Origin of the sequence: uncultured Rhodospira sp., assembly GCF_937138205.1 — a bacterium.
In the GTDB taxonomy this organism is placed as follows: domain Bacteria; phylum Pseudomonadota; class Alphaproteobacteria; order Rhodospirillales; family Rhodospirillaceae; genus Rhodospira.
The window spans coordinates 1-43,321 of sequence record NZ_CAKZOT010000117.1 but is presented as its reverse complement, the minus strand read 5'-3'; the positions used below and the strand labels follow the sequence as shown (position 1 = coordinate 43,321).

49 protein-coding genes are annotated in these 43,321 nt (G+C 64.0%); 25 read left to right on the top strand and 24 right to left on the bottom strand.

The genetic code is table 11. The features are described from left to right. Positions 1-275 precede the first annotated feature (275 nt). The 18 genes from Q0309_RS18340 (at position 276) to Q0309_RS18255 (ending at position 20,108) form a co-directional block, all read left to right on the top strand. Positions 276-1,760 carry a hypothetical protein gene (locus Q0309_RS18340; RefSeq protein ID WP_299444710.1) on the top strand — a complete coding sequence of 495 codons (1,485 nt, stop codon included), beginning with the start codon at positions 276-278 and terminating at the stop codon, positions 1,758-1,760. Between the two features lie 11 nt (positions 1,761-1,771). Beyond that, entirely contained in the window at positions 1,772-2,278 is a 507-nt protein-coding gene (locus Q0309_RS18335; RefSeq protein WP_299444708.1) for a hypothetical protein, read from the top strand. Beyond that, the gene (locus Q0309_RS18330) at positions 2,275-2,502 is read left to right on the top strand and encodes a hypothetical protein (protein ID WP_299444706.1); all 228 of its coding nucleotides are present in this window, start codon (positions 2,275-2,277) and stop codon (positions 2,500-2,502) included. Before Q0309_RS18335 ends, Q0309_RS18330 begins: the two co-directional genes overlap by 4 nt. A 250-nt stretch (positions 2,503-2,752) precedes the next feature. After that, on the top strand, positions 2,753-4,420 hold the full coding sequence (locus tag Q0309_RS18325) for a portal protein (RefSeq protein WP_299444704.1): 1,668 nt from the start codon (positions 2,753-2,755) through the stop codon (positions 4,418-4,420). After that, entirely contained in the window at positions 4,420-4,671 is a 252-nt protein-coding gene (locus Q0309_RS18320) for a hypothetical protein (protein WP_299444702.1), read from the top strand. The genes Q0309_RS18325 and Q0309_RS18320 overlap by 1 nt, the downstream gene beginning before the upstream one ends. Further along, positions 4,664-5,578 carry a hypothetical protein gene (locus tag Q0309_RS18315; protein WP_299444700.1) on the top strand — a complete coding sequence of 305 codons (915 nt, stop codon included), beginning with the start codon at positions 4,664-4,666 and terminating at the stop codon, positions 5,576-5,578. Before Q0309_RS18320 ends, Q0309_RS18315 begins: the two co-directional genes overlap by 8 nt. 164 nt (positions 5,579-5,742) lie before the next feature. After that, positions 5,743-6,630, top strand: a complete 888-nt coding sequence (locus tag Q0309_RS18310; RefSeq protein WP_299444698.1) for a phage capsid protein — start codon at positions 5,743-5,745, stop codon at positions 6,628-6,630. Between the two features lie 62 nt (positions 6,631-6,692). Beyond that, positions 6,693-7,130, top strand: a complete 438-nt coding sequence (locus tag Q0309_RS18305) for a hypothetical protein (protein ID WP_299444696.1) — start codon at positions 6,693-6,695, stop codon at positions 7,128-7,130. Positions 7,131-7,142: 12 nt separating this feature from the next. Next, positions 7,143-7,382, top strand: a complete 240-nt coding sequence (locus Q0309_RS18300; RefSeq protein WP_299444694.1) for a hypothetical protein — start codon at positions 7,143-7,145, stop codon at positions 7,380-7,382. A 45-nt stretch (positions 7,383-7,427) separates the two neighbouring features. Further along, entirely contained in the window at positions 7,428-8,057 is a 630-nt protein-coding gene (locus Q0309_RS18295) for a hypothetical protein (protein WP_299444692.1), read from the top strand. A 3-nt stretch (positions 8,058-8,060) separates the two neighbouring features. Beyond that, positions 8,061-10,355, top strand: a complete 2,295-nt coding sequence (locus Q0309_RS18290) for a ubiquitin-activating E1 FCCH domain-containing protein (RefSeq protein WP_299444690.1) — start codon at positions 8,061-8,063, stop codon at positions 10,353-10,355. Continuing rightward, positions 10,352-10,786, top strand: a complete 435-nt coding sequence (locus Q0309_RS18285) for a hypothetical protein (protein WP_299444688.1) — start codon at positions 10,352-10,354, stop codon at positions 10,784-10,786. The genes Q0309_RS18290 and Q0309_RS18285 overlap by 4 nt, the downstream gene beginning before the upstream one ends. Continuing rightward, the gene (locus Q0309_RS18280) at positions 10,783-11,262 is read left to right on the top strand and encodes a hypothetical protein (RefSeq protein ID WP_299444686.1); all 480 of its coding nucleotides are present in this window, start codon (positions 10,783-10,785) and stop codon (positions 11,260-11,262) included. Before Q0309_RS18285 ends, Q0309_RS18280 begins: the two co-directional genes overlap by 4 nt. Before the next feature lie 3 nt (positions 11,263-11,265). Then, entirely contained in the window at positions 11,266-13,749 is a 2,484-nt protein-coding gene (locus tag Q0309_RS18275; protein WP_299444684.1) for a hypothetical protein, read from the top strand. Beyond that, on the top strand, positions 13,749-16,706 hold the full coding sequence (locus Q0309_RS18270; RefSeq protein ID WP_299444682.1) for a hypothetical protein: 2,958 nt from the start codon (positions 13,749-13,751) through the stop codon (positions 16,704-16,706). Before Q0309_RS18275 ends, Q0309_RS18270 begins: the two co-directional genes overlap by 1 nt. Before the next feature lie 66 nt (positions 16,707-16,772). Continuing rightward, positions 16,773-18,053: a hypothetical protein gene (locus Q0309_RS18265; RefSeq protein WP_299444680.1), complete on the top strand. Its 1,281-nt coding sequence runs from the start codon at positions 16,773-16,775 to the stop codon at positions 18,051-18,053. A 5-nt stretch (positions 18,054-18,058) separates the two neighbouring features. Beyond that, a complete protein-coding gene (locus Q0309_RS18260; protein WP_299444678.1) occupies positions 18,059-19,837 on the top strand; it encodes a hypothetical protein in 1,779 nt (592 codons plus the stop codon). A 13-nt stretch (positions 19,838-19,850) separates the two neighbouring features. Beyond that, positions 19,851-20,108, top strand: a complete 258-nt coding sequence (locus Q0309_RS18255) for a hypothetical protein (RefSeq protein WP_299444676.1) — start codon at positions 19,851-19,853, stop codon at positions 20,106-20,108. Positions 20,109-20,119: 11 nt separating this feature from the next. On the opposite strand, the gene Q0309_RS18250 is transcribed toward Q0309_RS18255, so the two are convergent. The 24 genes from Q0309_RS18250 to Q0309_RS18135 form a co-directional block, all read right to left on the bottom strand. Next, entirely contained in the window at positions 20,120-20,404 is a 285-nt protein-coding gene (locus Q0309_RS18250; RefSeq protein WP_299444674.1) for a hypothetical protein, read from the bottom strand. Positions 20,405-20,558: 154 nt separating this feature from the next. Then, positions 20,559-20,816 carry a hypothetical protein gene (locus tag Q0309_RS18245; RefSeq protein WP_299444672.1) on the bottom strand — a complete coding sequence of 86 codons (258 nt, stop codon included), beginning with the start codon at positions 20,814-20,816 and terminating at the stop codon, positions 20,559-20,561. 15 nt (positions 20,817-20,831) lie between these two features. Next, a complete protein-coding gene (locus tag Q0309_RS18240) occupies positions 20,832-21,407 on the bottom strand; it encodes a glycosyl hydrolase 108 family protein (protein WP_299444670.1) in 576 nt (191 codons plus the stop codon). Further along, positions 21,391-22,077 carry a dATP/dGTP diphosphohydrolase domain-containing protein gene (locus Q0309_RS18235; protein ID WP_299444668.1) on the bottom strand — a complete coding sequence of 229 codons (687 nt, stop codon included), beginning with the start codon at positions 22,075-22,077 and terminating at the stop codon, positions 21,391-21,393. Before Q0309_RS18235 ends, Q0309_RS18240 begins: the two co-directional genes overlap by 17 nt. Before the next feature lie 171 nt (positions 22,078-22,248). After that, positions 22,249-22,572 carry a hypothetical protein gene (locus Q0309_RS18230; protein ID WP_299444666.1) on the bottom strand — a complete coding sequence of 108 codons (324 nt, stop codon included), beginning with the start codon at positions 22,570-22,572 and terminating at the stop codon, positions 22,249-22,251. A 4-nt stretch (positions 22,573-22,576) separates the two neighbouring features. Next, positions 22,577-22,882 (bottom strand): hypothetical protein, encoded by a 306-nt coding sequence (locus tag Q0309_RS18225; protein ID WP_299444664.1) that lies wholly within the window; start codon positions 22,880-22,882, stop codon positions 22,577-22,579. Continuing rightward, entirely contained in the window at positions 22,879-24,555 is a 1,677-nt protein-coding gene (locus Q0309_RS18220; RefSeq protein ID WP_299444662.1) for a hypothetical protein, read from the bottom strand. Before Q0309_RS18220 ends, Q0309_RS18225 begins: the two co-directional genes overlap by 4 nt. Next, complete coding sequence (locus Q0309_RS18215) at positions 24,492-24,935, bottom strand: hypothetical protein (RefSeq protein ID WP_299444660.1); 444 nt, start codon at positions 24,933-24,935, stop codon at positions 24,492-24,494. Before Q0309_RS18215 ends, Q0309_RS18220 begins: the two co-directional genes overlap by 64 nt. Positions 24,936-25,027: 92 nt before the next feature. Continuing rightward, positions 25,028-27,070, bottom strand: a complete 2,043-nt coding sequence (locus Q0309_RS18210; RefSeq protein WP_299444658.1) for a DNA polymerase — start codon at positions 27,068-27,070, stop codon at positions 25,028-25,030. A gap of 251 nt (positions 27,071-27,321) precedes the next feature. After that, complete coding sequence (locus Q0309_RS18205; protein WP_299444656.1) at positions 27,322-27,537, bottom strand: hypothetical protein; 216 nt, start codon at positions 27,535-27,537, stop codon at positions 27,322-27,324. 126 nt (positions 27,538-27,663) lie between these two features. Beyond that, a complete protein-coding gene (locus tag Q0309_RS18200; protein ID WP_299444654.1) occupies positions 27,664-28,320 on the bottom strand; it encodes an ssDNA-binding protein in 657 nt (218 codons plus the stop codon). Between the two features lie 47 nt (positions 28,321-28,367). Further along, entirely contained in the window at positions 28,368-29,567 is a 1,200-nt protein-coding gene (locus Q0309_RS18195) for a DUF2800 domain-containing protein (RefSeq protein ID WP_299444652.1), read from the bottom strand. A 44-nt stretch (positions 29,568-29,611) separates the two neighbouring features. Next, positions 29,612-30,370 carry a hypothetical protein gene (locus tag Q0309_RS18190; protein ID WP_299444650.1) on the bottom strand — a complete coding sequence of 253 codons (759 nt, stop codon included), beginning with the start codon at positions 30,368-30,370 and terminating at the stop codon, positions 29,612-29,614. A gap of 37 nt (positions 30,371-30,407) precedes the next feature. Beyond that, entirely contained in the window at positions 30,408-31,271 is an 864-nt protein-coding gene (locus tag Q0309_RS18185) for a GapR family DNA-binding domain-containing protein (protein ID WP_299444648.1), read from the bottom strand. A gap of 10 nt (positions 31,272-31,281) precedes the next feature. Continuing rightward, a complete protein-coding gene (locus Q0309_RS18180) occupies positions 31,282-32,772 on the bottom strand; it encodes a DEAD/DEAH box helicase (RefSeq protein ID WP_299444646.1) in 1,491 nt (496 codons plus the stop codon). A gap of 128 nt (positions 32,773-32,900) precedes the next feature. Beyond that, positions 32,901-33,068 carry a hypothetical protein gene (locus tag Q0309_RS18175; RefSeq protein ID WP_299444645.1) on the bottom strand — a complete coding sequence of 56 codons (168 nt, stop codon included), beginning with the start codon at positions 33,066-33,068 and terminating at the stop codon, positions 32,901-32,903. Positions 33,069-33,126: 58 nt separating this feature from the next. Beyond that, positions 33,127-33,375 (bottom strand): hypothetical protein, encoded by a 249-nt coding sequence (locus Q0309_RS18170; protein ID WP_299444644.1) that lies wholly within the window; start codon positions 33,373-33,375, stop codon positions 33,127-33,129. Between the two features lie 81 nt (positions 33,376-33,456). Then, positions 33,457-33,645 carry a hypothetical protein gene (locus tag Q0309_RS18165; RefSeq protein ID WP_299444643.1) on the bottom strand — a complete coding sequence of 63 codons (189 nt, stop codon included), beginning with the start codon at positions 33,643-33,645 and terminating at the stop codon, positions 33,457-33,459. 11 nt (positions 33,646-33,656) lie between these two features. Further along, positions 33,657-34,025, bottom strand: a complete 369-nt coding sequence (locus tag Q0309_RS18160) for a hypothetical protein (RefSeq protein WP_299444642.1) — start codon at positions 34,023-34,025, stop codon at positions 33,657-33,659. Beyond that, positions 34,026-34,661, bottom strand: coding sequence for a hypothetical protein (locus Q0309_RS18155; protein WP_299444641.1), 636 nt, complete (start codon positions 34,659-34,661; stop codon positions 34,026-34,028). Next, a complete protein-coding gene (locus Q0309_RS18150) occupies positions 34,658-34,993 on the bottom strand; it encodes an HNH endonuclease signature motif containing protein (protein ID WP_299444640.1) in 336 nt (111 codons plus the stop codon). Before Q0309_RS18150 ends, Q0309_RS18155 begins: the two co-directional genes overlap by 4 nt. A gap of 52 nt (positions 34,994-35,045) precedes the next feature. Further along, entirely contained in the window at positions 35,046-35,999 is a 954-nt protein-coding gene (locus Q0309_RS18145) for a hypothetical protein (RefSeq protein ID WP_299444638.1), read from the bottom strand. Positions 36,000-36,063: 64 nt separating this feature from the next. Further along, entirely contained in the window at positions 36,064-36,450 is a 387-nt protein-coding gene (locus Q0309_RS18140) for a hypothetical protein (RefSeq protein ID WP_299444636.1), read from the bottom strand. A gap of 327 nt (positions 36,451-36,777) precedes the next feature. Continuing rightward, positions 36,778-36,996, bottom strand: coding sequence for a hypothetical protein (locus Q0309_RS18135; protein ID WP_299444634.1), 219 nt, complete (start codon positions 36,994-36,996; stop codon positions 36,778-36,780). Between the two features lie 86 nt (positions 36,997-37,082). Between Q0309_RS18135 and Q0309_RS18130 the strand changes: the two genes are divergently transcribed. The 7 genes from Q0309_RS18130 (at position 37,083) to Q0309_RS18100 (ending at position 42,617) form a co-directional block, all read left to right on the top strand. Next, positions 37,083-37,433 (top strand): hypothetical protein, encoded by a 351-nt coding sequence (locus tag Q0309_RS18130; RefSeq protein ID WP_299444632.1) that lies wholly within the window; start codon positions 37,083-37,085, stop codon positions 37,431-37,433. Positions 37,434-37,444: 11 nt separating this feature from the next. Beyond that, a complete protein-coding gene (locus Q0309_RS18125) occupies positions 37,445-39,511 on the top strand; it encodes an AAA family ATPase (protein ID WP_299444630.1) in 2,067 nt (688 codons plus the stop codon). A 671-nt stretch (positions 39,512-40,182) separates the two neighbouring features. Further along, the gene (locus tag Q0309_RS18120) at positions 40,183-40,488 is read left to right on the top strand and encodes a hypothetical protein (protein WP_299444629.1); all 306 of its coding nucleotides are present in this window, start codon (positions 40,183-40,185) and stop codon (positions 40,486-40,488) included. Between the two features lie 383 nt (positions 40,489-40,871). After that, positions 40,872-41,489 carry a hypothetical protein gene (locus Q0309_RS18115; RefSeq protein WP_299444627.1) on the top strand — a complete coding sequence of 206 codons (618 nt, stop codon included), beginning with the start codon at positions 40,872-40,874 and terminating at the stop codon, positions 41,487-41,489. Between the two features lie 378 nt (positions 41,490-41,867). After that, positions 41,868-42,149 (top strand): hypothetical protein, encoded by a 282-nt coding sequence (locus Q0309_RS18110; RefSeq protein ID WP_299444625.1) that lies wholly within the window; start codon positions 41,868-41,870, stop codon positions 42,147-42,149. Between the two features lie 24 nt (positions 42,150-42,173). Next, a complete protein-coding gene (locus Q0309_RS18105; RefSeq protein WP_299444623.1) occupies positions 42,174-42,413 on the top strand; it encodes a hypothetical protein in 240 nt (79 codons plus the stop codon). A gap of 3 nt (positions 42,414-42,416) precedes the next feature. Next, the gene (locus tag Q0309_RS18100; protein ID WP_299444621.1) at positions 42,417-42,617 is read left to right on the top strand and encodes a hypothetical protein; all 201 of its coding nucleotides are present in this window, start codon (positions 42,417-42,419) and stop codon (positions 42,615-42,617) included. The last annotated feature ends 704 nt before the right edge of the window (positions 42,618-43,321 follow it).

Below are 43,321 nucleotides of genomic sequence, written 5' to 3'. Positions count from 1 at the left end.
CCTCAGAAAATCCTGCGGAATGGAAATTGGCAAGCATATCTGACGCGCGAAAAACCTGGGTCCTCAGAAAATCCTGCGGAATGGAAATTGGCAAGCATATCTGACGCGCGAAAAACTGACGTATTCCGAAAATTCTGCCGAAAACTGAAATTGGCCCCTGAACCGTGGGCCAAAAAATCCTGTGACCGTGAAATTCTGCCGAAAAACGGAATTGACATCTGTCTCCGACCCCGCGTAGACTGCCCTGGACGTCCCTGTGACCGTGGAGGACCCCCGTGGCCGGCCTATTGAGCAAGATCGACCAATATCTCAAGGAAGACGAGGAGGCCGACCGCGAGGCGGTCCCCTCCCCGCCGGAGGATATTGACGCGGTGATCGGGTACACGCCCCGCCCGCTACAGGATTGGCTCGAACAGAACGAGCGAAGGTACAATTACGAGGTGATGCACCGTCGTTTTGGCAAGACGGTCATGAAAATCCGCAAGCTCATGTTCCGCGCGATCCATTGCCCGTTCGAGCGCGGGCGCTTCGCTTACATGGCCCCCACTTATGCCCAGGCGAAGGACATTGCGTGGGCGTACCTCTATGACTACGCCTGTAAAGTCTATGAGCACCTTGGGGTGAAGGAGCGGGATTGGGTCGATCGGTCGGAACTGGCGGTCTACTTGCCCACATGGGCCGGGACAACAAGCCGCATTCGGCTGTACGGGGTGGACAGCCCCAAACAGCGAATTCGCGGCCTGTACCTGGACGGGGTCGTGTTCGACGAATTCGCGCAAATCCCGCCGTCGGTCTGGTCCGAGCAGGTCTCTCCCATGCTCCTGGACGAGAACCGGCGGGGGCTGGATGACGCGGGGCTGCCGAACCAGTGGGCGGATTTCATCTTCACGCCCTTCGGCCGGAACCACGCGTACACCATGTTCCAGCACGCCATGACTTGGTCCAATGGGGAGCCGGTGCGGATGGTGAACCCGGATACGGGGTTCCAGGAGGAAATCCACGATGAAGACCAGGAGTATTTCGCTTCGCTCCTGAAGGCGTCGGAGACCGGGGTCTTGAACGCGAAGGAACTGCGGAAGCACCGGCGCAAGCCCGGCATGACACAGGCGAAGTACGATCAAGAGATGGAGTGCTCGTTCGACGCGGCCGTGGAGGGGGCCATCTTCGCCCAGGATATCGAGGAGGCGCGGGCGCAGGGCCGGATCAAGCGGGTCCATTGGCTCAAGTTCGTCCCGGTGCACACCGCGTGGGACCTGGGGTGGGACGACGCCACGGCGATCTGGTTCTTCCAGGTCCAGGGCGATGGCCTCCGGTTTATCGACTACTACGAGGCGACCGGGGCCGGGTTCGAGCACTACGCGAGCGTTCTGGCGGACAAGGGGTATCGCTATGGGAAGATGTACTTCCCCCATGACGTGGAGAACGGGGAGCTTGGGACCGGCAAGACCCGGCGGTCGGTGCTGGAGACCCTGGGCATTCGCGTGACGACGGTGCCCAAGCATCCGCTGCCCGACGGGCTCGCGGCCGTCCACGCGATCTTGCCCCGGTCGGAGTTCGACAGCGTCCGGTGCGCGGAGGGGCTTGACAGGCTGGCCCTGTATCGGCGAGACTTTGATGAGAGGCTACAGATTATGAAACAGAACCCCGTTCACGACTGGGCCTCTCACGGAGCGGATGCTATGCGCACAGGAGCGATGGGGGTGAGCAAGTCCCTATTCTCTGGCGCGACATTCGAGCAGGCCGCCGCTGGCGTTTACTGAGGAGGACCCCCATGGAAAATACCGAGGAGCTTATGTATGACCTTGGCTGCCGGCTTTTCGGCGCGTTGGACGAGGAGGCCCTTGACGTCTGGCACGACGTGGGGCGGGACAGCATCGTCGTGGACCCGAAGCGCGATCGGCCGTTTTGCGGGCTGTACACCATGGAGGAAGACGGCCGCGAGGGCGTCACGATCTTCCTCCCGGAGGAGAGGGTTACTCCATTAGGCGTGATGGTTCATGAGCTTGGCCATTGGTTTCACTGCAAGTTTTTCCGGGACCTGTCGGTCACGGTGGCCACGGGGTCCCAGCCTCAACGGGCGGAGGCCGCTGCGGTTTACACGGAGCTTGTGGGGTACCGGGACCTTGTCTTTTGGGACCTTCTCACCCGGGGCCAGTGGGCGCACCGTCTCCTGATCAACATGAGGCCGGACGTGCTCCGGCTGGCGAAGATGGGGCTCCAGGAGAACAAGACCTACCGGAGGACCGTGTGGGCGCTCTTGGAGGGGGTGATCCGATGAGTGGCGATCTCAAGCCCGTACGGCCGCTCAAGAACGCGGGCAAGATCACGTACTTGCGGCCGGGTACGGTGGCGGCGAACGGGCGCCCAGACCCGGCGGACGATCCGATGAGCCCCGGCTTCTTGCCTCTTGACAAGCGAGACGATCGGGCTCAAGCTCGCTTCTGGGCGCTGCACAATGCACGCAAGGAAAAACGGCAGGTAGGAGGCCAGTTCGATGCATGAGTTTCACAACCCCATCAAGGCCGTGGGCTCCATGTTTGGGGGCGGAGGCGGAACCAAGATCATCCGCCAAATCACCACGCCGGAGCAAGACACGGAAAACGAGGCCGACGCGCGCGAAGAGGCGGCGCGACGTGCCCGTGCGTCGGCCGCCGCCCGTCAGGGCCGGAGGTCCACGCTGCTGACGCAAAATCCGTCCGGGGGGCTTGGTGGCGTGAACACCGCACGTCGGTCCCTGTTGGGAGGTTAATCCATGGCGTCCACCACAGGGAACGATCCGGAAACGACGGCCGATCCCCTCGCGGTTGCGATCTGTCGGCGCGAGAACGACCTACGCACCGACCGGGGCACATGGGAGAGTTACGTCCAGGACATCGCGCGGCACGTTCTGCCGAACCGGGCCATCTTCCGCGAAGAGGTGACCGAGGGTGTGGAGCGGAACCGTATGGTGCTGGACAGCACCGCGACATGGGCGCTCTACATCTTCGCGAGTTCGATCCATTCTCTCATGAACAACCCCGCGAACCTGTGGTTCAAGCTCCGGATCGCCCCGTCTGCCGGGGCCGACCCGTATATGGACCAGGACGCCAGTGTGCGGAAGTGGTTGGAGGACGTCGCCAAGCTGATCTGGACTGAGATGGCGTCGACCCGGGTGGACCTGTATTCCCATCTGCACACCCTCTATCTGGACCTGGGGGCGTTCGGCTCCGGGTGTCTCTATGAGGACGTGTCGGACGAGGGGCATATCCGCATTCGAGCGTTCCACCTCAAGGAAGTGGTGTGGGACACGGACGCGGACGGGCAGGTCAACGCAGTGTTCCGGACCCTCGAACTGAACGCGGTGCAGGCGAAGGCGTTCTTCCCGGATCAGGACCTGGGCCGGACGATCATGGAATGCCGGGACCCGACCCGGAAGTTCAAGTTCGTTCACGCGGTGTTCCCCGTGGGCAGCAAGTACGACCTGGGCAAAGAGATGGGCGACCACAAGGACTTGGCGAACCGGCCGTTCGCGTCCGTGTGGTGCACCGAGACGCCCAAGCGGGTACTGTCCGTGTCGGGGTTCAACGAGTTCCCGTATCAGGTCCCGCGCTGGAGCGTGGTGACCGGTGAGCGAATGGGCCGTGGCCCCGCGATGAACGTCATGCCGAACGTTCGGATGGCCAATCGGGTCAAGGAAACCCTGTTGCGCGGGGCCGAGAAGCTGGTGGACCCGCCGCTGCGGATCACGGACGGATCGCTCGTGAGCCCCGTCCGGCTGTTCCCTGGCGCCATCACGTTCACCGAGGGCGATGCCCGGATCGACCCCATGATCCCGCCGGGGGCGTCTCGTATTGAAGTAGGAGAGGCCATTCTGCGGAATGAGCAGGAGGCCATCAAGTCCGGCTTCTTCGTCCACCTGTTTCAGACCCCGGACAGTCCGGTGAAAACCGCGACACAGGTCCTTCAGGAAGTGGACGAGCGGAACCGGGCGCTGACGCCCATGCTGGTGCGGCTCCAGAACGAACTGTTCTCCCGCCTCCTGGCCCGTATCTTCGGCCTCATGAACCGTGGGGGCAGGTTCCCGCCCCCGCCGCCCGTGCTGGACGGGGTGCCGTTGGTGGCCGAGTACGTCTCGCCGCTGACCGGGTCCCAGTTGCAGATGGAGGGCCTGGGGGTCCTGCGGATCATTGAGGGCTTGCTTCCGTGGGCACAGATCGACCCGGGGGTCTTCGACGCGTTCGACCCGGATGAGGTGGCGAAGGTGGTCCACGGGGCGTCCGGCGCGCCGATGTCCATCATGCGGAGCCCGCAGAAGATCAGGGAGCTTCGGAAGGCCCGGATGGAGCAGCAGCAACAGGCCGAGCAGTTCCAGACCTTGATCCAGGCCGTGGAGGCCGGCGCCAAGGTCCAGGCGGCGCAACCGAAACCGGGAGGGCGGTAATGACGACGTGTAGCCAAAGCCGCATTGCGGCGGCGTATCAGTCCGTGTTCCACGGGCAAGACGGGCAACTCGTGCTCGCGGACCTAGCGCGGCGGTTCGGGTTTACCCACCGGTCCACGTTCCCCGATAATGGGGACCCGAACCGGATGATTTTCAACGAGGGCGGCCGGGCCGCGCTCATTCACATCGGCCGGATGATTGAGGCCGATCTTGACGAACTGAAAGCCCAGGAGGACGCAATCCATGACTGACACCCGATACCCCTCCATCCGGTTCTTCGACGAAACCGGCGGAACCGAGAACCCCCAGGACACCGGCGGCCAGCAGGATGGTGGGCAGCAGCAGGCCGGCGGCCAGCAGGATGCGCCGTGGTACGCGGGCCTGCCGGAGGACCTGCACGGCACAGCGTCCAAGTACGCGAGCGTGGAGGAACTGGCGCGCGGGTACCAGAATGCCCAGAAGCTCATTGGCGGTGCGCGGGACGCCTCCCGCACGTTCCAGGTCCCGGGGCAGGACGACGATGGCACGGGCCTCCGCGAGGCCCTGACCAAGCTGGGGCTGCCCAAGGACCAGGACGGGTACAAGCTGGAGCCCCCGGAGGGCGTGCCTGCGGATACCGAACTGGCCCAGGCGTTCACCAAGACGGCGTTTGATCTGGGCATCCTGCCGAAGCAAGCCAACGAACTGTTCCAGTGGTACGCGGGCGTCGCGTCCAAGGAAGCCGAGGCCCAGCAGTTCCAGGCCGACACGCAACACGCGCAGAACCTGGAGGTGCTACAGCGCGAGTGGGGCGACGCGTTCGATCAGAACGTCCAGACCCTGAACTCGGCGGTGGAAGCGCTCGGCGGCAAGGAATTCCGCGACGCGATCAATGAGGCTGGCCTCGGGACCCACCCGGCGCTGGCGCGCGGGCTCCTGAAGATCGGTGGGCTTCTTCGTGAGGACGGGATGCGCGACGCGCTCCGGGCCACGGGGACGCCGGATTTCGGGACGCCGGGCAACCAGACCCCGGCCGCGATCCGCGCCAAGGCCGAGGAGGCGAACCGCTCCGCGCACGAGCCCGGCATCTCCCCGCGCGAGGCACGCGCCCGCGCGGAGAAGGCACAGGTCCTGTTCGCGGAGGCCCGCAAGGCGGAAGCCCGCGCGGGGCGCAATTAGGGTCAGATTTATGGTTGACAGGGGGCTTCGGCCCCCTGTAGATTGACAGCACGCGAACCCTATGGACGGCCCCACCTTTCGGCCCCGAGAGGGATACCCGATCCGGGACACCCGATCCGGAGGATAGGCGTGATTAGGAACCACGCAATCCGGAGGAAAAACCAATGGCGGTTATCTCGACAATCGAACAGTCCTACGTGGACCAGTTCAACGCGAACCTTGTCCTCCTGCTCGAACAGGGCTACTCCAAGTTCCGGGGTACGGTGGACGAAATGGAGGTTACGGGCGAGGGTGCCTCGCGCGATCGGGTCGGGTCGGTCAACTCGGACAGCACGTCCACGATGAACCGTATCACGTCCCGGCACAGCGACACCGAAGCGCGCGAAATCCCGCATTCCCGTCGGTGGTTGTACCCGCTCACCTATGACGAGGCGACGTACCTGGATAAGGTCGATCAGGTGAAGATGCTGGCGGACCCGAAGGGGGCCTACGTGCGCCGTCACGCGGGCGTCATCGGCCGAACGCTGGACACCATCATCCTGGAGGCCCTGGTGGGCACGGCGGTGGCAGGCCAGCGCGGGGGTTCCAGTGTGGCGCTTCCGTCCGGGCAGGAGATCGTCCACGGCGGCGTCGGGTTCACCCTGGCCAAGCTCCTGGAGGCCCGTGAAAAGATGGAGATTGACGAGGTGGAGGACGGGATCACCCGTTACCTCGCGGTCAATCCGAAGGCTATCACCGATCTCCTGAATGAGGACAAGCTGACGAATGCCGACTACACGACCGTGATGGCGCTCCAGGCGGGCAAGATCACGTCGTTCATGGGCTTCGAGTTCATCCGGACGAACCGCCTGCCGCTGGTGTCCACTGGCATTAGCAAGTGCATCGCCTGGACGCCGGGCGCGGCTGTTCTCGGCATCGCGGCGGAACCGGCCACCCGCGCCGACCTGCGGCCGGACAAGCGGTACATGTGGCAGCTTTACTCGTGGATGTCTGCCGCCGCTGTTCGCCTTGAGGAGGAGCGCGTCGTCGAAATTCAGGTGGACCACAGCTAACGGGAGGGGGCTTCGGCCCCCTACCTTCCGGTCCCTGACGATCTACTTGGAGGAACAGACCAATGCCCAATCACAAGAGTGTAGAGTACACCTACGTCACGGCCCCGGACGCAACGGTCCCGGCGCCCGAGACGTTCCTTGCCCCGTCCGACATTCATGGGCGCGTGCGCCTGTGCTATGGCAAGCTGGAGGGCGGCGAGCAGACCCTGGCCGAGGACGACACTGTCCAGTTCTTCGAACTTCCGGCCGGCGCGCGCCCGCTCGGGTTCATCATCAACACCGGCGCGATGGGGTCTAGCGTTACCCTGTCGCTCGGTGATGGCACGACGGCGGATCGGTTCGTCACGGCCTACTCGGTTGCGGCGGCGACGAACTCGGTGAAGGCGTCCGAGGATATGTCCGTCCTGACGGCCGACACGGTTCTCACGGCCACTCTGGCGGGCGCGAACCCGGCGGACGACAAGGATATCGAAGTCGTGGCCCTGTACGCGACCGACTAACGGGAGGGACGAATGGCTACCAAGGTCTTTGGGGCGGCGCCGTTGAAGCGGAACACGTACACCGTGACGGCGCTGAACACTACCGAAGAACTGGCCGGCAGTAACGTGGTGAACGTCGTTATTGACGATACGCTGGCCTATCCTTACGATGTACTTGAGGCACTGGATGCTATCGCCCGGCACCTCAAGTATCAGTTCAGCTTGATTGACGCGCCGTCCGGTCTTCCGACGTCGGGCTCCCGCGTCGAGTAATGGGGTGGGGGCGGAAGCCCCCACGTCCCTATCGGAGTTCGGACTATGGCCACTTCTGAAGTCGAAATCTGCAACAGCGCCTTCGTCAAGATCGGGGAGGACACGATCGTCTCCATGGACGAAGACCGAAAGCAAGCCCGGTTCGCCAAGCGGCAGTACCCGATCAAGCGCCGGCAGCTTCTGCGGTCCTATCGGTGGAACTTCGCGATCCGCCGGACTTCGCTCGCCCCCGAAGCGAGCGCGCCGTCTTTCGGGTTCAACCACAAATTCTTGCTCCCGTACAACGCCATCAAGGTCATCGGCCTGTATGACGAGAACGAACCCCAGAACAACTACACGTCGACCCGGACCCCGTTCAAGGTTGAGGGGCGGTACATTCTGGCGGACGAAGACACGCTTCGGATTTTCTACCTGGAGGACGTGATCGACCCGAACCAGTTTGACCCCATGTTTACCGAGAGCTTGTCCTGGTTCCTGGCCTGGGAACTGGGGTACGCCCTGAGCGGTGGCCCCCAGATTGCGGAGCAGGCGCGGCAGTCGTTCTATCAGTCCATTCGGGAGGCCCGGTTCGCGGACGCGATCGAAGGTCAGCCGGAGATCATTCAATCAAGCGAATGGCTCGACAGCCGGCGCACCCAAAATGGGCCGGGGCTTGGGCCTGTTTTGGGAGCTTAAGGCATGGCACGCTTCAACCCAATCAAAAACAACTTCGTCGCTGGCGAGATTTCTCCGCGTCTGGAGGGGCGCGATGATCTGGACCAGTATTTCCAATCTTTGCGCCAGAGCAACAACGGTGTTGTGATGCCCCACGGCGGGTTCATCCGCCGATCGGGAACGCGCTTCGTCGCGAGTGTGAAAACCCCGACCCATAACACCCGGCTCATGCCGTTCCAGTTCTCGACAACTCAGGCATATGTGCTGGAGTGGGGGCACGAATACGTTCGGTTTTACGCGAACGAGGGTCGTCTGGAGGACGGCGGGAGCCCCGTTGAGGTGTCGACGCCCTTTTCGCACGAGGAGGTGTTCGACCTCCAGTTCGCCCAGAACGCGGACGTGCTGTGGGTCGTCCACCCGAGCCATCATCCGTATGTCTTGACCCGGACGTCCCCCACGTCGTTCTCCCTGGCGAAGGTGTCTTGGCGGAAGAACCGCGCGCCGCTTCAACCCCAGAACTTGGACGCGACGTTTTCGTTGACGTACAACGCCCCTGGGGGAGGGGCGTCGGACACGGTGACATCCTCCGGGCCGCTCTTCACCGCCGGCGACCTAGGTCGTGTGGTCTGGGTCGAGAACGGGGCGAATTATCAGTGGGCGCTGATCACGGGCGTCAATAGCAGCACGAGTGTGGATGTCGCGGGGGACGGAACTGGCGCTGTGTCGGCCACGCCCGATTGGGCGCTCGGCATGTTCGCCAACACGGAAGGTGCCTACGCGGTGACGTTTCATGAGGGCCGGCTGGTGTACGGGGGGTCCCCCTCTCAGCCGGATCGTATCGTCATGAGCGTGTCGGACGACTTCAACAATTTCGAACGTCGGGACCCTGACGCGGAGGACGCGGAGAATGAGGACAAGTCCATCTCACGCCGGCTCGTGTCCGGCCGCGTCAACGTCATTCGGTGGATGTCGTCCGCGTCCGACCGCCTGACGGTCGGGACGACTGGGGATGAGTTCTTCATCACCCCCGGGGCGGACGACTACCTGACCCCGCTAAACGTCGTGGCGAGACCGAAAACGAACCGAGGGTCCGACTACATCCGGCCGATCGACCTGGACACGCAAACGATCTTCGTGCAGCGCAATGGCCGCAAGCTCCGCGAGCTTCGGTACACCCTGGACGCGGACGACTACGTGGCGGCGGACGTGTCGATCCTGGCGGAGCATATTCTGTCGGCGGGCGTGCGGCAAATGGCGTACCAACAGGACCCGGACAGTGTGGTCTGGTGCGTGATGAACGATGGGGGGCTCGTGGGGTGGACGATTGAGCGGGATCAGAAGGTCATGGGCGCGCACAGGCACACGATCGGCGGGGAATTCTTGACCCGCCCGGCGGGGGTCGCGTCGGCGGCTGTGATCCCCAATCCGACCGGGACGTCCGACCAACTGTGGTTGATCGTGTTCCGGACGATTGAGAACGAGACACGGCAATATGTCGAGTTCATGGAACGGACGTATCAGCCGGACGTCAACGTGGCGTCGACGGACAACGAGCGCCTGTCGGCGCTGGAAAGTGCGTTCTTCGTCGACAGCGGCCTGACGTTGGACAGCCCACTCCCCATCACCAACATCACGAGGGCCAATCCGGGCGTCGTTACCTCCAACGGGCACGGCCTGTCGAACGGGGACAAGGTCCGTATCCGAGACGTGGTGGGGATGACACAGGTGAACCGCCGGACGTTCACTGTGGCGACGGCGACGACCAACACGTTCGAGCTTTCCGGGGTCGATACGTCAGGATACGACAAATATGTCATTGGCGGGACGGTTCGCAAAGAGGTGTCGGAACTGTCCGGCCTGGACCATCTGGAGGGCAGCACGGTGTCCATCCTCGCGGATGGCGCGGTGCACCCGGATCGTGTGGTTGAGGACGGGTCTATCTCGTTGGCCCGGAGCGCGTCCCTCGTGCACGTCGGGCTCCCGTTCATGTTCTACGGGGAGACACAACGCTTCATCGGCGGCGGGCGCCTGGGGACGGATCAGGGGCAAAAGGCGCGCATCTCGCGCATCGTCATGCGGCTCCACAACACGCTTGGCCTCAAGATCGGCCTAGGCCCCCGGCCGACGAAGTTCTCGGAAGTTCTCTTCCGGGACGGATCGGATCGGATGGACAGCCCCCCGCCCTTGTGGACAGGGGATAAGGAAGTGTCGCTTGAGGGCGGGTGGACAAACGAGCCCACTGTTTACTTCTTGAATGACCAACCCCTTCCTTGCACAGTTCTGTGCATTATGCCCCGAGCGGAGAGTACCGAACGATGATTACTTTCGCCCCCTTCGAACTATCTGATCTTGATCTGCTGGAAGTTCAGCCCAGGCACACAGCCGTGTACGAGATGTTCCAGGAGATAGGCCACGCGAGGTTGGAGCGTTTGCTTGTCGGGCGGTACTCCTGGACGGCGTGGACCGCATATGGGGTCCCGGTGGCCGCCTGCGGTATCTTGTACAACGGCTCCGCTTGGGCTATTCTGGCGCCTGATCTTCGTCGGTTCATGCTCCCGATCACGCGGAAGGTCCGCACGGTCCTGGAGCAACACGCGGCAGAGCGCGGGGACGTGGTGGCCCACATTGACCGCACACACCTGGAGGCCAGTCGCTGGGCCGGCAAACTGGGGTTTGAGCCGGATGGGCACGGGGTCCACCCGGCGGGCGGGCCGGACCCGCATTACGAGACATGGAGGTTCAGGGCATGATCCGCTTCCACGACCCTATCACGGTTCTCGCTGTTTCGGCGGGGCTCCAGCTTGTGGGCGGGATCGCGTCCGGGTTTCAGGCGCAGGCCCAGGCGAACCAGCAAGCCGATTACCTGAAGGCCCAGGCCCAGCAGGAAGTCAAGGCGGGGCAGCGGGAACTCCGGGACCTGGAGAAGGAACGCCGGCAAAAACTGGCCCGCACGCGGGCCGCGCTCGCGGCGTCGGGCGGGGACCTGTCGTCCGGCACACCCCTGTCGCTCCAGAAGTCCCAGGAAGCGTACTACGCGGCGCAAGAGAGCCGGGTCAAGGACGACACCCACACGGCGAGCACCAGTCTCCGGGCGAGGGCGAAGAACACGAGCGCGGCGGGCGACGCGGCGCTCGTCTCCGGGATCGTCTCCGGCATTTCGAACGCGGCCGGGACCGCATATCAAGGGTACTCCCTCTATAAGGGGCGTGCCACCACGGGAGGTTAAGCCATGCCACGTGTAACTCCTACGGGATCGGGGTTGGGGGCCGGCCGGGCGCGCTCGACGCTCGTGAACCCCACGGTGCCCCAGCCGAACCCGATCTCATTCGATGCCATCGCGTCCAATCTGAAGTCCGTGGCGATGCAGATGCACCAGCAAACGGTTCAGAAGGACAAGCTGCGGTCTCTGACGGCCGAGGCCGAGTTCCGCCAGAAGGCCGAGACGTCGCTGGCGGAACTCGACCCCTTGGCCTCGAATTACGAGACACAGGCCAACACGATCCTGTCGGAAGTCAGTCAAGAGGCCGTTTCTTCGGCCGGGATTGAGACGGCCATGGAGCAAGAGCGGCTGTCCTCTGTCCTGAAAGCGCGTTCCGCCGGCCTCATGGCCGACGCGGCGGAGAACCGGCGCAAGGCGCTGGAGCGGGAGAGCTTGCGGCAGCGTGAGCAGGCCGTGAACGGCACGCTCGCCCAGATTATGCAGGACCCTGCCGGTGCGGATGTCTATCTGGCGGAGCACCGTGCGGCGGCCGAGCGATACAACGCGTCGATCAGTCCGGAAGTCCAGCGGGAACTGGCGATGGACTTCGCGGAGCAAGCGATCAACGCGGAGGCGGTCGGGTATGCGGAGAACGGCGACTTGCGCGCCGCCACGCGTATCGTTGAGCAGAATGCCGAGGTGCTGGGGCCGGATGGCATCCTGAAGATCAAGCGGCACATTCGATCGGTGGAGGCCCGCCAGCGGCAGGAGTACCTGCGGGCCACGGCGTCGACCCTTGCCGATATCCAGATCGACTTGATGGACGCGAACAGCCAAGAGGCCCTGGACGCCATCGAGAGCCGCGTGGAGCAGGCGCACCGCGCCGGCATGTTCTCGGGGCGGGAGGGCGCCCGGGTATCCATGTTCCAGGCCATCCGCCGGCAGCGGGAGCAAAACCAGAGCGTGGGCGAGGCCCGCGTCTTGGCGGACCTACAGCTTGACATTCTGGAGGCCGACAGTCCGGACGAGTTGGACGCCCTGGGCACCCGGCTCCAGGAGGCCGACAGCCAAGGTCTATTCGAGGGGCGGCAGTCCACCCGCGTCGCGCTGACGAAGCTGGTGGGGCAGCGGCGTTCTGCGATCGCGGAGGGCCGGCAGGAGGTGGAACTGGCCGATCTGGAGACCGCCATCTCCGACGCGGGGTCCCTCCCGGAACTGGACGCGCTGCGGAAGACCGTGGACGCCATGCAGGAGCAGGGCCAGCTTGGGGCGGATCGGCAGGACGAGCGAGTGTCGTTCGTCAAACAGATCAACGCCCGCCGCCGCGCGCTGGCGTCGGAGACTGAGGACACGGTCCTGGCGTTGCAGAATTACAACAGCGGGACCGGATCGGACAGCCAACGCGAGGCCGACTTGGCGTGGGGCGCGCTGAAGGACCAGCTTGTCACCGACCCGGACGACACCGACCGGATCGTGGACGCGGTAGCGGAGTTTTCCATGCGCTCCGGGTTCGTCCCGACCCCGATCCAGCGGGTCGTCACCAACGCGGAGCGCGTGGACGACCCGGCCCTGGTGGCCCAGGCGGCCCAAATCCACGACCGCATTCGGACGTTCACGCAAGGCGCCAGCACTGGCGCGGGGGACCGCGTCAAGGCGGTGTCGTCCTATGTCGAACTCATGGGGGTGCCTTACGATCAGGCCGCGTCGCTCGTCCTGCGAACGGCGCCGGATCAGCGGACGATCGAACAGCGGCGGGAGGTGCTGCGGAGCGCGGACAGCCCGCTCAAGGAACTGGACACCGATGACGAGGTGCGCTTGCTGTTCCCGTCGTCCCAGTTCATCGGAGGTGGGCTGGGCGAAGCTGACATTCCTGGATCAGTGCGCCGGGAATACGAGGATGCTGTGTCGCGGGGGTACGAACTCACGGGGGACATGGACGTATCGAAGAACATGGCCGCCCGTACCATCCGCGAGCGGTACGGGGAGACGTTCGTGGGCACGGACGGCCGGCGCCGCCTGTCTCCGAACCCGCCGGAGCGGCATTTCCCCGGGGCATCGAACCTGTACCTGACGACAGAGCAGAAATCCCTCATTGTCAACAGCGAGATTGACGGTGCGCTGGAGGCCATGGGTGTTGCCCCCGCTGATATCGTTGGCCCGGATGGGGAGGAGCTTTCTTCGGACACGACGCGATACAGCTTGGAGCCGGACGGGCGGACCCAAAGGGAGGTTGACGCGGGCGGGCGCCCGTCATATCAGGTCCGTGTCCGCAACAGTCTCGGTATTCTCGTGCCCATGTACGTCCGGGACGAGAACGGTTCCATCAAGCAATTCCGCTACACGGCGCCGTCCCAGGCGGAACTGCGCGCCAACCCGGAGCACCAGCGGATCATGAACGAGTTGAGGACGCGCGCGGAGGCGCCACGGCGCCGTAATGAAGACGCCCGCCGGACGTTCGGCGGGGGCTCGCCCGGGCTACAGGGCGTATACGATAGGCTTCAGGGAGAAGAGTGATGCCCTTCAATGTGGACCCCGTGAAGGCCCGTCCGGCAGGCTCGCCGTATCAGCTTGACACCGCGCGGGAACCGGTCACGATGATGGAGCAGGTGGGCGCCGCGTTCGACATGGACAACGTGGTGGCGTCGCTGGTGAACCGGATCAACGAGGGGCCGGCGCCGGAGCGCGTGCCCGGGTTCGACCCACTGGACCACCTCCAGCCGGGGGAAGAGTACTACCCCCAGTATTTCGCGGACGACGGGTCCCTGGAGGACATGGAGCGGACCCGCGCGCGGCTCGATCGTGAGCACGAAGCCCGGCGGCTCCTGGCAGACGGGCCGCTGAACTCGTTCTTCGCGTCCACCCTGGCCGTGGGGCTGGACCCCACCACCTACCTCCCGATCGGCGGCGCGGTGATGAAGGGCGGCACGTTGGCGAGTAAGCTGGCGCGCGCCGGTGGCGTCGCGGCGGCGGAGAACGCTGTGTCAGAAGCTGCGCTTCAGGCCACTCAGGAGACCCGCACGCCCGAGGAGAGCTTGACGGCCATCATGCTTGGCGGCGCCATCGGCATGGGGCTGGCGGGCGCCGGAGCGGCCATGTCTCGCAAGGTCCAGGGGCTGGACGGGCGGACCCGCTCGGCGGACGAGGCGTATCGTGGCGCGGTGGGCGAGATCACAGAATTGACCCGGGTCCAGTTCCCGGAGGGGACCGTGGGCGCCGCGTCGGCCGCGCCGGCCCCGATCGACACCAAGCTGGCGTCCTCCTGGGGCGCGAGCGAGGCGGCGCGGTCCCTCCGGCGCATGGGGCTCGCGGCCCCGTCCGTCGAACTCGGGGGGAGCCCGAACGCGGCGTCGCGGCAGGTCGTGAACGATCTGGTGGACACCGGCATGTTCACGCAAGGGAACTTCCGAGGGGTGGCCTCCCGCGCGCCCGTTGAACTCCGCATTCGGTCTTACGACGCGGTGGTGGCCACGGCTTCCCGGCGGGTCAACGAAGGCTGGCGAGCGTATCGGAAGCGGGTTCCGGCGAACCAGCGTCAGTTCACGTCCCTCATGGGGTTCCAGGAGGCCGTGGGCAAGGCCATGCGCCGTTCCGACGCGGACCCGATCCCGGAGGTGGCGGCCCTGGCCAAGGACATGCGCGCGGCCGTGTTCGACCCGCTGGCGAAGGAAGCCCAGCGTCTAGGGCTCCTGCCGGAGGACCTGCCGGTGGAGACCGCGCAATCCTACTTCACGCGCGTGTACGACGTCGACAAGATCAAGGCCAAGCGGCCCGTCTTCCGCCAGAAGGTCGAGCAGTATCTGCGCAACACGATCCCGGCGGACGAACTGGAGAGCGGGGCGGAATACACAGAGATCGCGAACAAGATCATTGACGCGATCATGGGGAGCCCCGGCGCGCGCATCCCCTTCATTCGGGTGCCCAAGGGCCGAGGTCCGCTCAAGGAACGCACGTTCTTGATCCCGGACGAAGACATTGAGGACTTCTTGGTGTCGGGGGTTATGCCCGTGACGGCCAAGTACGTGCGCACTATGGCGGCCGACGTCGAGTTCGCGAAGCGGTTCGGGAAGCCTGACCCGAATGAGGACTTCCGCGAAGCCATCATGACCGACGCGGCGATCCGAGCGGACAACGCGCCCACCGAGGCGGAGCGCACGCGCATCCTGAACGAGGCGGAGCGTGAGGCCAGCTTGGCGGCGCACCTGACGAACCGCATTCGGGGGACGCTGGACGGGCCGCTGGACCCCCGGTATCGCGGGCTCACGCGCGCGGGCAACGTCCTGCGGAACCTGAACTTCACGCGGCTCCTGGGATCGGTCTTGCTGTCGAGCTTGCCCGACGTCGGCCGCGTGGTCCAGGAGGAGGGGTTGATCCGGACCATGTCCCCTGTGTTCGCCGACATGGCGGCGGGGTTCAAGGGCCTGCGGATGGGGGTGAAGGAAGCCCGCATGGCCGGCACCGCCCTGGACGATCAGCTTGCCACGACGATCCGGAACCGGCTGGACCTGGGCGAGCGGTATACGCATGAGAGCTATCTGGAGCGCGGGGCGGACTATGTGTCGCAGCAGTTTGGGCGGTTCACTCTTCTGAACCACTGGAACACCGCGCTCAAGGGCGTCACGTCGTCCCTGGTGTCCTCCCGCATTCTGGAGACCGTCCGGAAGCTGAACGACGGGAAGGCGCTCACCGACCGGGAGACGCGCAAGCTGGCGCGATCCGGGATCGACTGGGCCACGGCCCGGCGCATCGCGTCCCAGGCGGAGCATTGGGAAGATGCCCCCGGTGGGCTCGTGTTCGCCAACACTCAGGCGTGGACGGACCCTCATGCGGTGGAGGCGTTCCGCGACGCGCTCTTGCGGGACGTGGACAACACGATCATCACCCCCGGCGCGGGGGACGCGCCGATCTGGACGTCGACGGAATGGGGAAAGACGGTGTTCCAGTTCAAGCGGTTCGCCATGGCGTCCACGCAACGGCTCCTGATCTCCGGCCTCCAGGCCCGCGACGTCCAGGCGCTGTCCGGGATCATGCTCATGGTGGGGCTTGGGGCCATGGCCACCGCGTTCCGGGACATTTCGTCGGGGAACCACGATCGGATCAAGGAACGCTCGACCGGCCAGTGGATCGTCGACAGCGTGGATAGGTCAGGAGTGCTGTCCCTTTACATGGAAGCGGACCAGCTAATGGCGAAGGCCAGCGGGCATTCCCCGGCCACGCTGATCACCGGCGGCGAGGCGCCATCCCGGTTCGCGGCGCGGAACCTTGTGGGCCAAGCCCTTGGCCCTACGTTCAACACGGCCCAGGACCTGGGGTTGACGACGCGCTCGCTGTTGTCCGGCGAGACGTTCACGCAATCGGACCTTCACCGGCTCCGCCGCATGATCCCGGGGCAAAATCTGTTCTACACCGATTACTTGTTTGACCGGCTTGAGGCCGGGCTTTCGGAGGGTATGGGTCTTCCGGAACGACGGTAGGGTCCATTGACATGGCGCGCGCCTTTGGGGTATCGTGGGGTCACCCGCGAACCCTGGAGGACGCCCATGACGATCGCCACCACAGAGAGCCGGAGTGTCAAGCTCGGTGACGGTGCCTCGGACACCGCTTCTGTTCCATTCGTGTTCCTGGATGACACGGACCTATCGGTGTCTCTGGTGGACGCGAGCGGCGTGTCGACACTCAAGACGCTTGGCGTGGACTACGAAGTCTATGGAGGCGGCGGGGGGACCGGGGCTGTACGGACCCTGTCGTTTATCCCTGCGGTGGGCGAGCGCTTGGTGATCGAACGGCAGGTCCCCTACACGCAAGGGATTGACTACGTCACGAACGATCCGTTCCCGGCGGAGGTGGCCGAGCAGGGGCTGGACCGCCTCACGATGCAGGTGCAACAGGTCAAGGACGTGACCGATCGGGCGTTCACGCTGTCCCCGTCCGTCACGGACACCGTCTCGCTCAACCTGATCCCGGACGCGGGAAAGCTCCTGGGCTGGAATGCGGCAGGAGACGCGCTGGAAAACAAGGACCTGAACGCCCTGGACCTGGGCGACGCGGTGGTGTCCGACTACATGGCCGGCTTTCTGGAGACCGAGAACGAAGCCGCTGCGCAATCGTACCTCGGGATTGGCGGCGGGAATGCGGACACGCTCGACGGCGAGGAAGGCTCGTGGTACGCGGACATCCCCGCGCGCCTTGGCTTTACCCCGCTCGCGGAAGATCAGGCGATCACGCTCCCGAACAACGACGCCCTGTGGGGGCGCGAGACGGGCGGTACTCCGCGCCCGCTGATCTACCGTGGTGGTGACAACATTACCTATGTAGGCACAGACGCGCAACCGACGATCCTGAGGGGATCGGCGCTCACGTTGTTGTCACGGATCACGATCCCGAACAACGTCCCGTATCAGGCGCAAGATACTGGCGGTGTGTCCAGGATCATGGCTGTCGTCCGGGGGGACAACGTCACCCAACTTGGGGACGTCGCGCGAAATACGGATATCCACGGGGCCACGGTCACGGTGAACGGCGGCGCGATTTGGTCCAACAGCAACGCGCCGCTAGCCATTTCCGGCACGCTAGGGCGGCAAACCCTTCCGACCGGGTTCAAAATCCAGTGGGGGTACATCTCGCAAATCAACGCGGGATCTACACAGAACGCTAACTTCTCAGAGGCGTTCAGCACAGTCTTCGGGTGCTGGTTCAATGCTCAGGACGATGGCGCCGGTATCGACCTAAGGCTCGTCAATCTGTTTACCACGTATGCGCAGATCAAGAACATCGGGGGTCTTCGCGCGGATGATGTTCGTTGGTTTGCGATTGGAGTGTAAGACACATGACTATCTCCTCGACTTCATACATCGACCGTAAATCCGGAAATGGCGTTACAACCGATTTCTCCACGTCGTTCCAGTTCTTCGACGCGGACGAGCTTGTCGTGACGCTATACTCCGCCGCCGGGGTGGCCACTCTTCAGGTCCTCTCGACCCACTATTCGGTGTCCGGGGGCGACGGGAATGAGGGGACCGTCTCCATGGTCGTACCCCCGCCGGCGGGGACGACGCTCGTGATCGAGCGGCAAACCTCCCGGACACAGGGGACGGACTATCAAACGAACGACGCCCTGCCGGCGAACGCCGTGGAGGAGAACCTGGATCGGCTCGTGTGTCTGGTCCAGGAGGCCCTGGGCAAGTTCGGCGCCGTGCTCCAACTCCCCCCGACGTTCGCCGACGGCCCTCTGTCCCTGCCGCCCCCGGAGGACGGCAAGATCATGCGGTGGAATGCGGCAGAGGATGGCCTTGAGAACGTCACCCTGGCGGACGTCGGCGCGGCGGCGACGAACCCCTGGGCTGTTGACCTCCTGGCCCTGACGGACGCCACGAGCGCGCGCACCTATCTGGGCCTGGGGGACTTGGCTGAGAAGGACACGATCAACGACGCCGATTGGTCCGGCACGGTCCTGTCGATTGCCAACGGCGGCACGGGGGCGGACACGCCCGCTGGTGCGCAAGCTGCCCTCGGCCTGGGAACCATGGCGCTCCAGAGTGCGCTGGACGTGACGATCGCAGGGGGGACGATCGCTGGTGTGGACCTGTACAATCTCGTGAGCCCACTGCCCATCGCGGACGGCGGCACGGGCGCGTCCAGCCTGGGCGGGCTCAAGACGTCCCTCGGCCTGGGGGACTTGGCTGATAAGGACACGATCAACAATTCCGATTGGTCTGGTACCGATTTGTCCATTCTTCACGGCGGCACGGGGGCGTCTGACGCCAGCGGCGCCCGATCGAACTTGGGCCTCGGGGCGCTCGCGACGAAGTCCACGATCAACAACTCCGATTGGACGGGCGCGGCCCTGGCGGTCACCAACGGGGGTACAGGGGCAACGAGCGCGGGTGGCGCCCGGACGGCCCTGGGCCTGGGAACCATGGCGACGAAGTCCACGATCAACAGTTCTGACTGGTTCGGCGCCGATCTGGCCATCATCCATGGTGGCACGGGCGCATCCGACGCCAGCGGCGCCCGATCGAACCTGGGCCTGGGGTCTATGGCCACGCAAGCGTCCAACAGCGTATCCATTACGGGCGGGTTCGTGACGGCCACGCTGAACGCTGGGGGCGCGCGTGTGACGAACGCGGCGGGGCCTGTCGTGGGGAGTGATCTCGCGACCAAGACCTACGTGGACGGCGTGACCGGCGCGGCGTTCCGGGGGGCGCTCGTCCGAAAGAACGCGGCCCAGAGTGTACCAAACGCCACGGGCACGCGCCTCACTTGGGAAGTGGCCGTATATGACACGGATAGCATTTTCAACAATGGAAACAACACTCTGGTCGTTCCCTCTGGAGTGACTAGGGTCCGCCTGATCGGCTGCATTCACTTCGCGTATAGCGCAGGAGGGGCCACCCGTTTCGCAGAGATTGCGCCCACTGGCGGAGGGGTTTATGGGTGCTCGCGCCACCGTCACCCGGCGGGGGAGAGTGAGTTCATGATTTCCACCGCTGTCCTAACCGTGACGGCGGGAACCGCGTTCGAATTCACCACGTACCAGGACAGCGGTGGAAATCTGAACGTCAACGATACTGAGTACACATGGTTCGCCATGGAAATCATCGAGTAAACAGGAGGCCAGAGTGAGCGAACACCAGTATTGCAGCACTGAAGAAATCATGCGTTGCTTGGGTCGGATGGAGGGAACCCTGGATGCGCTTCGCGAGAGCGTCACGGTCCAGACTGAAGTCGAGCGGGTTCGGCTCAACGATCATGCTAACCGCATTCGTGGCCTGGAGCGCGCCCAAGCATGGGCCGCCGGGGTCATGGCGGTTCTCGCGGCCGTGGTCACGGCGGTGTTCACCGCGACGTTCGACAAGATCATGCGGTTGTTCGTGTAGAAAAAGGGGGCCTAGTGGCCCCCTTCCATCGCCCGAACCCGCGCTCTCAATTCCCCATAGTCTAGGATAGCCCGAGCGACGGCCGAACACGTCGGGTTCGGGTCGAGGGGGTCGCACGCCTCGGCCATGGTGTCGAGTTCGTCCGCCATGCGGCCCTGGAACTCAGGGCTGTACGCTTCCAACTCGGGCGCCACGACCACGGCCGGTGCGATGTAGCTAGAACTTGCCAGTTCGCAGGCGGACAGCAAGCTGGCCCCGAGAAAGCCCAGGAACAGAAGCGGCACGGCGTTTCGCATTGGCGGCCTCCTGGTGCTGGCGGTTCGATTGCTCAAGAGCGCCCTGATCTACCAGGGTCTGCTCGGTGCGGCGTTGCTTGAGGTAGTCCAGGACCCCCGATAGGAGGCCCTGGAACACCATCCTGAGCAGGCCGGTGAAGAACCCGGCCATGGGCTAGACCACGGCGTCGACGTCTTCGGCGGTCACCGCGCCCTTGGTGGCGGCAACCTCCTTGATCTTGGCCTTCGCTTCGTCGCGGCCCATGCCGATGCCGTCCTCCACCGCGCGGACCAGTTCGTCGTCCCACTGGGCGTCGGTCTGCTTCACGATTTCCTTCAGGCGACCCCACAGGTGGCCGATCGCAATGCCGGCAACGCCCACCAGGGCGGGGATCAGCATGTCCAGCAGTTCGCCAAAGTCAAATCCATCCATTGTCGGTCTCCCTTCTTACCAGAGTAGGTCCATGGTTGCTTGGATGGTTGCCGTCCGGAACACGTCGAGTGCCCGGCGGAACCACCCACGGCGGAACGTGAGCTTGAGCACGGAATAGTGCATAAGACGATGCATGGCGACGTCCCGCACGAAGTCCGCTTCCGTCACACGTCCCTTCGTGATCAGGACGTTCAACGCGTACAGCGTCTCTTGCCCGATCACGCCGTCCTCTTCGATCTTGGGGCTGAACCACTCGTTGATTGCCTTCTGCAAAAACAAGCCGCCGCGCCCCTGATTGACCTGACAGTCGAAGACCATATAGTCCACGCCAGCCGGAAGGCTGTCCGCTTTGACTGCCCGCCAATACATGACGTAGTAGATTTTCGTGGCCTCCCGTTTGGTCAGGCGCTGGAGCCGGGACTTGGTCGCCGGCCCCGGTACGATCCCTCGGGCCACGGCTTCTTTGAGCGTGCCGATCGTGATGCCCAGGTTCGTGGCGCCGCCGGGGTCCTCCGGGTGGTCCACGAACCCGCCTTCGTGCGGGAACATGGCGTCCATAGCAGCGAGGAATGCGTCAGGATACACGGCCATTCGGGTCCTCCCTTGTGAAAGCGGCCTTGGGGTCCGGTACACGGTCGATAATGCCCGCCGCCAAGACATTAAGCCGTTGCACCCACTCGTCACCGTGTACACTTGGCGGGCGATCGTCCACCATCTTACCACAGCGCTCCGCGTCACGCAAGACGACCAAACAGGCCATGGCTTTGGTGAGGTGTGGGAGCCCGCTGTCGGGGTCCACATCCTGGCCCTCCCACCACGCCATGATGTGGCGCATGAGCGCGTCGTAGTAGACGGACGAGCGGACGGCCGCGACACGGTAGTTGTGGCGGCCATACTTCCGCGCCCCCTCCAACATCGCGAGGCCAACCTCCATGAGCACCGGGGCCGGCACACAGGAGAGCGGGGCCTTCTTGGCCCCCACGGCGTCCTTGGGGTTCGTGTCCTTGCCGTCGGGGCGGTTCAGGGGAGTGTTGCAGCCGCGCTGAAACTTGCACTTCTTGCACCCCAGGATCGTGGCACTGCTCGCCTTCTCCTGGGGGCCATGGCACGGCGGAGGGGTCGAAGCTTGACGGCAGGCGTTTATGAATTCGCATCGGTCGCAGTCTGCCGCAGCAGCGAGGTATCCATCCTCGAAATTCCCGTAACAGCAAGGGACCACCTCATCGCGGCGGGCAACGACTTGAATGTCATGAGCAGCCATGGCGTGTTTTCTCCACTTCACATTGGACACAGTATCCGGGGCCGAAGTTCTCGGCGCCGCATACGGGGCACTCGGTCCAGGACTTGTCGTCCCGGGTCCCAAGCTGGCCGGTACGACCGCAAGACGGGCACACCCCGTCAAGCGGTCGCTTGCCACCGCAAAAGCAACACTTCATCGCGGCGGCGCGGTGTTCATGAAGTACACCATCAACATATACCGAACGCCCATGGCCGCCACTTGCATCGCTTCCTTCAGGGCGTCCTTGGAATAGCCGGTCCCATGGCCCTTCACAAGGTCCCACAGTTCGTCAAGCTCTTCCGCGATGACGGCATAGCCTTCGTGCGCAGAAGCGAACCCGGGGTGTCCTCCCCCGGAATTCCCGTACGTCTCTAGGGCTCCGTCCAGTTCCTTCCGCACCAGGGCGAACAGTTGGTCCAGCACCTTGTCCACGTCTTGGGTGTCGGTGGTACCGTTCCGGAATTCATCCTCGGTCATGGGTTCATCCTTTCGATAGTGAGTTGTCAATGGCCGGGTGCCCCCGGAGCTTCTGGTGGATCACCATGGATACCGAAGAGCCGGCAGCGCCTGCCGCGCCCATGATACAGATAACTCCCGCGAGTGTCCACCAGTTCTCTGCCGACACCTCAATGACGATGACCCCCAGCTTCACCACCTCACAGACGGCCATCGCAAGAGACGCCGGAAAGAGCCATGCGTACTTGCTGTGCATGACGTTCAGTTGTTGAAATGCGCGGGCGGCAACGTTGATAAACGTCATAAGCCCGACAAGAAGAATTGAACTCATGCCCGGTACTTCCCTTTCCAGAAGGTCACGATCTGACGCTTTCCATTGCTATGCGTCACGATATGACTGTGGGACCAGTTTGACGGCCCACGGTTATAGTCCATGTCCAGCTTCCCCAACAGGCCGGCGGTCCAGCACCCATCAACGATCCCCGCCGCGTGCGTGTGGCCGGTGTTGGACTTCCGCCCCATCCGAGCGAACGCGGTCGGAGCGCCCCGGAGGCCATTCGGCCCAAGGTGCCCGTGCATCCCGCATTCGATCCCCCCGTTCAGGTCGTGGCATATCACAAAGCTCTCGTCCTGTCGGAGGAACCGGAGCCAATCCGGCCGGGAGCTACCCGTCATCACCCGGAGGGGTTCTTGCATGGCCCATTCGAGCACGTGGAAGCGGTGCCACCTGTGCAGGATGGCCCGGTAGCGCGCAAGCTGAGCCTCCAAGAAGAAGATGGCGTTCGGCGGGTCGAGACGATAGTCCGCCTCCCGCAACCACCGCTCCAGGGCGTTGTCGTGGTTGCTGTCCACGACCACGAGCTTGCCGCCCGTCGACAGGACCGCCTCCCGCGCCATGTTGAGCACTGAGGCCGCGCGCTTGATCTCGTCCTGCACAACGTCGGCGGCCTCCACGTACCGCTGGAAACGGGCGTGGGGGTTCTTGCTGTCGTGGTGGTTCCGCGCCCGGAAGTCCACCAGATCATGGAAGAACTGGAACTTGGGGGACAGGGCTTGCGCGAGCCCACCCGGCCCCCAGGCGAGTTCGGCCGCGACGTGGTCCAGGAGCGCGGTGTGGACGTCTCCCCAGGTGACGGCCTCCACGCTGTGCCCGGTCGTCAGGCGGCCGTCTTGGACCCGGACGTCCAGGTCGTGGATCGTGCCGTCGCTGTCCGCACAAAGCTGGCGGACCCACCATGAACCTTCGCTGTCCACCTCCACCAGGAGCGCGCCGTAGGAGTGATGGAACTCCGCCTTGAGGCCGGCCTTCTTCGCGATGTAGTTCCGCAGGGTTGCGGTTCCCGTCGTGTAGTTGAATTTCGTGGCCTCGTGCTTGCCGCTGGCGACGCTGTCCATGGCGAGCTTCGCGTGGGGGACGATGGCCGACTGGCGCCCGGTGTAGCTCTCCAGCCCGGACAGAGGCCGGACAGCCGTGGGCAGGATGTTCATCTCCCCACACCACACCAGCCCCGGGGCAAGCTGCACACGCTCGTCCGCGACGAACGGCGCCACCGCAGGGTCATACCAGAGTTCGTCCGATGCCTTCTCTTTGCCGGGCTTCACCGATCCCTTCCCGTAGGACGACACGTCGTAGGTGAACCGGCTCACCATGATCGCGGCGTCGTACACGCGGGCCATCTCCCTGAGGTTCTTCCACAGCGCCTCATGGACCAGGGTGTTGTTCTGCGCACAGGTCAAGATATAGCGCCGCACCTCCCCCGGCGCCGGCAGCGGGGCCTCCCGGGTGGCGATGGCCTTCACGCGGCCATCCAGGACCGGGGGATCGAACGGAAGTTCGGGCTCCACCTCGGGCTCCAGGTCCGCCGCGTGGAAGCGCTTTCGCATGGTGTCATACGGGCACCCCCAGGCGCGGGCAGCGGCCCGGATGGAGCCGTGCGTCTCTACTTCTTCGCGCGCCCTTTCCGGGGTGAGCGTTTGATGGCTCCTGAAGTCGCTTTTGCGCATGTGGGGTCCTCCATGTAGGCGAGCAGCAGGCCGATGGCGTCGGCCTCGTGGTCGGTCCCGGGGGTAAAGCCGAGCGCGGTGATCGTGGCGATCATCTCCTCTTTCGAGGCGTGGCCGCGCCCCGTCAGCACCCGCTTCGGGGTTTGGACGTTGATCAAGAGGGACCGGGCGGCCCCCGCCGCACTCGCGGCGGCCTCGGCAACCCCCGCGAACCCCCACCCGGCGCGGGTAGCCGCCTCCCCTCGGTGGAACGGTTTCTCGATCAGGACCGTGCAAATCTTGTGCCGGGCCACCATCCCCGAGACGAAGCTGTGACACTTCGAAAAGCGCCGCGCGAACGAGTGACCCGCGAAGTGCTCGGTCCCGTGCGCGAAGATCATGGGGTGATCGGCGGGCACCCACAGCGCCCACCCGGCGTTCTCCGCAAGATCAAGCGCGAGGATAGCCCCGTCCAGCGGCGAGGCCGGTATCATCACTTTTTGAACCGGCGGCCGGTCCAGGGTTCCACCAGGATCGGGATATTCAATGCACGCGCCCATGGTGCTATGTCCTCCATACATTGCCGGAATACGGTCAGAGCGTCCGCAGGTACGCCCCGTATTTCGGACAGGGCTTCATCATGCACTGTCAACACGATAGGATATCCTGCGCGTTCGAGCAAGAACATTGCACGCGCCAGAAGGTCCCGGGAGATCGCTTGCACGATGTTCTCTGTCCACCGCCCGCCGTACATCTTGACCCGCTGCCAGCGGCCGTCCCGCCACTGTTCAACGGAAAGCTGCATGATCTGTTGCTCGGGGTCCCAGGGGGCCGGGTACCACCGGAGCTTTGGCCCCCAGTACCACAGCCGGCGGCCGGACGGCAGACGGCAGGTCAACCAAGGCCCCTTCATCTCAAACTGGACACAGTTGTAGTCCACAACCTGACCGGTCGACACGCACTCGATCGCGGCGAGTTCGAGCCCTTTCCAGAGGCCAATGTCTCCGGTCTCCGGGTCACCCGCGAGCCCCTTGTGCTTCCCGCGCCACGCCGTCTTGTACACCTGCACGTCGTCGTCCGTGTGGTGGTCCGTCTTGTCGAAGTTCCTCCAGGCGCCCACGGCGCCCTGGTACCCGAACGCCAACTCGCAGACCTTACCGACCTGACGCTCTTTCGGGTGCGTCTTCTTCCCCAGGACTGGATACCCGAACACGGCCTCCGCCGCGACACAGTACATGTCCTGACCTTCCCCACGGTGGGACTTACGGATGGCCTCCAGCTTCCATTCCTCGCCGGCAACCGCTGCCGTGACGCACATTTCGATGCCCGAATAGTCCCCGCCGATGAACACGTGACCGGGGGCCGCCACGATCATGGAGCGGAGCGCGTTCGAGACGGCCACCAAGGGGTCCCCGTACATGGCCTCCACCTCAGCCGCGCGGCCCCGCGCCAGCGTCGCGCACAGGACGTCGAAGTCCGCTTCGGTGTAGTCCTCATACTCCACGCCGAACAGGTCCTCCCCGAACGGCCGGGGCAGGTTCTGGAACTGCGGGCCTCGGCCGGCCCAGCGGCCGGTGGTGGCCCCGTGATACTGGGCCACGTTCCTGATCCGCCCGTCGCGGCAGGTCCAACGGTCCATGGACGCCACCTTGGCCCCGGACGCTTTCGCGAAGCGCCGCCGAAGCTCCAGAATGCGCCGGACTTCGGAGCCCGGTTCCAAGTTCGGGATCGTGGCGGTCAAGAAATCCTTGTCGAGGCTTTCTGTGAACACGCCGAAATCCTCAAGATATTCCTTCAGCGCCTGGACTTGTGTGATTTCCAAACTGGTCAAGCCCCTGAACTCGTCCATGATCCGCCCCCGGACGGTCTCCAGGACCATACCGGCACCGCGCACGGTGTCCGTGTCGATCTGGACGCCACGGGTGTTGATCGTCCGGTCCAGTTCGAACAGGGCCTGTTCCGGCGCCGGCAGAGGGCCGAGCGCGTCCCCCAGGCAATCCTCAGTTCGGACGTCCTGCCGGCAGTAATCCGTGGTCTTGATGAACAGGTCCGGATCATTGTTCCACCGCACCAAGTCGGGGGCGTCTCCCTTGCGCCGGGGCGCCGGCTTGCTGATCTTCAGCATGACCCGGTGGCCTTCGTCGTCCTTCTGGTGCGGGGCCTGCACGATCTGTGCGACCTTCTCCAGGCGCGCCGGAAGCGCCTTGTGCAGCGCGTACGCCTGGACGTCCCGCCATTGCTTGATCTGCACAGGGGGCCATCCGAAGCGCGGGACGCAGATGCATTCCCATATGGAGGGCTCGAAGTCCGCGTTGAAGATTTCGACCGGGACACCCTGCGCGATGTATTCCAGAAGTAGCTCCGGGGGGTCAGATTGCTCGAACCCGAACTCCGGCGCCGCGTCGCCGAACCACACGTTGGGCTCGCCACGGTCGAAGCTGTAGGCCACGCACAGGATGCGCGTCGAAGGATGCTCCGCGTACACCCGGGCGCCGTGCTTCTTCAGGTCGCACGCGCTTCGGGTCTCGAAGTCCAAACCGATGATCCGTGGGGAGTTCGGGGCCATTGCCTCTACGCCCCTGCCGCGTACCGGTCGTCTTCCATTTCCATAAGCGCTCGGAGGACGTCCCACACGCCTATCGAGGACCACCCGCCGCAGTTACCGCACTTCCGGGATGAGTGTTTGTAGATGGCGCTCTCGACCGTGGTCACCTGTCCGGCGCCACAGTGAGGGCAACGCCAGTGCACCGTGGCGTTCTTCATTTCGGGGGTCATGATGTTGCTCTCCTAGATGTCGAAACCGCGTCGGCGGGCCTCAGCCAAGATCGCCGCGTAGTCTTCCCGCATGGGGGCGTCGCTTAGGATGTCGATCCGGGACGTGCGCCCGTTTGCGCCCACGAGCTTCGCGGGGCCAGAGACATAGACGAACTCCCCCGCGTCCAACCCCTGTGAGCGGACGAAGTTCTCCACGGTTCTGCGGTTCTTGGCAACGATGTATCGCATGGTGTCCTCCTATCGTCGGGGGCTCGGGGGTGGAGTGGCGCCGGGCTTCACACATAGCGGGCGCCAAACCACCCCCGTCTCACGCCGGCCGAACCCCCGAACTTCCGGCGTGAGGACTGGTGGGGCTTAGAACGGGATGTCGGTGGACATGTCCATGCCCGCCGTCGCATCCTCGCCCAAGTCCGCGTCCTTGATCCCGCCGAACACGTCGGCGGCAGAGCGGGCGTTGCCCAGCTTGTCACCGTTGCGGGACTTCAGCACCATTTGCAGGTAGCACTTGACGCCGTCCGGGTTCTGGCCGACGCCGTTGTACGCCTTGACGTTCACCTGGATGTAGCCGTAACACCCGCCGTAGATGTCACGCTCGTTCATGATCGGCTTCTTGTCCGGGCCGACAACTTCCGGGGCGAACTTGGAACGGCACGCCAGAATGATGTTGCCCCGCATGTAGTCGCGCTGCCCGGCCTTCTGCGGGTTCCGCCGATCGAAGCGATCGGCCTCGCGATCGCCGTCCTTGAACGGGAACATGAACTCCCCGCCCTTGGCCTCTTCAATGACGTTGCGCCCGGGCCACCGGGCGGCCGCCACCGCGATCGCGGTCTTCTTGCACCCGTCCAGGGAAGCCATGGCTTCCGGATTGTCCTTCGCGAACATGGCCTGGACTTCATAGTTGGGGTCTCCGCTCGCCTTGCCGTCAATCACGACTGGGCGGGGCTCGAAGAAATGCGGGTGAGCAAAGCGGACTTCACCGATGACGAGGAAAGTGTCGAGATCAGCAGCCATGGGTCGTCTCCTTTTCGTAAAGTGTCGTAAAGTGTCGTAAGGGTTTGTCAAGTGTCGCTTGCTGGGACGTTGGCGAAAACCTCCACCGCACGGCGCGCGGACACCTTGTCACGGATATCATGGGCGCGCGCAACAGTCAAGCCCGCTTCGGGCTTGTACGCCCACTTCCTCGCAAACTCCCGCCCGCCGGGGACCTTCTCCATCTGGGCAGGACTGTTGAACGCTGGCGCCTGATAGCACTCCAGCCCGGCCGCCTTGGCGGCGCCTACGGCGCCTTCCTTCCACGCTCGTTGAGCCTTCTGGTTCACGAGCTTGGCCCCCGGAATATCCAGCCCCCGGGTCAAACGCTTGTACGTCTCCCCTTCGACCGCCTTCATGAAAATCCTGACGGTCTCAGTGGCCTCGTACATCTCCCCGAGTTGCAGGTCCGACACAACCGTGGGGTCCGCGTCCATGTCGGCCGCGTGCTTGAAGGTCTCGAACCTCTCGGTCAGCATCGGGCACACGAGCCGCGCGGGGCAGAAGCGGCAATGGGGGCCATCTTTCAGCGGAGCGCCCGGGGTGAGCGCTTCCTTGATGCCCGGCACCAGGACGTTCGTCAGGAATTCCATAAGGTCTTCGACGGTCGTATCCCAGCTTCGGGTGTACCCGGACGGGTGGGCGCAACGGGGCTGACAGATCGTCAGCTTGACCTGCTCGACTTCGCTGCTCGCGGTGGCGGCCCCCAGGCGGTGAATAGCCCCGCAGGCGTAGTACTGAAGCTGAGGGTTCTGGACGACCTGCACCGGTATGCCCTCCCCGTGCTTGTAGTCGATCACCTCCAGGAGCCCCCATTTCGGGAACCACAGCACACAGTCCGACGTGCCGTACATGCCGGCCCATACGTGGTCCAGATCGAACCCCTGCTCCACGAAGAGGGTCGGGAACTCGCCCTCCAGGTCGTGGTATAGCTCCATCCTGGAGAGCACGTAGTCCATGTACTCCCCGACGGCCGCCGCCATGTCCTCGTCGACCGGGAACTCCTCGCCCGCATGGAGGACCTTCCCACCCGGGAAGAACATGGGATCGGACCCGGTTTCCAAGCACCACGCCGCCACGTCATGAGCGGCAGTTCCCAGGCGCGTGTAGTCCTTGCTCTCGTTTTCGCAGTGCGCCGCCAACTGCACGCTCCCGGGGCACTCCAGAAAGCGCTCGGAGGCCGACGCTCCGATATGAGAGTGGATGTTGTGCGAACCTGAAGTATTCATGGGGTTCTCCGCTCAAGGTGTGGGGGCCGAGGCCCCCACCCATGTCAGGACTTGGGGCCAGATTTCAGTGCACGGACGAACGCCGGGCGTTTGTCTTCCGGGATGGCCCCCATTCGGGTGACACCGAACTCATCCTTCATCACCTTGTTGACGAAGAGCGGGCCGGCGGCCTGCCCCAGCCCCGCCGCAACCTGGGACGCGATCTGGCGAAGCTCCTCACCGGTGATCGTCGTCCCGTCTCGGGGCTCGGTCACCTCGCCGCTGGCCTCCGCGTCCACGACGGTCCCGCCGCCCGGGGCGCGCCCGGGGATGTCTGGCCGCTCCGGCGGGATCACTTCCTGTTCAGGTTCGGGAGCCGTGGCCACGGTGTTCCCGCCCTGCTCAGGAGCCATGGTATTGGCTCCCACGTCAGCAGCCGAGCCGCCATCGCCTCCGGACTGTCGAAGAAACTCGGCCGCCCGTTTCGGATCACCCCCGCATTGCTTCAGGGCGTCCGCGCACTCCGCAACCGTGCCCAGGCCGCGCTTGCTCATGGCGAGCGCCCGGGGGTCTTCGGCCGGCGCCTCGGGAGTGGTCTTCTCCTCGGCAGGCGGTGCCGTGGATGCCGTGGGCGCCCGGCCGGTCAGGGCCTCCAAGACGGTGCCCTTGGCGACCGACATGAGGCGGCGCGCGGCCTGCTCTTCGGTCTCCCCATCCTTGACGCCCCCGTTGATGATGATCTCCGCGTCCGCGTGCTCGTATTGGGCCGGGTTGCGGCGCCGCGTGAAGCGCGCGGTGATGTTGGTCTGGTAGCTCTCGCTCATGGTCTGTTCTCCCTGGAATGATGTCGGGGCGGGCGGGTCACCACTCGATGCCGATGGCCTTCAGATACAGGGCGAACATATCGAGTTCTTCCCGTTGGGCGTCGGCGTCCTGTTTGCGCAGCGCCACGAGCTTGCGGATCGTCTTCGGGTCCCATCCGCCCCCTTTGGCCTCCGCGTACACCTCTTTGACCTGTTGCTGGACTTCCTTGACCTCCTCGTTGAGGGCTTCAATCCGCCCCAGGTAGGACATGAGGATCGGGCCGGAGTTGCCCCCGATGGCCCGGTCCACCTTGCGCTCGTGCGCCGTCTCGGTCTCGGTCTCGGCCGCCCGGGCCTCCTGCTCCGCCTTCTCGGCTTCCTTCTCGGCAGCCTTGCGGGCCTTCTCTTCCTCGCGGGCCTTGGCCTTCTCCGCCTTCTGGGCTTCCTTCTCGGCCGCCCGGCGAGCCTTCTCCTCCTCGGAAAGGCGCTGGCGCCCGCCACGCTTGGGCTTCTCGCCTTCGGCTTCGGGCGCGGTCTCGGCCTTCTCGGGGGCCGGCGCCGCGTCGGCCATGGCTTCCGCGACATAGCTGGGGACGTTCTCCCCCTGGAGGGGGACCGACACCCCGTCGGCGTCCTCCAGAAGCCAAAGCTCGTCCACGATGATGGGAGTGCGGATGCCGCCGCGCGCGGTGATGATCGTGAGCGGGATGTCGGGGTTCTGCTCGGACACGGCGATGAGCGCCGCCTTGTGGGACTTCTTCAGTGGGTCCTTCGGGGGCGAGGCCCGCATGGTGTCCAGATTGCAATCGAAAATCTTGGTCGCAGCAACGGGGGCATCCGCCGCGACGTACCAGTCTCGGGGCTCGTCCATCCGCCCCATTGCCGGATAGCTGTCCATGTGCATACCGAATAGTTCGCTCATAGCGTGTCTCCTATCGTTTGTCGAGTGCGGCGTCCGTGTTTCCGGCCTTCTCAATCGCCGAACTTAGTATGTACTCCGATATGGATTTCGGCGCAACAAGAAACTGGGCCAAAACGCCCGCATTCTGCCCGATGCGCCAGAGGCGGTCAACCGCCTGCTCGTTGTTTCCGTGCACCCAATCGTGCTCCGCAAAAAGCGCGTGGGCGCATACGTCCTGAAGGCCATCTACTCCGGTCCCGGACGAGATGATCTGTCCGATACACACCTGGACGTCCGGTTCCTCGCGAAACCGCTGCACGCGGGTGTGTTTCCCCGCGCTGGACAGGGACCCGTCGATCGTGACGACCCCCCAGTGCTCCAGTTTTTCCCGCAGGAAGCCGATCACCGATCGGTGCCACGCGAAGATCAACAGCTTCTCCAGACCACCACCGAGGAGCATTTCGGCCTGCTCCGCCGCGAAGGGCGCGATGGCCTCGCCCATGAGCCGGCGGACGGTCGACACCTCCCCGTCGAAGTCCATGCGCCCGCCGGCCGCGACGGCGTTCTTGTCCAGGCCGAGCATGTTCTCGGCCTTCGTCACCTCTTTGATCTTCTTGGTTTCGTCGACGCGGATGACTTCATAGGTCACGTCGGGAAGCTGGTGGAGCACGTCCTTCTTCCGGCGCCGAACCATGAGGTTGCAGCGGAGCCGGGCCTGGAGTTCAGGGAGGCGCCCGACTTTCTCAATCAGGCCCCCGCCGTCCGGAATGCGCATGGACGGGTTATACCGGTGCTGGAACCGGTCAAGGCTTGTCCTGTCGATCGCGTCCCAGTTCATTCCGCGCACCAGGGTGTAGCACTCCCGGGGCCGGTTCGGGAGCGGGGTCCCGGTCAGCGCCACCACCTTCTCCGCGTGCGCCGCGAGCCCGCCGTGGAACGGGTCGTCCTCCCCGCCGCCGAACACCGACCGCGTCCGCTGTGTCTCCGGGGATTTCAGATAGTGCCCTTCGTCCAGAACGAGCATGTCGAAATGGCCCATGGCCCTCAGTTGCTCGTGGATCGTGTCCGTCCGGCACAAGTCGTAAGAGAGGATGGTCCAGTTGGCGTCCGGCGGCACGCCGTCGCGCCCCCGCAGGATCGCGTAGGCCAGCGGGACCGTTCGGCGCCGTCGCAGGGTCGACCACTCCATGACCTTCTTGTACCACTGAATGCGGACGCTCGCAGGGCAGAGCACCAGGATGCGCTTCATGCGAAGCTCGTTGGCGACCCCGATCGCCTGAATGGTCTTCCCCAGGCCGGGCTGATCCCCGATGATGGTGTGCTGTCGGCCCAGGGCGTAGTCGATCCCGCAGGACTGGAACGGGAAATACTCCAGGTCGGTCGGGACCGGGAATTGCCGCGTCCCCTCCTGTGCCCACGACGCGTCATAGGCCATCCGGAGAAAGAACAACTCGTCCCGCGCCGCGTCCGTGGCCCACTGCCAGAAGGGGAGCGCCGCGTAGGGGACTTTCGTCGCGTACACCAGACGACTGGCCGTGCAGGCCGGAAGTGATTTCCCGAGGCCAACGTCTCCCGCCAGCTTGATCCCTGCCGCGTCATCCGCAGAAACGAATAGGACGAATGTCTCTGTTTTTGGGTTGAAATCTAGCCTCATTCTTCTTTCCCGGTGATTTTCAGGACGACGCGGGGGTAGTCCTGTGTCAATCGAAGTTCATCGAGAATGGCGTCCCCTTCCTTCGCGGCAGCAAGCGCCCGCTTCCACAGTTTAGGGTCAACCCCTTCCGGACATTCGAACGACTTCGGTTTCTTCTTCGCCATATGTCCATCCCCCTGAGAAGGGGGAGGGGTGCCCCTCCCCGTCCCAACGCCGAAAGGATCAGCCGTACACGGGGCCGTCCGCGTCATCCGGGTCCATGTCGTCCGGGTCCGCCTCGCCGCGAGGGACGTCCTGCGGCTGTGGGTTCTCGCGCCGTTCGTTCTCCTCCCGAACTTCCTTCAGCTTCTCCTGAAGCTCCCGGATGTTCTGGTTCGCAATGTGGTTCTCCAGCGCCGAACAGCGCGCCTCAAGCTCCGCCACGCGAAGGTTCGTGCGAATGTGGTCTTCCAAATCCACGACGGCGTTCATGCGGGGGCCTGTCACACGATTTGACTTTCCGTTGTTCATGATGCTCTTCTCCTATGTTGGTTGAGGTAAGGCCCCAAACGGTCACTCTGTCCGCCGGGGAATAAGCCGAAGCGCCCGGATCAGGTCGTGCTTGTTCGGCCCGACTTGGTGCTTGGCGATCCGGGGGTCCACCATACTGCCAGCGGCCAGCAGGGCGGCCTGCTCGGTGGGCCAGTAGCTGTCCGTTGCGGGGGGATCGACCGCGTCGAAGACTTGATAGATCACAGCCATGGTTTCCTCCCTTACGCGGTGTCGAGCGGCGCGCCGTCGTCTTCCCACGGGGCAAGGATGTTGACCCGCTGGACATGCTCGAACGCGCGGTGGTGCTCCCCCTTGAGCCCGAACTTGGTCATGAGTTGCTCCGCGCGCTCAAGGGCGTTCGAGGGTGACAGCGGCGGGTCGAACTCCGACGGCTCCGCCCGCAAACACTCCGCGCCGTTGACCTTGTGCAGGAACTCCACGGTTGTCTCGAACAGCTTCATGCGAGCCATGTCGACCAATTGATCGTGGTTGAACCCGAAACAGGAGACGTGCAGAAGCACGTCGTTCTTCCCATTTCGATTGCGGTGCAGGATGCCGGCAACCGCACAGAATGCGATGACGCTCACCATTTACTCGGCCTCCGTTTCAGTCTTGATCCAGTTGGACAGGAAGGGGAACGCCCGGTGCAGATACCCGGGTTCATCCATCTCTTCCGCGCGGCAGGCATCCATGAGGGTCGGCGGCAGAGCAACCACGGGGCGGGCGTTGTGCGACGGGGTCCACAGGAGGACCCGGGGTTGCCCGTCCAGGTTCTCCCCCAGGTAGAGATAGGGCGCTACCGCGCTCGGGCGGACCCGGTCGAGCGCGGCGGCGATCTCCTCGCCCGTGGCGAACACCACAGCCGTCGGCGGGACCGAGGTGGCCTTGGCGTAGGCTTCCGCCCGCGCGTCCACCGACCGGTCCCGCCCCGTCCCGTACATGGCGGCGAACATGGCCTTCTTGTTGGCCGCGTGCCGCGCCAGCGTTTGCGGGCGAGCGTCGCACGGACCCGCCAAGGGGTCCCCTTTTTCCGGATAGATGCACCGAATAATGGCGTCCCGGACGTCCTTGATCTCCCCGCCCATCATGTAAAGGCCGCGCAAGTTGTTCGCGATCCGGAGCATGGCGGCGCGTTCGTCACCGGGTGTAACGGCGATGAGGTTCTGCATGATCTGCTCAGTGAAGATTTTCACCCCGTCGGAGTTTCTGACGATCTCATGGTTCATGGTCTCGTTCCTTTCGTGTAGAGAACGGCGCGTCCTCTGTGGGTATTCACCCGGACGGTCACCGGTTCAAGGTGCCAGGGGTTCACGCACCGAGGGTTCTTGCACACGACGTGGTCCAGGACATGGCCCAGGGGTATCGGCCCCCGGAACCGGGCGTACATGGCCCGATGAGCGTACCACGTCGTTCCTGCGATGGAAAGTTTCCCATATCCCTTTCCATCGTTCCACCCGCCCCAAATCCAACACCCGGTGTCGGGGTCCCGCCAGATGGGGAGGGCGTCAAAGTCCGGTTCCCATTCTGGCGGAAGGGCGAGCGCGCGGATTGTTCGCATGGGGTCCTCCGGGTGGGCGGCGCCCCAGCCGAGGCCGGGGCGCCGGGTTAGCTTACCCCAAGACCGCGTCGTACTCAGCGGCATCCCACCAGGGAAGCCCGCTGCGGCCTTCATACTGGCCGTAGGTCAGGAAATGCTCCCACGGGTTGATATCGGCCGCAGCGACGTCCGCGTTATGCGCGAGGTACACGCTGGTATTAAACCAGGGGTTAGGATCGCGAGCTTCTCGCCAGCCCCAGGTGTCGTAATGCATGGCCGGGTCGACGCCGGCGTCACGCACGTCCTCATAGATCGCGTAGTAATAGTCTCCCCACACGCCTCCACTATCGCTAGGATTGGACGCGGACTGCTCCCCGGCAGACCACGACATCAACGTATTGTAAGTGTTGGTGGTAATGCGGTGCGCGGTATTATCCGTGGGCGAGTGGCTCACGAAAATCCCCACGACATCGCCGTTAATCTCGACCGGGCTTCCCGACTGCCCGTTCATCGCGTCCAAATCGTCGTAGAAGCCGAGGCGCCAGCCGAGCACAAGATCGGCGGTCCCCTCCGTCTCCATCAACTTGAAGCCGCGATCCCCGGGATAGCCTTTGGACGTGAAAACGTCGTTCTGGTCATAACTGTCGGCCGAGATGGCCAAATTAAGCGGGTCGATCATGCCGCGCAAGTTGACCCCCAAGTTGATGATGCCGAAATCATCAATACCGTAGTACGGCGTACTCGCGGTATAGTGCGTATGCACGTCCTCGGTGCCTACAGTATAGGACCCCCAGCGGGGCGTTTCGTCGTATCCGGAGTATCCTGGAAGGACTTCGACCGACAGAAGGTCCCCGAGGCTCGGCTCATCGTCAATTACGTGGCCCGCCGTCAATACGCTGTCCCCGTCGATAAGGGCACCGCTCCCGGTGAGGGTGGCGTATTCGTAGTGCGCCTTGATGTAGACGTAAGGCGCGTTGTCAAGCCCGTTGTCGACATAGACACGGTCATCATTACCGAAAATCGTCATGGCATCCTCCTGTATGGTTTAGAACGATAGAAGTCTACGCCGGATCAGCGCCCAGGGCAACCGATCAGACAAATGCACAGCGGCCGGACACCTTGCGGCGGAGGGTGCCGTCCTTGCGCCGGGTCACACGCTCGACCGATCCGTCCGTATAGCGGAAGTCCACGGTCGTGCCGTTGACCTTGACCACGTCCCGGGGGCCTGTCGGGCGCCGAGGGTCCTGGACCGCCGCGCGCACCGCTGCGGGCATCACGATCCCGCGCGGTCGAGGAGATGGGGCAGGCGCGTTGACCTTCACAGGCCGCGATACGGCAACATCACTGTCCTTTCTCGCTCGCATAATGACCCGGCGCCGCGAGGCGCGGTCCAGCCCATCCTGCTTCATGCTGGCGGTGATACGGGCCTCAAGCGCCCGTAGTTGCTCTGGGGTGATGGCGATATTGGTTCGGCTCATTGTGGTCTCCTACGTGTAACGGTGAACCAACAGAACAAGACCACCGACGTCGACGGACTGTCGTGTGCGGACAGTCCACCCGTGGTCCTTAATGTAGGCGTTGAGGGAGGACCGAGCGCGAAGGACCTGTGTCTCGTCTTTCATTGGCACCCGCACCTCGCCGCCCGGCTCCAGTTGTTTCCAATACTTGACGTACTTCGCCTTCACGTTCTGCTCCTCTTGGGTATTCAAAGAAAACGGCCCATCCTTGGCGGATCGCCCGCTGGATACTGGCGGCCACCCTGATCTTGACAAGGGCGGGGTCGAAGCGCACGGTGAGGGGCCGGCTCATGACCACCCACCGTCGCATTCGATCCGGGCGCACCCGGTCCAGTCCGGCGCCAAGACGTCCGTCTCTCCGCCGATCCATGCCACCAGGAACAGGATCGCAATGGCGACGATCAAGGGGGCCGGGAAGACGCTCGCCGGCACCAGTGCGCGTCGGATCGAGCCGGGAGTGGTGTCCGCCGGGCGCCAGTACGCCATGGCGGGAGCGGTGGTTTGCATGGTGGGCCTCCAAGGTCCTTGACGTTGTGACCCGATCTATGTAGCGTACATACGCATACCCTGTCAACGAAAAATCGGAGGCCCGAATGTACTGCCCACAAAATCCCATAAATCCCCCGGATGGCTACCACGACAAGTTCAGCGCGGCGCGCTTCCTGGGGGTTTCCCCCCACACGATCGTCCGTTGGGGTCGCTTCGGCAAGTTCCCCTCCCCCGATTGCTTTCAGGAGGGGTTCGCCATCCCCCGAAAGCTCTGGACCTATGCCACGATCGAGAAGTTCGCGGCGGAGATGACCGAGCGCCAAGAGGGACCCAAGACCCGCACGGGCCGGCCCCGGCAGCAGGCCACGGTGGTGGGTGAAGTGGTCCGCGCGGACCCGGTCAAGGTCGCGGCGACCCTGGCGGCGGAGCGAGAGAAGCGGGAAAACTCCCGATAGAGGGGGAACGGATGAACCTACTTGACGTTGCCCTGTCATGGGCAGAACGTGGCGTCCCTGTGTTCCCTCTGCAAGCCGGGAGCAAGGTGCCATGTCAGGGGTCGCATGGTGTCCACGACGCCACGACTGACCCGGAGGCCATCAAGGACCTGTGGTGCCTCACTCCGGACGCGAACGTGGGGTTGGCCGTTGGCGCGGCCGACCCCCCGTTGACGGTGATCGACCTGGACACCAAGCGGGGGCATGACGGCCCGGACGAGTTCTTTGCGCTCCAGCTTGAGGCCGGGGAACTGACCCCGACGTCGTTCACGGTCTCGACACCATCCGGAGGCCAGCACGTCTACTTTCGGGGCAAGACCCGCAACCGGGCCGCCATGGTTCCCGGCGTGGACGTGCGCTCGGATGGGGGCTATGTGCTGGCCCCGGGCTCCCGCCTGGACGCTCGCGAGGGGCAGTCCGCCGGGGTCTATGCCGCTGCACAGGACGCCCCGATCGAACATCTCCCCAAATGGCTGGCCGATCGTATCGGGGCACCGACCGAGCGGACCCGGGATGAAGAGGCGAAGGTCGAATGGGACACCCTGTCATCGTTCAAGAAGGCGCTCACCTACCTTCGGCAGGAAGTGGAGAAGGGCCGGATCGCGCGGGAGGGGCAGGGCGGGAATGACTTCACGTTCCGCACGTCGGCTGTCCTCCGGGACATGGGCCTGTCCCCGCACGAGATCGTCGACGCGCTGGACCTGTCCGGCTGGAATGACGCCTGCGAGCCCCCGTGGCACCCGGACGAACTCCAGAGGATCGCGGACAACGTCCACAGGTACGCTCGCCGCGCCGCCGGAGAGAAGGCCCTGGACACTGAGGCCCTGGACGAGATGGCCCGCCTTGCCCAGCGCTCCGGACTGGACCCGTCGTCCCGGTTCAAGCCCATCTCCCTGGACGCCCTGGAGAGCGAGGAGGAGCCCCCGATGCTCATTTCTCGCACCCTGCCGGCCCAGTCCACGGCGATGATCTACGGACAGCCCGGGTCCTACAAGACCTTCGCCGTGCTCGGCATGGCCCTGTCCGTCGCCACCGGAACGCCCTGGCACGGTCACGACACGACACAGGGCCGCGTGGTCTACGCGACGTCCGAGGGCCGCCTGGGCCTCCGGCGGCGTCTCCAGGCATGGCGCCAGCACACCGACACCCCGCTGGCGGACCTGCGGGACACGTTCTATCCGATCCGGGACTTGCCCGCGTTCTCCGACGATACCGCCCTGCGCCAGTTCGCAGAAGAACTGCACGCGATCAAGCCCACGCTCGTCATTCTCGACACCTTGGCGGGATGCATGGCCGGCCTGGACGAGAACTCGACAGCCGACGCCACGCTGTTCATGTCCCGGCTCCACCAGTTGCAGTCCCTCCTGGAGTGCACCGTCGTGCTTGTCCACCACTCCCCCAAAGGCAAGGAAGACATGCGCGGCTCCACCGTCTTCCCCGGCGCCATGGACGCCATGTTCCTCGCGCGGAAGGACGGAGACCAGAAGTGCATCCTCAAGAACACCAAGATGAAAGACGTCGACGAATGGGAAATCCCGATGGTCCTTCAGACCGTCAAGGCCGGCCCGTCTCTCGTCCTCCAGAGGCCCCAGAGGGCCGAGGGCGCCCCCGCGCCCCAGAAGGACCTGGACACCCTGGCCGCCGCCCACGAGGCCACTGTGGCCCGGGAGGCCACCCGCAAGATGAGCGACCGGCAAGAGCGCTGGGGGCAGGCGGCCATCGGCGTGCTGGAGCAGAAATTCGAGCGTGATCCAGAAGCAACCATGACCCCGTACTCCCTCGCCAAGATGGTGTCGGAGACCCTGGGGGAGAACCACAGCCCGATCCTGGAATTCCTCCGGGACACGGCGTGGCGGGACGTGCTGCGGCCCTACGCGGAGATGAAGCCCATGGAACGCCCGGGTCAGCGGCGCCGTGCTGCCCTGTTCTCCAAGCCCGTGACGCCGCCCCCGGCGGCAACAGCAACCGGAGTGATCCCGCGTGTTCCCTTGAGGGAGCGGGAGGGCGCCGTCCGATCGCCGCCGAAAACCCTTGAATGACAACTGTCCTCTATAGGATCGGGGGCTGAAAATCCTTGTAATTTGAGTATGTAGGACTTCCATGTAGTGAGGAACATGAGAATGTCCTAATGGACCGGGGAGTGCCCACACTGCCCACAATCTGCCCACAATCTGCCCACACGTTGAAATCATTGGACTTTTTGCCCGTGTGGGCACCTAGCGGACCCACTGCCCACACCTCTGCCCACACCTCTGCCCACAATCTGCCCACACATTGAAATCATTGGACTTTTTGCCACTGTGGGCAGGCACTGCCCACATTGCCCACAGTCTGCCCACAGTGCTAAGTCCTTGATGTATCATGTGTTTTTCGGGTTCATGGGCCTTGGGCCATTGATATTGTTAGCGTTTCTGCACGGTGTACACCCCCTCTCCCCTTTAGGGGGGAGGGGGGTGTACCGGCAGAAATGGGGGTTCCCCGTAGAGTTGCCCAGTGGTATGGTGTTGGTGTGTTAGTGCATACATGAAGGGAGGCACACATGGCCGGGAGTTTGAAAGCTGCAAGCAAGCATGATCGGGCGCGCGATCTGAGTTCCGTGGGCGAGGATCATCGGATAGAGGAGGCCAGTCGGTTCCGGTTCCGATCGGTGCGGTCCATAAGGCGGGGGCTGGAGCGGGTCATGGTGGAGGCGACCATGGGGCTCCGGCCCATGAGCGACATCACAGCCATGGCCACCGGGTCGAAGGCCCTGGCCGAGTTGTTCCTGGCGGAGAAGATGCTGGCGAAGGCCGGCAAGGACGTGGAGGAGGATCACCCCTTGGGGGATGCTGGTGGTGACCGCGAGCCCCCGCGCATGAACAACTACGTCAAGCGCAAGTTCGTCATCAAGGAAGGGATCAACAGGTTCGGAAAGCCCGTGCAGGAACAGCACCTGACGACCGAGGGGGACGAACGGGCCATCCGTGAGGTTGAGGCGGAGAGGGAGGCCAGAGACGCTATCGAGGACATGTGGTAGGCCCGAAAAATCGAGCATGGCGATATCAGCGAAAGCATCTAGGGGTCCGCCTGAGATAGGGCAGAGGTCCTGCCCTATTTTTCCCGCGCGGCCCCAGAACGAAAAAGGGCGCACAATGCCGGGCCGGTCTCCGCACGGGAGACAGCCGCTTGCATTGTGCGCCCTTCCTGTTCGCGGGGCGTTCGGGTGACGTCCTTTCGCTCTTGGTGGACGCGGTGACATCTTGGCAACGGTGCCTATGTCCAAAATGTCACGCGCCCAGGTAAGCCTGAAATCAGCATGAACGCGAATTTTGGGGATTGCAATCCCGAAAAACCGGGTATAGGATCATTTTTGAAGGTCGGGGCCATTCAGGTCCGACCGAACCCCGAGGAGTTAGTGCCATGCGGTTTCAGACTTGGTTTTCCCAGAAAGAGGGCAGCGAAAACCCGATCGTGGCAGTCTTGGCCGAGTGGGTCCGGGATAGCGAACCCGAGACGGCACGGGACGCCGCGTTGATCCTTGAGACGTGTTCGTGCGCCGATGGCGCCGCGCCTTCCGGTCTTATCTATAACAGCGATATCCGCGCCAAGATTGACCCCTGGTGGGATGCGATCGAACAGTCCCTCCGCGAGTATCGCGACGCCACGGGCGAGGGTGCGTTGAGCAACATGGAAGACATTACGGCGGGCAGTCTCGTTTGGTTCGCGGTCGAGTGGTTCGCCCATGAACTGGCCTCTGAGTTTCAATCGGCTATGGATGCCGGGGAATTTCCGGAACCGACGGCGAACGACATGAACGGGTATCACAATTTCCGGGGTGACGAGCAACACCAGTTTTATGGGTCGTTCAGGGTCTTCTGGCATACGGAAGGCGCGTTGTTCCTCTTCCCTGGCACCGAAGACGTGATGCCCGAAGGGTGGTACTGGCAAGCCGAATTCCCCGGTTGCCTGCCCGACGGGGAGCCTATCGGCCCCTTCGAAACCAGCCGTGAAGCGTACGAGGACGCGCTTGGCGAGTGATCGTTTCACGTGAAACATGGGTGGGGCCATTCGGCCCCACCGGACCCCAGGGAGTTAGTGCTATGCCTACCTTGCACTTGTTCGACGAAGGGCGGAAGGGCTTCGTTCTTCACCGAATTAACCCGCATGGAACCGTGATGCGATATTCCGCATGGTTTGACGCGGAGGGGGGCCTTTTGGACGCGGAAGGGCGGGACGTCAATGGGAGATCACGCGCCGTGCGCCGCGACACTCGCGTTTGGGCCGAACTGGCGACCGTCGGCGCGCGCTATGCCCAGATGGTGAAAGATGGGCTTGCGAGCCCGGGAAAGACGGTATAGGATCATTTTTGAAGGTCGGGGCCATTCAGGTCCGACCGAACCCCGAGGAGCTAAAGCCATGCTCACCTTGAAACTGGACCTTCCGTTTGCGTATGAAGTTTGCGGTTATGTCTCCGATCCCGAGCGGGGCGATGAATTCGTGACCGTCGAGCGCATGGGGCCGCGTCCAGATTTTGTGACGTACTGCCTTTCCCCGAAGCCTTGCCCGAAGGCCGACCCGGACGCGGCGGAACGCGTGTTTAAGCGCGGCCGGATTTGCGTCATTGGGCACTATGGTTTCACCGAACGACGCGGTGCCCTGTCGGAAATGGTCTCGCGGATTGCCCCGCGCAGCGTCTAACACAACACCAGAGGAGTTTTTATCATGTCGCGTTTCTATATGACCATGAACGGCGGGAAGAGCAATTCGCAGGACGTCACGCGCCGCGTGCAAGGGTCGAGCGCCCACGTTACCCTGGCGTCTTGGTCGGGCGCGGTTCGCGTAGAGCCCTATGTGTCGGAAGACGGGCGCGACTTTGTGCGCGTCTTGCGGACACCCTGGAAGGGCGAGGGCGGGCCGCTTGAGGTTCTGTATGATGGCCCATTTGCGCGCGAGGAGGGTTGAGCCATGGGCCGCACGATCCGGAACAGCCGTGGAAAGCCCGACGCACGCAAGCGCGCCTTGCGGGGCAAGAGGTTCGAAGCGCACCGCCTCGCCGTGCGTCGGAGGGAATTCAGGTGCACAGAGGTGGCGAGCCCTGAGGATATCAAGGCCCTGTATCCCGAGTTTGAGCCCGATCCGGTCTATTCTCCGGAACATGACGACTAGACCCTGTTTCACGTGAAACACCAGAGGGGAAGGCTTCGGCCTTCCCCTTTTGCTTTGGCTACATACTATTTACGAGCCCTTCGCATTTCCGTGGGCCGGCCCCGCGCACTCCCCCATCATTTAGGGCAGGGGTGTTGACCTTTCTCTTGGACGCTCACCCGAAAGCGTTCATATGCTGGTTGGGTGGGTCTATGTCTCGGTGCTTGGTTTAACGATCAAGTCCCGTTTTCGACGTTTGCCCGCGTGCGAAAGTGTCACCCGACCCGCCGTGATCGGGTGTTTCACGTGAAACATGGGCGCGCTCGACCATGCCCACGGTCTCCGGGTCTGCCCACGTCACCGTTGTTTCACGTGAAACATTGGGGCGATGGCCTCCCCCTCCCCGTGTTGCGCGCGTCACCCGCGTTCACCATGGTCCGCCCTGGTCCGGGCATGGTAGGCCCGCGCGCGGGGCCAGTAGGGCAGCAACGCTGCCCTACTCAATACTTGTAGCGAAGCTACTCTATATAGAATTGTTTGTGGAGGGGTATGCCGGAACTGTAGGGACCCCCGGTGTATGGTCCAGAGGACCCCCGCAACAAGAAACCACCTCAGAAAATCCTGCGGAATGGAAATTGGCAAGCATATCTGACGCGCGAAAAACCTGGGTCCTCAGAAAATCCTGCGGAATGGAAATTGGCAAGCATATCTGACGCGCGAAAAAC

What these genes read in the sequence shown, in the direction of transcription:
- Q0309_RS18335 (WP_299444708.1), top strand. Translation starts at nt 1,772, where the DNA reads ATGGAAAATACCGAGGAGCTTATGTATGACCTTGGCTGCCGGCTTTTC.
- Q0309_RS18260 (WP_299444678.1), top strand. Translation starts at nt 18,059, where the DNA reads ATGACTATCTCCTCGACTTCATACATCGACCGTAAATCCGGAAATGGC.
- Q0309_RS18270 (WP_299444682.1), top strand. Translation starts at nt 13,749, where the DNA reads ATGCCCTTCAATGTGGACCCCGTGAAGGCCCGTCCGGCAGGCTCGCCG.
- Q0309_RS18225 (WP_299444664.1), bottom strand. Translation starts at nt 22,882, where the DNA reads ATGAGTTCAATTCTTCTTGTCGGGCTTATGACGTTTATCAACGTTGCC.
- Q0309_RS18215 (WP_299444660.1), bottom strand. Translation starts at nt 24,935, where the DNA reads ATGATCTTCGCGCACGGGACCGAGCACTTCGCGGGTCACTCGTTCGCG.
- Q0309_RS18330 (WP_299444706.1), top strand. Translation starts at nt 2,275, where the DNA reads ATGAGTGGCGATCTCAAGCCCGTACGGCCGCTCAAGAACGCGGGCAAG.
- Q0309_RS18325 (WP_299444704.1), top strand. Translation starts at nt 2,753, where the DNA reads ATGGCGTCCACCACAGGGAACGATCCGGAAACGACGGCCGATCCCCTC.
- Q0309_RS18120 (WP_299444629.1), top strand. Translation starts at nt 40,183, where the DNA reads ATGAGCGACATCACAGCCATGGCCACCGGGTCGAAGGCCCTGGCCGAG.
- Q0309_RS18310 (WP_299444698.1), top strand. Translation starts at nt 5,743, where the DNA reads ATGGCGGTTATCTCGACAATCGAACAGTCCTACGTGGACCAGTTCAAC.
- Q0309_RS18160 (WP_299444642.1), bottom strand. Translation starts at nt 34,025, where the DNA reads ATGGTGAGCGTCATCGCATTCTGTGCGGTTGCCGGCATCCTGCACCGC.
- Q0309_RS18280 (WP_299444686.1), top strand. Translation starts at nt 10,783, where the DNA reads ATGATCCGCTTCCACGACCCTATCACGGTTCTCGCTGTTTCGGCGGGG.
- Q0309_RS18125 (WP_299444630.1), top strand. Translation starts at nt 37,445, where the DNA reads ATGAACCTACTTGACGTTGCCCTGTCATGGGCAGAACGTGGCGTCCCT.
- Q0309_RS18150 (WP_299444640.1), bottom strand. Translation starts at nt 34,993, where the DNA reads ATGCGAACAATCCGCGCGCTCGCCCTTCCGCCAGAATGGGAACCGGAC.
- Q0309_RS18315 (WP_299444700.1), top strand. Translation starts at nt 4,664, where the DNA reads ATGACTGACACCCGATACCCCTCCATCCGGTTCTTCGACGAAACCGGC.
- Q0309_RS18275 (WP_299444684.1), top strand. Translation starts at nt 11,266, where the DNA reads ATGCCACGTGTAACTCCTACGGGATCGGGGTTGGGGGCCGGCCGGGCG.
- Q0309_RS18185 (WP_299444648.1), bottom strand. Translation starts at nt 31,271, where the DNA reads ATGAGCGAACTATTCGGTATGCACATGGACAGCTATCCGGCAATGGGG.
- Q0309_RS18140 (WP_299444636.1), bottom strand. Translation starts at nt 36,450, where the DNA reads ATGAGCCGAACCAATATCGCCATCACCCCAGAGCAACTACGGGCGCTT.
- Q0309_RS18295 (WP_299444692.1), top strand. Translation starts at nt 7,428, where the DNA reads ATGGCCACTTCTGAAGTCGAAATCTGCAACAGCGCCTTCGTCAAGATC.
- Q0309_RS18115 (WP_299444627.1), top strand. Translation starts at nt 40,872, where the DNA reads ATGCGGTTTCAGACTTGGTTTTCCCAGAAAGAGGGCAGCGAAAACCCG.
- Q0309_RS18190 (WP_299444650.1), bottom strand. Translation starts at nt 30,370, where the DNA reads ATGAGCGAGAGCTACCAGACCAACATCACCGCGCGCTTCACGCGGCGC.
- Q0309_RS18290 (WP_299444690.1), top strand. Translation starts at nt 8,061, where the DNA reads ATGGCACGCTTCAACCCAATCAAAAACAACTTCGTCGCTGGCGAGATT.
- Q0309_RS18170 (WP_299444644.1), bottom strand. Translation starts at nt 33,375, where the DNA reads ATGAACGCCGTCGTGGATTTGGAAGACCACATTCGCACGAACCTTCGC.
- Q0309_RS18155 (WP_299444641.1), bottom strand. Translation starts at nt 34,661, where the DNA reads ATGAACCATGAGATCGTCAGAAACTCCGACGGGGTGAAAATCTTCACT.
- Q0309_RS18240 (WP_299444670.1), bottom strand. Translation starts at nt 21,407, where the DNA reads ATGGCCGTGTATCCTGACGCATTCCTCGCTGCTATGGACGCCATGTTC.
- Q0309_RS18175 (WP_299444645.1), bottom strand. Translation starts at nt 33,068, where the DNA reads ATGGCGAAGAAGAAACCGAAGTCGTTCGAATGTCCGGAAGGGGTTGAC.
- Q0309_RS18105 (WP_299444623.1), top strand. Translation starts at nt 42,174, where the DNA reads ATGTCGCGTTTCTATATGACCATGAACGGCGGGAAGAGCAATTCGCAG.
- Q0309_RS18230 (WP_299444666.1), bottom strand. Translation starts at nt 22,572, where the DNA reads ATGACCGAGGATGAATTCCGGAACGGTACCACCGACACCCAAGACGTG.
- Q0309_RS18205 (WP_299444656.1), bottom strand. Translation starts at nt 27,537, where the DNA reads ATGCGATACATCGTTGCCAAGAACCGCAGAACCGTGGAGAACTTCGTC.
- Q0309_RS18300 (WP_299444694.1), top strand. Translation starts at nt 7,143, where the DNA reads ATGGCTACCAAGGTCTTTGGGGCGGCGCCGTTGAAGCGGAACACGTAC.
- Q0309_RS18110 (WP_299444625.1), top strand. Translation starts at nt 41,868, where the DNA reads ATGCTCACCTTGAAACTGGACCTTCCGTTTGCGTATGAAGTTTGCGGT.
- Q0309_RS18130 (WP_299444632.1), top strand. Translation starts at nt 37,083, where the DNA reads ATGTACTGCCCACAAAATCCCATAAATCCCCCGGATGGCTACCACGAC.
- Q0309_RS18195 (WP_299444652.1), bottom strand. Translation starts at nt 29,567, where the DNA reads ATGAATACTTCAGGTTCGCACAACATCCACTCTCATATCGGAGCGTCG.
- Q0309_RS18165 (WP_299444643.1), bottom strand. Translation starts at nt 33,645, where the DNA reads ATGGCTGTGATCTATCAAGTCTTCGACGCGGTCGATCCCCCCGCAACG.
- Q0309_RS18100 (WP_299444621.1), top strand. Translation starts at nt 42,417, where the DNA reads ATGGGCCGCACGATCCGGAACAGCCGTGGAAAGCCCGACGCACGCAAG.
- Q0309_RS18220 (WP_299444662.1), bottom strand. Translation starts at nt 24,555, where the DNA reads ATGCGCAAAAGCGACTTCAGGAGCCATCAAACGCTCACCCCGGAAAGG.
- Q0309_RS18250 (WP_299444674.1), bottom strand. Translation starts at nt 20,404, where the DNA reads ATGCGAAACGCCGTGCCGCTTCTGTTCCTGGGCTTTCTCGGGGCCAGC.
- Q0309_RS18305 (WP_299444696.1), top strand. Translation starts at nt 6,693, where the DNA reads ATGCCCAATCACAAGAGTGTAGAGTACACCTACGTCACGGCCCCGGAC.
- Q0309_RS18320 (WP_299444702.1), top strand. Translation starts at nt 4,420, where the DNA reads ATGACGACGTGTAGCCAAAGCCGCATTGCGGCGGCGTATCAGTCCGTG.
- Q0309_RS18235 (WP_299444668.1), bottom strand. Translation starts at nt 22,077, where the DNA reads ATGGCTGCTCATGACATTCAAGTCGTTGCCCGCCGCGATGAGGTGGTC.
- Q0309_RS18265 (WP_299444680.1), top strand. Translation starts at nt 16,773, where the DNA reads ATGACGATCGCCACCACAGAGAGCCGGAGTGTCAAGCTCGGTGACGGT.
- Q0309_RS18245 (WP_299444672.1), bottom strand. Translation starts at nt 20,816, where the DNA reads ATGGATGGATTTGACTTTGGCGAACTGCTGGACATGCTGATCCCCGCC.
- Q0309_RS18145 (WP_299444638.1), bottom strand. Translation starts at nt 35,999, where the DNA reads ATGACGATTTTCGGTAATGATGACCGTGTCTATGTCGACAACGGGCTT.
- Q0309_RS18285 (WP_299444688.1), top strand. Translation starts at nt 10,352, where the DNA reads ATGATTACTTTCGCCCCCTTCGAACTATCTGATCTTGATCTGCTGGAA.
- Q0309_RS18135 (WP_299444634.1), bottom strand. Translation starts at nt 36,996, where the DNA reads ATGCAAACCACCGCTCCCGCCATGGCGTACTGGCGCCCGGCGGACACC.
- Q0309_RS18200 (WP_299444654.1), bottom strand. Translation starts at nt 28,320, where the DNA reads ATGGCTGCTGATCTCGACACTTTCCTCGTCATCGGTGAAGTCCGCTTT.